51 protein-coding genes (1 of these 51 running past the window's edge) are annotated in these 57,671 nt (G+C 41.4%); 10 read left to right on the top strand and 41 right to left on the bottom strand.

Annotated elements, in window-relative coordinates; translation table 11 throughout:
- The 4 genes from BUQ87_RS11525 to allC all read right to left on the bottom strand — a co-directional run.
- Nucleotides 1-769: pyridoxal-phosphate-dependent aminotransferase family protein (locus BUQ87_RS11525; RefSeq protein WP_074210106.1), on the bottom strand; the 769-nt coding region annotated here is incomplete at its 3' end.
- Between the two features lie 253 nt (nucleotides 770-1,022).
- Complete coding sequence (gene allE / locus BUQ87_RS11530) at nucleotides 1,023-1,787, bottom strand: (S)-ureidoglycine aminohydrolase (RefSeq protein WP_038262083.1); 765 nt, start codon at nucleotides 1,785-1,787, stop codon at nucleotides 1,023-1,025.
- Nucleotides 1,788-1,848: 61 nt separating this feature from the next.
- On the bottom strand, nucleotides 1,849-2,199 hold the full coding sequence (locus BUQ87_RS11535; RefSeq protein WP_038262086.1) for a cupin domain-containing protein: 351 nt from the start codon (nucleotides 2,197-2,199) through the stop codon (nucleotides 1,849-1,851).
- Nucleotides 2,200-2,222: 23 nt separating this feature from the next.
- Entirely contained in the window at nucleotides 2,223-3,479 is a 1,257-nt protein-coding gene (allC, locus tag BUQ87_RS11540) for an allantoate deiminase (protein WP_038262089.1), read from the bottom strand.
- A 508-nt stretch (nucleotides 3,480-3,987) separates the two neighbouring features.
- Between allC and BUQ87_RS11545 the strand changes: the two genes are divergently transcribed.
- Nucleotides 3,988-5,628, top strand: coding sequence for a PucR family transcriptional regulator (locus BUQ87_RS11545; RefSeq protein ID WP_038262091.1), 1,641 nt, complete (start codon nucleotides 3,988-3,990; stop codon nucleotides 5,626-5,628).
- Between the two features lie 116 nt (nucleotides 5,629-5,744).
- Here BUQ87_RS11545 and BUQ87_RS11550 read toward each other — a convergent pair whose 3' ends face one another.
- The 6 genes from BUQ87_RS11550 to BUQ87_RS11575 form a co-directional block, all read right to left on the bottom strand.
- Entirely contained in the window at nucleotides 5,745-7,157 is a 1,413-nt protein-coding gene (locus BUQ87_RS11550) for an NCS1 family transporter (protein WP_052635919.1), read from the bottom strand.
- 33 nt (nucleotides 7,158-7,190) lie between these two features.
- The gene (gene allB / locus BUQ87_RS11555) at nucleotides 7,191-8,549 is read right to left on the bottom strand and encodes an allantoinase AllB (protein ID WP_038262095.1); all 1,359 of its coding nucleotides are present in this window, start codon (nucleotides 8,547-8,549) and stop codon (nucleotides 7,191-7,193) included.
- A 179-nt stretch (nucleotides 8,550-8,728) separates the two neighbouring features.
- Complete coding sequence (locus BUQ87_RS15305) at nucleotides 8,729-8,977, bottom strand: hypothetical protein (protein ID WP_159434328.1); 249 nt, start codon at nucleotides 8,975-8,977, stop codon at nucleotides 8,729-8,731.
- 55 nt (nucleotides 8,978-9,032) lie between these two features.
- Entirely contained in the window at nucleotides 9,033-10,391 is a 1,359-nt protein-coding gene (locus BUQ87_RS11565) for an NCS1 family transporter (RefSeq protein ID WP_038262101.1), read from the bottom strand.
- A gap of 3 nt (nucleotides 10,392-10,394) precedes the next feature.
- Complete coding sequence (allB, locus tag BUQ87_RS11570; protein WP_038262103.1) at nucleotides 10,395-11,768, bottom strand: allantoinase AllB; 1,374 nt, start codon at nucleotides 11,766-11,768, stop codon at nucleotides 10,395-10,397.
- A 406-nt stretch (nucleotides 11,769-12,174) separates the two neighbouring features.
- Nucleotides 12,175-12,612, bottom strand: a complete 438-nt coding sequence (locus BUQ87_RS11575; RefSeq protein WP_038262105.1) for a MarR family winged helix-turn-helix transcriptional regulator — start codon at nucleotides 12,610-12,612, stop codon at nucleotides 12,175-12,177.
- 170 nt (nucleotides 12,613-12,782) lie between these two features.
- Here BUQ87_RS11575 and BUQ87_RS11580 point away from each other — a divergent pair, with 170 nt between their 5' ends.
- On the top strand, nucleotides 12,783-13,781 hold the full coding sequence (locus BUQ87_RS11580; protein ID WP_038262108.1) for a YhdH/YhfP family quinone oxidoreductase: 999 nt from the start codon (nucleotides 12,783-12,785) through the stop codon (nucleotides 13,779-13,781).
- Between the two features lie 13 nt (nucleotides 13,782-13,794).
- Nucleotides 13,795-14,670: a radical SAM protein gene (locus BUQ87_RS11585; RefSeq protein ID WP_038262111.1), complete on the top strand. Its 876-nt coding sequence runs from the start codon at nucleotides 13,795-13,797 to the stop codon at nucleotides 14,668-14,670.
- Nucleotides 14,671-14,728: 58 nt separating this feature from the next.
- Here the strand turns inward: BUQ87_RS11585 and BUQ87_RS11590 are convergent, their stop codons facing one another.
- Together BUQ87_RS11590 and BUQ87_RS11595 are read right to left on the bottom strand one after the other, a co-directional pair.
- Complete coding sequence (locus BUQ87_RS11590) at nucleotides 14,729-15,871, bottom strand: double-cubane-cluster-containing anaerobic reductase (RefSeq protein ID WP_038262113.1); 1,143 nt, start codon at nucleotides 15,869-15,871, stop codon at nucleotides 14,729-14,731.
- Nucleotides 15,872-16,105: 234 nt separating this feature from the next.
- Nucleotides 16,106-17,440, bottom strand: coding sequence for an MATE family efflux transporter (locus tag BUQ87_RS11595; protein ID WP_207647190.1), 1,335 nt, complete (start codon nucleotides 17,438-17,440; stop codon nucleotides 16,106-16,108).
- 160 nt (nucleotides 17,441-17,600) lie between these two features.
- Here BUQ87_RS11595 and BUQ87_RS11600 point away from each other — a divergent pair, with 160 nt between their 5' ends.
- The 3 genes from BUQ87_RS11600 (at nucleotide 17,601) to BUQ87_RS11610 (ending at nucleotide 19,683) form a co-directional block, all read left to right on the top strand.
- The gene (locus BUQ87_RS11600) at nucleotides 17,601-17,975 is read left to right on the top strand and encodes a DUF5684 domain-containing protein (RefSeq protein WP_207647191.1); all 375 of its coding nucleotides are present in this window, start codon (nucleotides 17,601-17,603) and stop codon (nucleotides 17,973-17,975) included.
- Nucleotides 17,976-18,329: 354 nt separating this feature from the next.
- A complete protein-coding gene (locus BUQ87_RS11605; protein WP_038262121.1) occupies nucleotides 18,330-18,809 on the top strand; it encodes a hypothetical protein in 480 nt (159 codons plus the stop codon).
- Nucleotides 18,810-18,822: 13 nt separating this feature from the next.
- Nucleotides 18,823-19,683 carry a sensor histidine kinase gene (locus BUQ87_RS11610; protein WP_159434329.1) on the top strand — a complete coding sequence of 287 codons (861 nt, stop codon included), beginning with the start codon at nucleotides 18,823-18,825 and terminating at the stop codon, nucleotides 19,681-19,683.
- A gap of 66 nt (nucleotides 19,684-19,749) precedes the next feature.
- Here the strand turns inward: BUQ87_RS11610 and BUQ87_RS11615 are convergent, their stop codons facing one another.
- Together BUQ87_RS11615 and BUQ87_RS15440 are read right to left on the bottom strand one after the other, a co-directional pair.
- Nucleotides 19,750-20,517, bottom strand: a complete 768-nt coding sequence (locus BUQ87_RS11615; RefSeq protein ID WP_052635920.1) for a Mut7-C RNAse domain-containing protein — start codon at nucleotides 20,515-20,517, stop codon at nucleotides 19,750-19,752.
- A gap of 13 nt (nucleotides 20,518-20,530) precedes the next feature.
- A complete protein-coding gene (locus BUQ87_RS15440) occupies nucleotides 20,531-20,659 on the bottom strand; it encodes a sensor histidine kinase (RefSeq protein WP_143182469.1) in 129 nt (42 codons plus the stop codon).
- 222 nt (nucleotides 20,660-20,881) lie between these two features.
- On the opposite strand from BUQ87_RS15440, the gene BUQ87_RS11620 reads away from it, so the two are divergent.
- The 3 genes from BUQ87_RS11620 (at nucleotide 20,882) to BUQ87_RS11630 (ending at nucleotide 23,495) form a co-directional block, all read left to right on the top strand.
- The gene (locus BUQ87_RS11620; protein ID WP_200774467.1) at nucleotides 20,882-21,304 is read left to right on the top strand and encodes a DUF4332 domain-containing protein; all 423 of its coding nucleotides are present in this window, start codon (nucleotides 20,882-20,884) and stop codon (nucleotides 21,302-21,304) included.
- A gap of 15 nt (nucleotides 21,305-21,319) precedes the next feature.
- Nucleotides 21,320-21,601: a hypothetical protein gene (locus BUQ87_RS11625; RefSeq protein WP_038262126.1), complete on the top strand. Its 282-nt coding sequence runs from the start codon at nucleotides 21,320-21,322 to the stop codon at nucleotides 21,599-21,601.
- A gap of 289 nt (nucleotides 21,602-21,890) precedes the next feature.
- Complete coding sequence (locus tag BUQ87_RS11630; RefSeq protein ID WP_038262129.1) at nucleotides 21,891-23,495, top strand: peptide chain release factor 3; 1,605 nt, start codon at nucleotides 21,891-21,893, stop codon at nucleotides 23,493-23,495.
- Nucleotides 23,496-23,586: 91 nt separating this feature from the next.
- On the opposite strand, the gene BUQ87_RS11635 is transcribed toward BUQ87_RS11630, so the two are convergent.
- From BUQ87_RS11635 to BUQ87_RS11695, 13 genes are all read right to left on the bottom strand, one after another.
- The gene (locus BUQ87_RS11635) at nucleotides 23,587-24,051 is read right to left on the bottom strand and encodes a hypothetical protein (RefSeq protein ID WP_038262133.1); all 465 of its coding nucleotides are present in this window, start codon (nucleotides 24,049-24,051) and stop codon (nucleotides 23,587-23,589) included.
- Between the two features lie 313 nt (nucleotides 24,052-24,364).
- A complete protein-coding gene (gene xylB, locus BUQ87_RS11640) occupies nucleotides 24,365-25,837 on the bottom strand; it encodes a xylulokinase (RefSeq protein ID WP_038262136.1) in 1,473 nt (490 codons plus the stop codon).
- A 16-nt stretch (nucleotides 25,838-25,853) separates the two neighbouring features.
- A complete protein-coding gene (locus tag BUQ87_RS11645; RefSeq protein WP_038262139.1) occupies nucleotides 25,854-26,894 on the bottom strand; it encodes an NAD(P)-dependent alcohol dehydrogenase in 1,041 nt (346 codons plus the stop codon).
- A gap of 93 nt (nucleotides 26,895-26,987) precedes the next feature.
- Nucleotides 26,988-27,965 (bottom strand): sugar ABC transporter substrate-binding protein, encoded by a 978-nt coding sequence (locus BUQ87_RS11650; RefSeq protein ID WP_038262142.1) that lies wholly within the window; start codon nucleotides 27,963-27,965, stop codon nucleotides 26,988-26,990.
- Between the two features lie 66 nt (nucleotides 27,966-28,031).
- Nucleotides 28,032-29,018: an ABC transporter permease gene (locus tag BUQ87_RS11655; RefSeq protein ID WP_052635921.1), complete on the bottom strand. Its 987-nt coding sequence runs from the start codon at nucleotides 29,016-29,018 to the stop codon at nucleotides 28,032-28,034.
- Complete coding sequence (locus tag BUQ87_RS11660) at nucleotides 29,008-30,531, bottom strand: sugar ABC transporter ATP-binding protein (protein WP_038262146.1); 1,524 nt, start codon at nucleotides 30,529-30,531, stop codon at nucleotides 29,008-29,010. The genes BUQ87_RS11655 and BUQ87_RS11660 overlap by 11 nt, the downstream gene beginning before the upstream one ends.
- Before the next feature lie 489 nt (nucleotides 30,532-31,020).
- Nucleotides 31,021-32,760 carry a methyl-accepting chemotaxis protein gene (locus tag BUQ87_RS11665; protein ID WP_038262150.1) on the bottom strand — a complete coding sequence of 580 codons (1,740 nt, stop codon included), beginning with the start codon at nucleotides 32,758-32,760 and terminating at the stop codon, nucleotides 31,021-31,023.
- Nucleotides 32,761-32,923: 163 nt separating this feature from the next.
- Nucleotides 32,924-33,286 carry a recombinase family protein gene (locus BUQ87_RS11670; RefSeq protein WP_052635922.1) on the bottom strand — a complete coding sequence of 121 codons (363 nt, stop codon included), beginning with the start codon at nucleotides 33,284-33,286 and terminating at the stop codon, nucleotides 32,924-32,926.
- A 122-nt stretch (nucleotides 33,287-33,408) separates the two neighbouring features.
- Nucleotides 33,409-35,016: a response regulator transcription factor gene (locus BUQ87_RS11675; RefSeq protein WP_038262153.1), complete on the bottom strand. Its 1,608-nt coding sequence runs from the start codon at nucleotides 35,014-35,016 to the stop codon at nucleotides 33,409-33,411.
- A gap of 22 nt (nucleotides 35,017-35,038) precedes the next feature.
- Nucleotides 35,039-36,784 carry a sensor histidine kinase gene (locus BUQ87_RS11680; protein ID WP_038262157.1) on the bottom strand — a complete coding sequence of 582 codons (1,746 nt, stop codon included), beginning with the start codon at nucleotides 36,782-36,784 and terminating at the stop codon, nucleotides 35,039-35,041.
- Entirely contained in the window at nucleotides 36,781-38,277 is a 1,497-nt protein-coding gene (locus tag BUQ87_RS11685) for an extracellular solute-binding protein (protein ID WP_159434330.1), read from the bottom strand. The genes BUQ87_RS11680 and BUQ87_RS11685 overlap by 4 nt, the downstream gene beginning before the upstream one ends.
- Before the next feature lie 345 nt (nucleotides 38,278-38,622).
- Nucleotides 38,623-40,206, bottom strand: a complete 1,584-nt coding sequence (locus BUQ87_RS11690) for an HD domain-containing phosphohydrolase (RefSeq protein WP_052635924.1) — start codon at nucleotides 40,204-40,206, stop codon at nucleotides 38,623-38,625.
- 74 nt (nucleotides 40,207-40,280) lie between these two features.
- The gene (locus BUQ87_RS11695; protein WP_038262160.1) at nucleotides 40,281-41,729 is read right to left on the bottom strand and encodes a histidine kinase N-terminal 7TM domain-containing diguanylate cyclase; all 1,449 of its coding nucleotides are present in this window, start codon (nucleotides 41,727-41,729) and stop codon (nucleotides 40,281-40,283) included.
- A gap of 512 nt (nucleotides 41,730-42,241) precedes the next feature.
- Between BUQ87_RS11695 and BUQ87_RS11700 the strand changes: the two genes are divergently transcribed.
- Nucleotides 42,242-43,459, top strand: coding sequence for a GGDEF domain-containing protein (locus BUQ87_RS11700; protein ID WP_052635925.1), 1,218 nt, complete (start codon nucleotides 42,242-42,244; stop codon nucleotides 43,457-43,459).
- A gap of 253 nt (nucleotides 43,460-43,712) precedes the next feature.
- On the opposite strand, the gene BUQ87_RS11705 is transcribed toward BUQ87_RS11700, so the two are convergent.
- From BUQ87_RS11705 to BUQ87_RS11770, 14 genes are all read right to left on the bottom strand, one after another.
- On the bottom strand, nucleotides 43,713-44,057 hold the full coding sequence (locus BUQ87_RS11705) for a zinc ribbon domain-containing protein YjdM (protein WP_038262163.1): 345 nt from the start codon (nucleotides 44,055-44,057) through the stop codon (nucleotides 43,713-43,715).
- Between the two features lie 296 nt (nucleotides 44,058-44,353).
- Complete coding sequence (rluF, locus tag BUQ87_RS11710) at nucleotides 44,354-45,142, bottom strand: 23S rRNA pseudouridine(2604) synthase RluF (RefSeq protein ID WP_143182470.1); 789 nt, start codon at nucleotides 45,140-45,142, stop codon at nucleotides 44,354-44,356.
- Between the two features lie 359 nt (nucleotides 45,143-45,501).
- Entirely contained in the window at nucleotides 45,502-46,248 is a 747-nt protein-coding gene (gene truA, locus BUQ87_RS11715; RefSeq protein WP_038262166.1) for a tRNA pseudouridine(38-40) synthase TruA, read from the bottom strand.
- A 205-nt stretch (nucleotides 46,249-46,453) separates the two neighbouring features.
- Nucleotides 46,454-46,933, bottom strand: a complete 480-nt coding sequence (rlmH, locus tag BUQ87_RS11720; RefSeq protein ID WP_038262169.1) for a 23S rRNA (pseudouridine(1915)-N(3))-methyltransferase RlmH — start codon at nucleotides 46,931-46,933, stop codon at nucleotides 46,454-46,456.
- 389 nt (nucleotides 46,934-47,322) lie between these two features.
- Nucleotides 47,323-47,982 carry a protease complex subunit PrcB family protein gene (locus BUQ87_RS11725; RefSeq protein WP_038262172.1) on the bottom strand — a complete coding sequence of 220 codons (660 nt, stop codon included), beginning with the start codon at nucleotides 47,980-47,982 and terminating at the stop codon, nucleotides 47,323-47,325.
- Between the two features lie 207 nt (nucleotides 47,983-48,189).
- Complete coding sequence (gene htrA / locus BUQ87_RS11730) at nucleotides 48,190-49,263, bottom strand: serine protease HtrA (protein ID WP_038262175.1); 1,074 nt, start codon at nucleotides 49,261-49,263, stop codon at nucleotides 48,190-48,192.
- Between the two features lie 26 nt (nucleotides 49,264-49,289).
- Nucleotides 49,290-50,078, bottom strand: a complete 789-nt coding sequence (locus tag BUQ87_RS11735) for an MBL fold metallo-hydrolase (RefSeq protein WP_038262178.1) — start codon at nucleotides 50,076-50,078, stop codon at nucleotides 49,290-49,292.
- Complete coding sequence (locus tag BUQ87_RS11740; RefSeq protein WP_038262181.1) at nucleotides 50,068-51,339, bottom strand: UDP-N-acetylglucosamine 1-carboxyvinyltransferase; 1,272 nt, start codon at nucleotides 51,337-51,339, stop codon at nucleotides 50,068-50,070. The genes BUQ87_RS11735 and BUQ87_RS11740 overlap by 11 nt, the downstream gene beginning before the upstream one ends.
- Before the next feature lie 88 nt (nucleotides 51,340-51,427).
- Nucleotides 51,428-52,213 carry a two-component system regulatory protein YycI gene (gene yycI, locus BUQ87_RS11745; protein ID WP_038262183.1) on the bottom strand — a complete coding sequence of 262 codons (786 nt, stop codon included), beginning with the start codon at nucleotides 52,211-52,213 and terminating at the stop codon, nucleotides 51,428-51,430.
- Nucleotides 52,194-53,555: a hypothetical protein gene (locus tag BUQ87_RS11750; protein WP_159434331.1), complete on the bottom strand. Its 1,362-nt coding sequence runs from the start codon at nucleotides 53,553-53,555 to the stop codon at nucleotides 52,194-52,196. The genes yycI and BUQ87_RS11750 overlap by 20 nt, the downstream gene beginning before the upstream one ends.
- Before the next feature lie 60 nt (nucleotides 53,556-53,615).
- Nucleotides 53,616-54,272, bottom strand: a complete 657-nt coding sequence (locus BUQ87_RS11755) for a hypothetical protein (protein WP_038262189.1) — start codon at nucleotides 54,270-54,272, stop codon at nucleotides 53,616-53,618.
- Nucleotides 54,273-54,409: 137 nt separating this feature from the next.
- The gene (pnpS, locus tag BUQ87_RS11760; RefSeq protein WP_038262192.1) at nucleotides 54,410-56,203 is read right to left on the bottom strand and encodes a two-component system histidine kinase PnpS; all 1,794 of its coding nucleotides are present in this window, start codon (nucleotides 56,201-56,203) and stop codon (nucleotides 54,410-54,412) included.
- A 3-nt stretch (nucleotides 56,204-56,206) separates the two neighbouring features.
- Complete coding sequence (gene yycF / locus BUQ87_RS11765) at nucleotides 56,207-56,899, bottom strand: response regulator YycF (RefSeq protein ID WP_038262195.1); 693 nt, start codon at nucleotides 56,897-56,899, stop codon at nucleotides 56,207-56,209.
- A 163-nt stretch (nucleotides 56,900-57,062) separates the two neighbouring features.
- On the bottom strand, nucleotides 57,063-57,671 hold the final stretch of the coding sequence (locus BUQ87_RS11770; protein WP_207647192.1) for a M23 family metallopeptidase. It continues 924 nt past the right edge of the window; the window shows 609 of its 1,533 coding nt (coding positions 925-1,533); the start codon falls outside the window, past its right edge; the stop codon is at nucleotides 57,063-57,065.

The following is a 57,671-nucleotide window of genomic DNA, read 5'->3' on the forward strand; positions in this document are numbered from 1 at the left end:
TCATTTCAACCGATTCCTTCATGGCCCAAATAAGGTTTATTGCAGGAGTCGCAAAGTATTTTGCCGGATTTTCCATTACTGGCAGCCATTTTTCATAATCGCAGTAGAACTCTGGTATTCTTCCCAGCGACGCCCTTCTTTCAAGCGACTTCTTGCTTGCCATTACAAGGAACAGTCCTGGAGCCACTCCAAACGCCTTTTGAGAACCCGTAAGCAGCACGTCTATTCCCATGTTTCCCATGTACTCTTCCTCTGCAGCTGTTGCGCATACCCCGTCAACTATGAATATTGTGTTTTCAAACTTTTTGACTACATCCCCTATTTCCTTTATAGGTGCTGCAACTCCCGTAGCGGTATCCACGTGGGTCACTGTTATTGCTGAATACTCTTTTTCACTCAACTTTTTCTCTATTTCCGCCGGTGAAACCACTGTTCCCCATTCGCATCCTATTATGTCTACATGCAGTCCCTTTCTTTCGCAAAGGTCTATGAATCTGTCTCCGAAATATCCATGAGAAACTATCAGAACATTGTCCCCCGACTTAGTGTTGTTTGCAATGGCCATTTCCATAGCCAAAGTTCCAGTGCCCGCCAGCGGGAACGCCTCTCCATCGCAGTCGAATATGGATTTCAAATCCTCTATCAGCTGCTTGTAGTCCCTTACAAAGTCCGGATCTCCAAAGGCAACCGTCTCTCTTGCCATCTGGTCTTGAATGCATCTTGCAACTGGTGTTGGCCCCGGTATGCATACTAGTCTCTTATTCTTCATTTTTATTTCCTCCTCTACAGATAACCTCTGTCTTATTATTTGTCATGCGTTTATCAGTCCGTTTTTATGTTTTTTTATTGAAAATATGATATTTTTTGGAATTTGACGGCTGGTTTTTTCCTGCGAACAGGCATTGACTCTCCCTGTCATCAATTGTTAACTTATAATACTTTTATCCCTCCACGGGTGAGAATGTCAAGGGCTTCGAGTTCCCCATCCACTCCCATCCGCATGGGGAACTCAAATAGTTTAATTACAGTTCTACATCCCTGTTGCAGTCTTTAGAATATATATAAGTAAGGTTTTCTCTTCCCGAGCAGTATACTGCCTGAGGAGTATATGGTCCAAACCATATGAAATCCTCTTTTTGAACAGGTATCCACTCATTGTCAAGATTATACACGCCCTCGCCTGACAGCATGTATGCTCCGTGTTCCTGAACATGCGTCTCCACAAATGGATGGCATCCTCCCGGCTCAAATGAAAGTATGTGCATGTTCATGTCGAAAGCAGTATCTATTGGAAGCAGGTCTTTTAGCTTCACATTTTCCATTCCGTCATATATCTGCTCTTCTATGTCGTTTGTATTTCCAAAAACCACCCACGGCTCTTTTCCTTCTGTCGGCACGAATACCTGCTTGTAAAGAAGCGCTTTTGACTCTCCGATTGCAGCGTTTTTAAACTTCATTCCAAGCTTTGCCGGTGAGTAGACATATCCTCCCGAAGTAAGTTTGTATTCCTCTTCTCCTGCTGTAACAGTTATTTCTCCTTCAAGACAGTAAATGAAGGTTTCGATTCTTCCATCTCCTCCAAATGTCTCTGTACACTCTCCGTCCTTGTTTAGTTTGAGAAGGTACTGGACAAAGCTGGCTCCGTACTTTGGTGATGCGATTATACTAGTGACAATATTTTTAAAGCTTGGTATCACATTGTTTACCAGCCCGTCTGGAGGTATGATTGTGTACCTGCCTGGTTTTATTACCGCCCTTGTTTCTAATAGTCCGTTTGGATATCCCATAATAACATCTCCTTTTATATTATATAAGTCGTAATCTTATTGATATGCTTTCATAAGTTCATCAGTCAGTGTACAGTATCAGAGCTATATATCTCAAATCGTGAAGCCCTATGTTTTTTAAAGAGTGCCTGTCACCGTCCCTGCATATAAGCAAGTCCCCTTGTTCGACGGTGTACACCTCCCCGTTGTCGCTGTATTCTCCTATACCATCCAGAATATAATAGGCTTCCTGGTCACCCTCATGGCAATGTTCTCCTATCGAACCGTTTGGTTCAATAATGCTTATGCCATAAAGCCTTCCTTTACCTGCAAAGTCAGTCTTGTCGAAGAAGTTCACCACTGTTGTGGTCCCCTCTCCATCCTTTAGCCTTTCTGTCTTCTCTATAAAGAAGTCGCCCATTCTCTTTCTCATGATTCACCTCCATGTTTTACGATTTATTTGAATGTCTCTTTATAAGCAAGTTCATACAACGTTTCTATTAGAATTTTTATTCCCCTCTCAAGGTCTGCCTCATAAGTAAATTCATCAGGAGAGTGGCTTATGCCATTCTTGCTTGGCACAAATATCATACCTGTTGGAACAAACTGTGCAACGATTTGAGCATCGTGCCCTGCACCGCTGTGCATCACTTTGTATTCCACGCTGTTATCCTTGCATTTTTCCTCTATTATGTCTACCATCCTGGAATCCATATAGACAGGATCTTCATCCATCCACATATCTATATTCGTGTCCACGCCTGCCCTTATGCCCTCTTCTTCAATCATTTTCTTTATGTCTTGTGTAAACTCTTTTATTACATCTCCCTGCGGATGTCTCACATCCAGCGTGAATTCGACCTCGCCTGGCACTACGTTGACTATATTGGGAGTAAGTTCGACTCTTCCAACCGTCGCTACCAATGGCTCTCCATAATCCCAGGCCATATCGTTTATCCTGTTTATTATTTTGCTCGATACAGACATCGCATCTTTTCTATACTTCAGCGGGGTCGTTCCTGCATGGTTTGCCTGGCCCACAACTTTTATGCTGAATCTTCTCTGCCCTACAACAGCTGTTACAACCCCTATGTTTTTCTCTTCCAGTTCCAACACATTTCCTTGCTCTACATGAAGTTCAACGAATACTTTTATGTCATTCCTTCTTAGGCTGTCATTGCTCTTGAAGTTGAATCCACATTTCTTCATGGCTTCGCTGAAAGGAACCATATTTTCGTCATGTATGCCTATGACGTCATTTCTGTTGGCTATGCCGAATATGTTCTTGCTCCCCCAGAAGGTGTATGGAAACCGGCTTCCCTCCTCCTCTGCAAATGACACCACCTCTAACGTCCTTATAGGGCTTCCATATTTTTCATACAGATAGTTTATTGCTATTATTCCTGCAATTATCCCAAACTGTCCATCCAGTATCCCTCCGTTTTTAACCGAATCTACGTGTGATCCCGTTAAAACCGTTTTGTCCGAACAGTTCGTGCCCTCTATTTTTCCATAAAGGTTGCCTACATTGTCAAAATAGGTAGTGAATCCTTTATTGTCCATATATTCTTTTAAAAAGTTCTGTGCACCCAGCCATTCTGGGGTGTATAGCAGTCTGCTCATTCCACCCTCATCAAGCTCTCCGAATGCACTGACTTCATTTAAAAGCTCAGTAGCTTTTCTTCCCAAGTTGTCCTTCTTGTCAAACTTCATCCAAGTCCCCCCTTGCCTGTTTTGTTTGTTAATTAATTATATAGTTTATCCTTTTCAGAGTCATTGTACCATCCAAACAATTTAAACAATATTTTTGTGCAAAGTGTACATTTAAAAAATGTTTCACAAGAAATATAGTCTTTATAATGTAGTAATTTCAAATATGCTTTTCTAGCCGCACTTGCTCATTTCAGCTGCAATTTCCAATATTATTGTGAATTTTTTAGGAATATGACCGCGTCACAGGTGGGAAGCTTTACTTATTAACAATTTTACAAGTAAATTTTCTCACCTATCCGATGTTAATTGAAGATTTTGCTTTATATTAGTGTTATGTCAGTATAAATTTTCTATATGCAAAATAAATACATATAGAAAAGCTTTATCAAAATGCAAACAATGCTTATACTGGATATACAGGTATACAATGTATTTCAGCCTTTTATAAATGCAGCTTTTTCTCAAAAGTAAATCTTCAATGACAACAGATCTAATAGGGGGGCTTTAAATGAAAATACTTAAGGACTTATTTTCACTCGATATTTTTAAAACCTGTGAAATAGCGGCTGGAAAAAACGGCTTGGACCGTCCGGTGGAATTTGTAAACATATCCGACACCCATGATATTGCCAAATTTTTGAAAAGACATGATTTACTGCTTACAACGGGATATGCTTTTCGCGACGATCCCTCTCAACTGATGGATTTCATACGCAACCTCAATAACATAAATGTTTCTGGCTTGATAATAAAAAAGAATAGATTCATACTAGCGCTTCCTTCTGAGGTAATTGAGCTGGCGGATGAGCTGAATTTTCCCATACTGTTTTTTGGCGGATCCAACAGCCTGGGGGATCTTTCATTCAAGGTGATAAGCTTTTTAAGCGATTACAAGAGCGAAGAGTTGTTTTACGCCATATATTTCCAAAAAAAATTCACAGACATGATGCTTAGAGACTGCAGCATTAACCATTTCATAGAACAGCTGAGTTCAGCTTTAGACTGCCCTGTGTTCCTTTTGGACAATAAGCTCAACATGATCTGTTCTTCTAAAAACATAGGCCTGAAAAATCAGCTGCTTCTCGATTCCATACTGGAATATTTAAGCAAGCCATTCAATCCAGCCGATAACAAGGACATATTTATAGAACCGTCTGACACTTGCAATTCAGCATATTTTTCATTTTTTAAGGTCTCAACCATTTACGACAACGAAAACACCCTGGTAGTTTTGAACAGCGATAAACTAGTTCACCCTTTATCTCATTCTGCCATCGAGCAGGTTATAAACTCACTTTCATTTACACTTATAAAAAAACAGATCTCAAGCGAAAACATTCAAAAGGCTAAATCTGCATTGTTTTTCGACTTGATTTATGGAAACATAACAAACAAAAACTCATTTTTAATAAAGGCTTCTGAATACGGTCTAAAGGAGAATATGAAATATATCTGCATTTCCGGCGCTTTTGACGACGTCATGGAGCAGGTCAAAATGAATTACTTCTACCAAAACCGGGTACATCTGGCCATCTCGGACATTACGGAAATTCTGGAAAACGAGTCTAAGAAGCTGTCACTGGACAGCATTATATTTACTCAAAACAACTACATAATAGTAATAGTCCAAGTCGATACGTACAGCGCGGAAACAGAACTGAAGATAAAGTCTCTATTGAGAAACGCACAATCCACAATGCTCGAATGTATGGCTATTTCGTTTGGAATAAGCACATCGGTTCGTTCCATAGAGCAAATCAAGGAGGCCTACCTGGATTCACTTGAGGCGTTAAACTACGGATATGATTCGGAAAAGAAAAACTTTATACAAAGCTACAAGGCAAAATCCGCAAAAGACATATTCTGCATGCTGCCCGAAAGGACAATACTTGAGTTTTCAGAAAATATATTAAAGGATCTTGCCTCTAGCTCTTCAAAGGAACACCAGGAGCTTTTGACGACTTTAAATTCATTTATCCAAAATCGGTTCGATATTTCAAAAACATCCCGGGAGCTTTTTCTCCATAGAAATACCGTGAAATACAGGATTTCCAAATGCGAGGAGCTTTTAGACATGGATCTTCGCGATTATTCCGATGTCTTCTCCATTCAAATAGCTTTGGAGTTCCAATCTCTATTAAAAAAATAGTCAAATCATTCAAAAGAGGCAGGTGAGAATATCACCTGCCTCTTTTTGCTTCAAATGTATATGGCTTTTTATTTCTCAAGTCAGTTTAACTGTTTTTGCAGTAAGCCATAGCCCTTTTATGCTCCCGTACTGCTTGCCGCACGGCCTGAGACGCCTGAATTGTCATTCCCCTCGAATATTGTTCCCCTTGCATACGGTCTGCTTGACTTCATCCTTCCCATCAATACGTAATATACAAGGCCGCTTGGCACAAGGCTTACATACCATGAAACCTGCACAAACATAAGTGCTACTGCCGCTCCTGTGAATATTGAAATAATGCCCGCCCAGTTCACACCATTGAATGGTCCTTCAATGTCATAATAATGATTAAGGTTCAGCTTTTGTTTTCTAAGTATGAAGTAGTCAACCACTAAAACCGCAAATATAGGACCTAGAAAAGCCGAATAGATTTGAGTGAATAAGGCAAGTCCCCCTGCAGACTCCGGTCTTACAAGTATCCACGGAAATGTCAAAAGTGACAGTATTCCAACCAATATAGTAGCCTTCTTGTATGATATCTTAAAATTATCCATAAGCACGTATACCGGCGGCACTATATTGTTCAGTATGTTAGTAGTCACCTGTGCAAAAGCTATGAACACTAGTGTCATTATAGTCAGGAACTGGTTGTCAACCGCTGAAGAAAAAACTGCAATCGGATCTGCATTCCCAGTCGCTCCTGAAACCATCAGCCCTATCAGCCCCATGAACAGCGTAGCCGGCAGTATTGCAAGCCAGTAGAGACTTCCTGTCATCAGTGACTTTGTTTCTCTCTTTAACTCCCTTGAATAGTCGCTCGAATTGATTATCATGGTAGAGTAAATCCCTAAAAATGCAGTTGTACCACCCCAGAATGGAAGTCCCCATGTTCCCTCTATTCCCATTATGGTCGAGCTTATCTCAGCATTATATTTTGTTAAAACCGAATAGAACATGTATCCAAGGGTCAGCAAAATAAATACGGAGCCTATATTTTCAACCCATTTTATTCCTTTGAAACCCTTTATGGCAAGTGCTACCTGAAGTGCTGTAAACAGTATAAAGCACATCATCATATTGTCGAATCCCCAAATGGTCTTAAAGCAGCTGTTTAACGCGCCTGCTCCAACCCAGCTTTGGAATCCAAACCAGACTATAGCCGGTATGGCTCTTAGCAGGCCTGGCACTGCAACGCCTTTTATTCCGAATACTCCCCTTGCCTGCACAGTAAATGGAATTCCATATTTATGGCCCCCCTTGCCCGCAAATACGAGGGCTATGGCTATCACCGTACATCCTATTGCCATCGCAACAATCGCCTGGGTGAAATTAAGTATTCCGATAAGGCTCGCACCCATCGAAAACGTACCTATCGATACGCATCCTCCAAGGAAGGCGCAAAGATAAGAGATCTTGTCCATTATTCTTTCATTAGTTGGAAGCAGTTCTGATTTTGTGTTTTTCAGCAGCCTGCTGTCAATTTTCATTTCGTCAACTGTATTTATCATAATAATAATCTCCTTTGCCAGTATTTTTCATTATTATTTGATTTTCTTTACTAATTCTCCGAAACCTTTCTCTCCAACCACTTCACCGTCCATGGCGACAACGTCTCCTCGTACTATAGTGCATACAGGCAAACCTTTTCCCCGAAGTCCCACGAAGGCTGAAATTTTATTTAGATACATAAGTGAGTCGGCAGTTATTTCCCATTCCTTTTCTGGATCAAGTATTACAATATCTGCATCAAACCCTACGTCTATGCTGCCTTTTCTTCCATATATCCCGAAAGTCTTAGCAGGACCTTCGCTGAGAACCCTTGCAAGCATTTGAGGCTCGTATCCTCTTTTATTGACCCCTTCACTGTACATAACCTGCATTACATTTTGGATTCCGCTTATTCCTCCCCATGCTCCGAATACCCCATGCTTTTCTTCGCATTTTTCACTCTCCTCACAAGGCGAATGGTCAGAGCCCACACAGCAAAGAGTCCCATCATTCACATAATCCCACAGCTTTTCCCTTGACTCAGAGTCTCTTAATGGTGGTGCACATTTGAATATGCTTCCTTTATTAAGCACATCCTCTTCTGTATATGTCAGATAGTGGCCGCATGTCTCTCCTGTTATATCAACTCCCTGAAGGCGTGCAACCCTTATTTCCTCTGCCACATCCGGGTGGCTTACATGGCATATGTGCACCTTGGCCCCTGTTTCCTTGGCAAGGTCGATTATACCCTTTGTTGCTATAAGTTCTGCCGAAAGCGGCCTAGAATCCAAAAATGCCCTCCAGTCCTTTCTGCCTTCCCTTTTTGCCCTAGCTTCTTCCCATTTTATTATTGAATAGTCCTCACAGTGAAAACCCGCTCTGGCATCAAATGTCTTTAATATTTCAAGCCCCTCTCTCACCTGTCCCATGGATAAGGATACATAATCCGGAGATACGGGACCTATGAAAGACTTATACGCTACCACGCCTTCTTCATCTAATTCTTTCAGATTGTCAAAATTGTAGTCTACAAATCCGCCCCAATAACAGTAGTCAACATAGGCATTCTTTGAAACGGCCTCTTCCTTTTTGAGCAGTGTCTCTCTACTTGTCAAAGCCGGCTCATTCTGCATGGGCATATCTACAATAGTGGTTACTCCTCCCACCGCAGCGGCGGCTGTGCCATGTTCATAATCCTCTCTCCAAGTAAAACCCGGATCATTCAAATGCGCATGGCTGTCAATAGCTCCCGGAAGTACATATCTTCCCTTTGCATCGATCTCATGCTTCCCTATTGCATCGCTTCCACTTTCCATTATTGCTGTAATTTTTCCATCCTTTATGCAAATGTCTCCCTCGTAAACATTATCTGATGTTACGATTATTCCATTATTAACAACTAGGTCAAACATATTATGCACACCCCTTCTGGTATAAAACTTGAATATCACCTTTTTATAATCATGCATTTTGTCTGTCTTTAAAATTCATTTTGCGTTAATTCAGTAACAATCGATTGTTTGTTTTCTTGATTTATTCCATTGTATAATAATTCTCAAAATATTGAATTGGATAGTTTGACTAATTTTTATTAAATTTTTATCCACTTTGTACAGTTTAGACAGCTATTTTGTAATTCGCCACTCCTTTGGCCAATATCAATTGCCCAGTTTTTAACAATTTCAGCATGCGTTTTTCGAACCCTCCTGTATTTCCCACCAAATTCACACATCTGAATCTCATTCACAATTGAAAGCTTTTTAAAGTATTCGTATCTGCTTAGCTCAGCAACGCTCCAATTGCAAATCGCAGTCCCCTGCGTCCATTTCAATTCAGACAAAAGAGGAGCCCTGCGACATGTCGCAGGGCTCCTCTTTTGTTGATGCTGTTTATTTTTAGCTCGCTTGCTCAAATACGGTTCCCTTTGTGAACGGCTTTGAAATCGGAAGCCTTTTCATAAGCACATAGTAAGCCAGTCCAGCTGGAATTGATCCCATGAAAAACGCCAATTTGACTTGAATGAACGCGCAGGCCGCTCCTATAAATACTGCCACAAGAGCTGCATAGTTGGTGCCCTTAAATGCTCCGTCCGCATTATACAGCTCGTTCAGAGAGATCTTTTGCTTTCGAAGCAGGTAGTAATCCACTGTCAAAACCGCGAAAACAGGACCGATAAATGCCGTATATGTCAGCACGAACAGGTCAAGCCCTGAAGCCGACTCAGGCCTTATAAGTTTCCATGGAAAAGTGCAAAATGCCAAGAGCCCTACTGTCACAGCAGATGTCCTATACTTGATTTTGAAAATATCAACCAGCGCATATACAGGCGGAATCACGTTGCTCAAAAGATTAGTTGTGATTTGGGCAAATATTATAAACCCAAGTGTCATAACAACAAGAATCTTATTGTCAACCGCCGTTGAGAATGCGACCACAGGGTTCATAATCCCCGTAGCAACTGAAATCATAAGCCCTATCATGCCCATGAAAAGCGTAGGCGGAAGCATCGAAAGCAGATAGACAACGGCTCTTTTTTTGTTGCTGTATCCTTTTTTGAGCTCTCTAGCGTAGTCTCCGCAGTTTAGCATGACCGCAGTATTAACTCCGAAGAACGAAGTCACAGCACCCCAGAACGGAAGCCCCCACGAGCCTTCAATGTGGATTAGTTTAGTGCTAATCACATCTCCATACTGAGTGAAAACCACATAGAACATGTACGTAAGCGCCAGTATTATGAATACCGCACCGATGTTTTCAAGCCACTTGACACCTTTGAATCCAAGCAGCGACAATAGTATCTGGAATATCTGGAATCCTATGAAAAACAAAATCATGTTGTCATACCCAAACAGAGTTTTTGAAACCTCGTTCAAAGCAGAGCCTCCAAGCCAGCTTTGAAACCCATACCATACCACCGCAGGCACGGCTCTTATGAGCGCCGGAAAAATCGTACCGTTCATTCCAAAAGCACTTCTAAGCTGCACCACATACGGCACCCCTGTTGTATAGCATAGTTTGTCATTTATCACAAGGCAGACTACCAAAAGGAGTGACCCCAGTGCAATTGCAAGAGCCGACTGCATCAGATTAAGCCCGCCAGCCACCAGGCTGGCCCCCAGGCTGAAAGTCCCTATGGACACGCAGCCCCCCAGCCAGGCAAAAAGATATGATGTGCTGCTTAACATCCTTTTGTCGTCTGGAATTGGACATAGTGTATCGTCAACTTGATTGTTTACACCTTTTATATCCTCCATTGACTATTCAACCCCTTCCCTAACCGGATAAATGTATTCTCCATGACCGAACATATCCTTGTACATTCCATTTTCAGCAACCAGTTTTCCTCTTACAAACGTATGGGTTGGACATCCACGCCCCTTCACCCCTTCAAATGCAGAGACTTTATTCTTGGTCATAAGGCTTTCTTTTGTGATTTCCCACTCCCTGTCAGGGTCTACTATAACAACATCAGCATCAAATCCTATTCCAAATGCTCCCTTTCTTCCATATAGTTTGAATAGCTTTGCCGGATTGTAGCACAGGGTCCTATTCAACAGAGTCGGGCTGTAGCCTCTTTTGTGGACAGCCATGTCAAACATCATCGGAAGTAGAAACTGAATGGCATTCAAGCCTCCCCAGGCAGTCCATATTGTGTTTATTTCATTGCTCTTTTCTTTTTCATCTGCAGGCGAATGGTCTGAACCAATGCATGAAAGAGTTCCATCTAGCACATAGTCCCAAAGCTTTTCTGCCGATTCTTTAGTTCTTAATGGAGGGGTGCATTTTGCCGGAGCGCCTTTTTCTATAACCAGGTCTTCTGTAAATCCAAGATAGTGAGGACAGGTTTCAGCTGTAACATTAAGCCCTTCATGAATGGCATCTTTTACGATCTGCGCAACCGAAGGATGGCTTACATGACATATATGCACCCTGCCTCCCGTTTCACGCGATATGTCTATTATATTTTTGGCTGCTATATATTCCGACAGCACTGAATGGGCGTTCAAAAAGTCCCTTACACTATTTTTCCCTTCAGCTTTAGCCCTTGCAACATTCTCCTGTATTATTCCATATTCCTCGCAGTGGAATCCGGATATAACCTGTTGCGGCTTTAGTATTTTCAAAGCCTCCTGCACCTGACCCATATTCACAGATGTGAAAACGCTTTCTCCCATCGGGCAAACAAACGCCTTGAAAGCGGCCACTCCCTTTTGCGCAAGCGGCTCCAAGTCTTTTAGATTGTCATTTACAAGCCCGCCCCAGAAGCTGTAATCCACTACAGCCTTTTTGCTTGCAAGCTCCTGCTTTCTCTCAAATGTGTCTGTGTCTGTCAAAGGTGGTTCGTTATTGAGCGGCATGTCGATAAGTGTTGTAGTCCCCCCGACTGCGGCCGCTCTGGTCCCCGTCTCAAAATCCTCTCTCCATGTAAATCCCGGCTCATTAATGTGAGCGTGGCAATCTATAATTCCCGGAAAAACATAATTCCCCCTGGCATCTACAGTTTCAGCCGCTTCAAGCATTCTCTCCGGATTAGTGATGACTTCGAATTTTCCATCCTTTATTCCTATATTGGCTTCATATATCCTGTCTTTTTCTACAAGTCTTCCATTTTTTATCAGCAAGTCCAGCATTCTCATACCTCCTTAGTTTCAATGGGTTTCTCAGCGATTTAATATGTTTCACTACCCCACAGCCATAATACCTGTTTTAGATCATTTTTATTTCATTGACCATTTCCTCCTTCCTGTCTCTATAAGATTATAATTTTAACGTTAATTTGATAACAATCGTTGGTTTGATTGATTCTATTCTACAGTTATTCTCAAAATGTTTAATTAGACACTTTGACTAATTTTTATTAAATTTTTATTCATATTGAACAGTTTACGCAATATACGATATGCATTTTTTGATATTTTATGCATTATGTCAGTCTACTTCATTGCCTTGAATTTAACATCTTTCTTCAGAATCCCTGTGTATTTTACATTCAAAAATACAATAAAAATACGGGCCTTAAATCGGGCCCGTATTTGCTTATTCTGTTTCTGTGAAATTGTCATTGAGGCGCTTTAATAGCCCGAGAAATATCTCCTTCTCATCATCTGAAAAACCCCTGTATGCCACATCATAGACATCACCTGAAATCTGGTCATATTTTGATTCTATCTGCCTTCCCTTAGCAGTGAGCTTAATATATGTCACTCTCTTGTCATTTTGGGACTTTTCCTTTTCTACATAGCCCAGCTTCAATAGCTTTTCTACAAGAGGAGTTACGGTTGACTTGTCCTTTCCTATCCTCTTTGCTATTTCCTTCATTGTAAGCCTTCCGCCATTTTCATAGAGAGCCGTAAGCACATTGCCGTGCGACGGTATCAGATCGTCAAGCCCTTTCTCTTTGAGTTTTTTTTCTATGAATTTCAACATTTTTTTTTTGGTTTTGCTTATAAAATAAACTATATATTTATCATTCACGACATATGCCTCGTTTCTGTTTTTATAATATATTAGACAGTTTCAAATAATCTGCTTAAATTATAACCTTCATGTGGTTTGAATGTCAATTCAGCCCAAAACAGTTTGACATAAAATCATTTTAAAGTTAGAATAGTTTTGTATCAAACTATTTCAAGGGAGGAATTTAAATGCAACAAAAATTCAAATCAGTGGTTGTAAGTGAATTGGACAAAAATAAATTTACAATAGATATAGTCAAAAGGGACATGGGCTCGCTCCCTGAGGGCGACGTGCTTATAAAAGTCAAATATTCTTCGCTAAACTACAAGGACGCACTTTCTGCATCCGGAAACAGGGGAGTCACTAAAAGCTATCCCCACACGCCGGGAATAGATGCCGCTGGTGTCGTTGCAAAGAGCGGCTGCAGCAGGTTCACTCCGGGGGACAATGTCATAGTTACTGGATTCGATCTTGGAATGAACACTTCTGGAGGATTTTCAGAGTATATAAGAGTCCCTTCCGGATGGGTGCTTCCCCTTCCCCAAAACATGTCACTAAAGGATAGCATGATGTTTGGAACCGCGGGGCTTACTGCCGCGCTTTCCGTCTATAAGATCGTGAGTGCGGGAGTGACTCCAAAGTCCGGTGACATACTCGTTACCGGGGCTACAGGCGGAGTTGGAAGCTGCGCTGTGGCCATCCTTTCAAAACTCGGCTACCAAGTGACTGCCGCAACTGGTAAAATGGAAGAAAGTGATATGCTCATGGATTTGGGGGCTTCAAATGTCGTGGACAGGCGCAGCCTTGCAGACGATTCCGGAAGGCTTCTTCTTAAGGAAGCCTGGGCAGGTGTTGTTGACACCGTCGGCGGAGAGATGCTTTCAACAGCGCTCAAGTCGTCCAAATACGGCGCCGCTGTAACATGCTGCGGCAATGTAACCGGCCATGACTTCAACTCTTCGATATACCCTTTTATATTAAGGGGCGTGAACCTGTTTGGAATAGATTCAGTCCAGTGCCCTATGTATTTGAGAACGCATATATGGGACATGCTTTCAAGCGAGTGGAGCTGCGGCATTTTAGAAAAATATACTCATGAGATATCTCTTGAAGAGCTAGAGTCCAAAATAGACATGATTCTAAATGGAAGGCTCAGCAAAAAGACAATAGTAAATCTTGAACTTTAAGGATGTGGATCATATGAAATATGAAGGCGTAGTGTACAGGCCTCCAAGCGAGTTCGACAGCCTGATAGTGCAGGCCACGATAGGCTGCCCCCACAACAGGTGCATATTCTGCAACATGTACAGCGACAGAAACTTCAGGATAAGGCCCGTTTCAGAGATAAAAGAGGACCTCGAAGAGGCCATGTCAGAATTCGGCGACTGCGTAAAAAAGATATTCTTTGCAGACGGAAACACAATACTCATGAAGACAGATGAGCTTTTGGACATACTCCGCTTTTGTAGGGATTCGTTCCCGAACCTAAAAAGCGTCACAATGTACGGCTCCGCCCAGTATATACTGCTCAAATCCCAGGACGAACTTAATGCCCTGAAATCAGCCGGACTGTCAAGGATACACTCCGGAATGGAGTCTGGTGACGACGAAGTGCTAAGGCTAATAGACAAGGGCTATACTGCCGAGCAGATGGCAAGGGCCGGCCGCATGGTAAAGTCGGCGGGAATTGAGCTGAGCGTGTATTTTCTGTGCGGGGTGGGCGGCAAAAAGCTCTCAAGGCAGCACGCTCTAAACAGCGCAAAAATAATAAACCTAATAAACCCGGATTTCATAAGGCTAAGGACCCTTATGCCTTTTGAGGGCACTCGCATATACGATATGTACAAGTCAGGTGAATTCGAGCTTTTAAGTCCACATGAGGCCCTTTTTGAAACAAGGCTTCTCGTGGAACATTTAAATGTTCAGGGCTCACAGTTTTTGAGCGACCACGTTTCAAACTACGAAAACATAAAGGGCGTACTGCCTGGCGACAGGGAGAAAATGCTCGATGATATAGACGAGGCGCTTGAGCTTGACCCGTCTGAGTTCAGAAGCCCCGAAAAGGGAGTCCTTTAACACAGGCATAATTATCGAAAAAGCCCGCAGACAAAATAAATGTCTGCGGGCTTTTGTGTTACAGCATCTCTATGAACGCGCCTATCCTCGTGGAAAGCTGTCCTAAATCCGAATGGGAATAGTCCGTCTCTATGGACATGTAGGGAGTCCCTTTTCCTTTTGCAACGTTTTTTATCACTGCCGTTTCAACGTTGTACGTGTGGCACGACTGGAGTATAACGTCAATCACTCCATCTACTTTGTATTCGTCTATGTAGCTTTGTATCATCTCTTTCCTGTGTCTGTTAGGGCTCATGCATGCGCATCCCGAATTTATGTACCTTCTTGTAAGAGCATCTATTGGATCGCCCGACTCGTCCACAAGGTCGTCTACATCCTTTGCTGACGAGCAGTTTTCAAAGCACACCACAACTCCGCCGTTTTCCTCTATTGTCTTTATCACCTTTTCTGTCGAGTCCCCAAGAGGAGAGCCTGTGACAAGTATCCGCTTTGCATCCTTTGGTATCCTGCTGCCGTTTTTTTCATAGTCTTCCCTTACCCTTGCCGCAAGCTCCCTTATTTTTTGGATTTCAACCTCCTTGTCGGCTATGTAAAGTGTTCCCTGAAGAACCCTTCTCATGTCAAACCCCGAAATTGGCGGCGGACAGAGCTTTCCAAGCTCGTAAAACTCCCTTTTCGCCTTTCTCTCCTCGTTTTTTATACTTATGGTCTTCCTTATGTTTTCTTCAGTTATCTCTACTCCCAGCCCTTCCTCTATTGCTTCCTTGAGCTTTACCATCTCACTTCTATAAAGCCTGTAAGCCTGCTCGCCTTCAGGCGTTTGAGGTATGTATACCACATGCATTGGCTTTACTTTTCCGAGTATTTCGTACATCTTCTTTTTGCCGTCACATGTAGTCTCGCCTATAAGCATGTCCGAAAAATAAAAATACGGGCACTTTTCGGTTATCCCAAACCCGTAGCTAGACTTTATAAGGGGGCATATGTTCCTTGGAAGATGCCTTTCAGCATCCGGTATTGTCTCCTCGTGCATGCCGCAAAGCCATGTCGAAACCGCCCCTGACGCGGCAATTATCTCCCAAGGCGCGAATCCGCAGTATACGCCTATGACCTTTTTGCCTTGGTCTTTTAGCTCCTTTATCTTTAAAAACCCGTCCCTTCTCGCATCGCTGAATTCCTGTATCCTCTCCATTATGCCCATCGGCTCATCTCCCTTTTTGCATACTCTGAATGCTGATTGGTGCGGTTAATGCATTACACTAAAATTTTAGATGCATACGTCTCAATAGTCTAATCGAAAAAGGTGATTAATAAATGAGCCTTAATAGTATTATTCAATATCTGCAAATCAAATGGTTTTTGGATGCTGTGAAATTTAGCCAAAAGGCATTTGCATGTACTCTTGGGATCCAAGCCAATCCCTCCGCACCTGTATTTATGCGGTCTTTGTACTTTTGGCATCTCTTTGCACACTATCCGCAGGCATCATGGACCTTGAAAGCATCCAAGCTGATATACCAAGCGCAACTATCTCGCTTACGAAAAGGCTTATCCATATCCCAAATTCCCCAAATGCCATTGGAAGCAGCGTTACAAAAATGGCCACAAGCGCAATCCCCCTCACACTGGATATTAAAAGAGCTCTTTTCACCTGCCTTGTAGCCGTGAAATATCCCGATATTATTATGTTGAATCCGCATATCAAAAATGAAGCGCTGAATATCCTGAAAGCCCCTTTTGAAAGTTCGTATATATGGCTGTCTGACCTGCTTATGAAAAGCTCCACGATCTCCCCCGCAAACACTTGGGATATCAGCGCAAAAAGTATCGACGCCGCCGCAACCGATTTGAAGCTTAGTCGGAGTATTCCCTTTACGCTCTCGCTGTCGCGCCTTCCGCAAAAAAAACTGACAAGGGGCTGCATGGCCTGGTTTATGCCTATCATGCTCATTACCACAAGTGAGTTTGCATACATCATGACTCCAAATGCGGCAACTCCGTCCTCCCCGATATGCCTTAGTATTGAAAAGTTGAAAAAATATACCATTATTCCCGTTGAAAATTCCGTCACGGCCTCCGGGAATCCAGTCGAGACCATGGCCAATATGTCACCCATGTCAAATACAGGCCTTGTCAGTTTCATATTTGAACGCCCCATAACAAAATGCGCCATAAAGCCAATGCACGATATGAGCTGTGAAATCCCGGTGGCCCACGCGGCTCCCCGTACGCCCCATCCGAATTTCATTATGAAAACATAATCCAGCGCCAGATTCGTAATGGCCGCGACGCTTACAAACAGTATCGCATACCTCGGGAACCCGTCCGCCTTTACAAGAACCTCTAGATAGTAGGCCACCATGAAAAACGAGCAAAACGGAATTATTATTCCAAGGTAGTCTTTCACGTAGTCCATTGTCACACTGTCGGCTCCCAAAAATGTGGCTATGCCTTCAAGCCTTCCGACTGAAATCGCTGTTATCAAAAGTCCTGTCCCACAAAGAATCATGCTGCTCATGGTGAAAAGCCTGCTCGCCCTTTTAAAATCCCCCTTGCCCATGGACATAGACACCATTGTGGACGCCCCTATCGACATCAGCAGCGATATCCCAAACACTATATTTATAAATGGCATTGAAATGTTTACAGCGGCAAGCGCCGTAGGTCCCACGCCTTTTCCCACAAACATCCCATCCACCATTGTATATATCGAAAACACCCACATGGCGCTCACCGAAGGCAGCAAGAATTTAAAAAACTTCCTTTTCATCCCTGTTTTTCCCATAATATCATCTCCATAACTACATTATACCGTTCTTATCAAGAATTTTTCCATTTTTAATACCTTTTTAATGTTAAGGTGGTAATATATTCTCATACAAATATAAATTTTGAAGGGAAGAGTATATTAAATGCATGATTTTAGTCTTTTGGAAGGATTTTTAAGTTTCATAACAGCCGGAGTGGGTCTTACATTCATGGTGATGATGTATCTTGTGCAGGCGTTTGCATGGTACAAGCTTTCAGAAAAGGCCGGACTGTCATACAGGTGGATTGCATTCGTACCCGTGCTGCAGTTCATACTGTTTTTCGGAATAATAAAGAAAAATCCGCTTTGGATATTGATCGCTATAGTTCCATTTGTCAATGTGGTCGCATACATCTATTTCTATTACCTTTTCTACAGGGCCTTCGACACACCGGATCTGCTAATAGTGCTGTGCCTTGTATTTCCTCCCCTGGGAGGGCTTTACATGCTGTACATGGCTTATTTCGACGATGTGAGATATGTCGGAAACAGATAGATACAAACTGAATATAGCTTAATCCTAATATGAAAAATCCTGCGCTGCGGATTCAATAAGCAGTGCAGGATTTTTTTACGTTAAAAATTGTTTTACTGACATATCATATGTGTTATAGTTTATAGCAGCCGTACTTTTTTCTGCGCCTTTTTTAGGCTGCGCTTTACAAATACTGACTTCCATGTGTTTTTATTTTCAAATAAAACACTCTTTAGGTCGTTTATTGGCAGATAAATACGGGCAGTATATAATGCGAATTATAATATTCATTGAATACCTTGCATATTCATAGTAAAATTATAGTACAATCATGAGAGTTGCATATTTTACGCTCTCTACGAAAGGGGTGTCGCTTTGTTTCTTTTGGAAAAATCACTCGCATACTGTCTTGAAGGCTTTCTTATGGCAGGCGCGGGACTTGGCATGATAGGCACAAGGCTCAAGCTGAGTAAAATGCTGATTATAGCATCCATATACGCTCTTGCCATACATGCAGTAAGGACATTTTATATTTCAAACGGGATACCATTTGGAACTCATCTTTTCATTCTATATGCCGTCTATGTAATTTTACTCAAATTTATCGGCAAGCAGCATATTCTTAAAAGCTTGGTGGCTACTTCCATTTCACTTTTACTGATACTCTGGGGAGAAGGCACTTTTTTAATCCCGTTGATCCAGATAATCAAATTTGACCCTGCAAGCATAGGGGTCAAACTAGGAGCTACTCTGACCGCAGTAGCACTTACCGATATACCGCTGATAATTGCATTTTTTGTAGGCTATGTGTTCAAATTCGCCCCCATAGACCTTGAATATTTCAGAATGAAGTAAAATGGTGCTCGACATGGATAAACAACTTTACAGGAGGACATATATTCTTGTGATTATAGTCCTCATTCAATTTACAGCTTCAATGATGTCAGTAAATGAGACTCTCCTGTATAAAATGGATTATGTACTTCCCGTATACAAATATCCCTATCTCATAGAACTGCTTATCCACATCCTCGGCATAAGCTCAATAGTATGGATAATATATATACTGAATTCGTTCAAGCAGGAATTAAAGTTCAGCAAGCAGCTCAACAGCTCTGATGAGATCATTGAAGCCCTGAAGGGGCAAAAGCATGACTTCAACAACCATATGAACATGGTGTCAGTATATATACAGATGAACCAGACCGACAGGGCAGCCGATTATATCAATGAGGTCTGCGGCAAGTCAAATGAGGTTTTTTCAATATCAAAAATAGAAAACGCTGAAATCGCGGCAATAATATATAAAAAATACGCCATAGCAGAAAGCAAGGGCATAACTGTGGATCTGGACATAACCTCAACATTGGACGGACTGTCAATAAGTCCCGTGGATCTTTCAAAAATACTTTTCAATCTGATTGATAATGCAATATACGAGCTTGAACACTCCTGCTCGTGCGAAAAAATTCTATCTATAGAAATATATGAATTTGAAGGCCAGCATATAATATCAGTCGGGAATTCATCCCCTGTGCTAAGCCCTGAGCTTTGCGAGAAAATATGGGTGAAGGGATTTTCAACCAAGCGCAATTCCAGGGGCGACCACGGCTACGGCCTTAGCATAGTTAAGCATGCCGTTGAAAAAAACGGCGGAAAAATAGAAGTGGAAAGCTATGACAGCATAGGCACCATATTCACTGTATTTCTTCCTAAAAACGGCAGATAAAGCATGGCTTCCACTATTCAAAAATGAGGGGATGCTCCAATATTGGAGCATCCCCTCATTTTTCATTTATATGCCACCGCTTTTCCCCAGCATTTTCAATATCGTTGCAACCATGTCATAGTAGTGGGTCCCCCTCCAATACACCTTGCCGCAGCCTCTGCAGATGTAGTACTCGTCGCACCAGTCCCTCACCTTTGGAGGCACCTGCTTCTTTGCCTTGTCAAACTCAGGCGAGCCTTCTGTGAGCCTTTCTATTTTTCCATTGCACTCAAGGCATATCGCAAGCGGCCTTATGCTGTCTTCCAGATTGAAATACTCAATCACCTCAGCCGCCTGCAGCACGGGGTTTGAATTCCTTATTATGAGTCCTCTTTTGACTATTGACCTCATAAGAAGCCCCCTGTCCCTTGTAAGGAGTATCCGGTCTTCATCCGCAGATATCCTGGCTATTTCAGGATCGTCAATTCCAGTATCGTAAAAAACGTCAAACCCAAGCATCCTAAGATACATCGCAAGCTTTCCAAGATGAACATCCAGAATGAACTTCGACTCATCTCCACACGTATTTTCACCACTTTCTTTCATAAGACTGAGTTTTGGATACACGCTAATCCTCTCATGCCCTTCCAGTATGTGGTCAAACCCCGCTTCATCTCCGTCTACAAGTATCCTGTGGACTTCCACATGAGGCACACCCATGCTTTCTATAAGGTCTTTCACAGACCTCTTTCCGTAAAAGCATACTTCTATGTCACTTTGCCTTTCATTTTTATCCAAGAAATAGTTGAGGTCCGCATAAATCCTTATTATCACGCAGTTTTTAAAGCCGCCCACCCAAACTCACCCCCTAAAATATTATCTGAGTATCAGTGCCTCTGTAGTACCTTTCAAATATATGCTCCATATCCCCAGGATTTATGCACCTGCCGTTGTCCCTTATGAATATTCTTATCCTGTCATCCCTTTCATAAAACATTTCAAAGTCAGTTTCTGCAAGACCGCTATTCCTGCGACCATTTTGAATCTCAATGCGACCAATGCTTCTTGTACATTCTCATTCCCCCTCTTAATTTCACCCGCTGGAGAAATATGTCCAGAAGTGACCAAATTATGCCCGAAAACCGATTCAGGCGCATTCCACGGGGTAATAAGCTAATAAATAGACTTTTAAACTGATATTTAAAGGGAGGTTTGATTTATGACTAAACTAAGCGTGATGTCCAGGCTCAGCACAATCGAGAGCATGAATTCTGATGACGAGAGAAAACTGAATGAGGCCGGAATACATTCAACATCCGAACTGTTCGAAAGATGCACCTCAAAAGCTTCAAGAAAATCGCTTGCCAAAGAAACCGGAATACCCGAGCATTTCATGCTCAGATGGGCTACGGTACTTGACCTCGAGAGGATAAAGGGAGTCGGAATGGAATACGCGGAGCTTCTCGAGGCCTGCGGCGTGGACACCGTTCCTGCGCTTGCAAGGCGAAATCCGGAACACCTTTTTGAAAAAATAGTCGAAGTCAATGCCAAAATATCTCTCGTAAAGAAACTCCCTACCCAAAAGCAGGTTGCAGACTGGGTTGAACAGGCCAAAGAACTTCCAAGGATGATATCATACTAGACAGGAGATGAGTTTATGGACTTTAAAAAGATGGCGCAGGGCCTTATGGGTCATAAAAAAGATTTGGACACCAGCGGCATAGACCTTTCAAGCCTTATAACAGACAGCTTCATATCGGAGCACTCCAGTTTTTCAACCGTGCTTGAATTTTTGAAAGCCAGCGGCTTTGGAGTAGACAGCATGGAAGGGTTAAGCGGCATACCGGTTGAAAAGCTGAATGAATATATTTCAAAAGTCACCGATTTTAACGACTGGCCTCAAATGCTTAAAACGGCCATGTCAATGCTGCAAAAATAATGTATAGTCTGCAAAAGCTCCTGTGTTTTAAACTTGCAGGAGCTTTTGTGCGCTTTCACACATGCACTTTTTGCAAGAGCTTGAAACTCCTGGCATTCTTCCGCAACCCCTCTGATTCCAGATACTACACATCAGTCAACATAGCCTTTCAAAAATAAATCTTTCTTTAATATGTCCAATCTCCCCAATAGGAATTGACATCTTCTCAATAAAAGGATATCCTCAATAAGAATGCACTTTTATTGCCTATTGACTGTAAATATAAATTTTAAAATAAAGGAAGATTATAATGTCAGAAAAAAACTTTAACTTTGTTGACGAGGTCAGAAGAAGAAGAACCTTCGCCATCATATCCCACCCGGATGCCGGAAAGACAACTCTAACCGAAAAATTCCTTCTTTACGGTGGAGCTATTCGTTCAGCAGGCTCCGTAAAATCGAGAAGGTCCCAAAAGCATGCCGTTTCAGACTGGATGGAGATTGAAAAGCAAAGGGGAATATCCGTAACATCGAGTGTTCTCCAGTTCGAGTACAACAATTTTTGCATCAACATACTAGACACTCCGGGACACCAGGACTTCAGTGAGGACACATACAGGACACTAGTGGCGGCGGACAGCGCCGTTATGGTTATCGACTGCTCAAAGGGTGTCGAAGACCAGACCAAAAAGCTTTTCCAGGTCTGCAAGATGAGGGGAATCCCAATATTCACATTCATAAACAAGATGGACCGCGAGGGAAGGGACCCTTTCGAGCTTCTTGAGGACATAGAAAACGTGCTTGGGATCCGTTCATGCCCTGTCAACTGGCCTATAGGCTCTGGAAAGGAATTTGTGGGGGTTTTCAACCGCCACAAAAACCAGGTTGAGCTTTTCAACGACGGAAACCACGGTCAGGCGATAGCGCAGTCTACAACAGGCGACATATCGGACGAAAAATTCACAGAGCTTCTTGGCCAGTCGCTTCACGAGCAGCTTCTAAGCGACATAGAGCTTCTTGACATAGCGGGCGACAATTTCGATATCGACGAGATACTCGCAGGAAACCTCACGCCTGTATTCTTTGGAAGCGCCCTTACAAACTTCGGCGTCGAGCCGTTTTTGGAGTCGTTCCTGGACATAACCACTCCTCCCAAGGCGAGAATGAGCGACCTGGGAGAAGTCAATCCGGAGTCTGACAACTTCTCAGGATTCATATTCAAAATACAGGCAAACATGAACCCTGCCCACAGGGACAGAATTGCATTCCTTAGAATATGCTCGGGCAAATTCGAAAAGGGAATGGCTGTAAACCACGTCCAGCAGGGCAAGAAGATAAAGCTTTCACAGCCTCAGCAGTTCATGGCCCAGGACCGTGTGATAGTGGACTCCGCGTATCCTGGAGACATAATAGGAATACACGACCCTGGAATATTCAACATAGGGGACACCCTGTGCCAGGACCAGTCAAGGCTCAAGTACAAGGGGATTCCACAGTTTGCGCCTGAGCACTTCGCCACGATATCTGCAAAGAACTCTATGAAGAGAAAGCAGTTCCTGAAGGGGATAAGCCAGCTTTCGGAAGAAGGGGCTATACAGGTCTACAAGCGTCCCAACACCGGAGTAGAGGAGCTTATAGTAGGGGTTGTCGGCGTGCTTCAGTTCGAAGTCCTTGAATACAGGCTTAAAAACGAGTACGGCGTGGACATACTGATGCACAAGCTTCCATACGGCCATATCCGTTGGATTGAAATGGAGAACTTCAACTACACAAGATTCTCGCTTGCAATGGACACGGTAGTTCTTGAGGACAAGGACCAAAACCCGGTTATACTTCTTCAAAACGAATGGTCTGTAAGAAATGTCCTTGAGAGAAACGAAGGCCTTGTGCTTAGAGAGACTTCGAGGGTTGACTAACGGCACTTTAAATCAAATGTATAGACAAGCAATTAAAAGCCCATGGAATTTTTCCATGGGCTTTACTTATCTCTTATGGCTTGCTAATCTTTTACGCTGCAACAGCCTCCTCCTTCTTCTGCTCCAGATGTGTACACATTGCATGGAAGTCTCGAAGCCATTTTATTCTTGCAAGATCCCTAAGGTCTATAACTATTCCCGTCGCCTTCTGCCTTATGGCTTCCATATCGTAGAGCTCGCAATTAACAAAACCGCCTTGGTCCCATATGTACTTGCACGGCTCATAGTCATCCCAATTGTTTTCAAAATACTTCACCTTCGCAAAGCAGAGCCTGTGTATGTGAAATATCATCCCTATAACAGTGGATTTTCTCGCAAGCTTGTGAGAAAAATATTCTTGAGTAGGGTATTTTTCCTGAATTTTTTCCCAGTAAAGCCTTGAATTCGAAGTAAGACCGTACTTGTCGAGCACTTTGCACTTTTCCCCAGTCAAATCTCCCCTGAGGAGAGTTTCCCTTGTTTTGTAATCGCAGCTTCTTAAAAAGTCCCAATCCAAAGCAAGCACCTCCATATGCTGATTTTTTCACACTATTTATACTATTATTATATAATTAGTTTTGGCATTTACTCAAATTGTAAAATATCATTAAACGGATATATTCTATAAGAAAGCCTAATAGCAATAGAATTCAAAACAAAAGGGGAGGCCCTGCACGCTCAGTGCAGGGCTTCCCCTTTTTAGTCTGTTCTTTTTCAATCTTTTGATATTGCTCTTATACTGTTTTTCTTTTATCTTTATTCACTTGCTAGTACTCTTTTATGCTGTTACTTCCACGTTTCACTCTCATAAGGCCAAAAACTACACCCCTTTACACCAGCTCTTTGAAAAGCTCCTTAGTAGCAGGATATATCCTCTTGAACTTGCCGTACTTGTCGTTGTAAAGCTGGACATTCTCTTTCACAGGCTCTATGCTCTCTTTGACCTTTATAAGCTCCCTGCACGCGTCCTCTACGGAATCAAACAGCCCGAATCCAACGGCTGCAAGTATCGCCGCGCCGTATGCAGGCCCGTCGTTCGCCTGAAGCTTGTTCACTTTAACGTCGAGCACGTCGGCCATTATCTGGCACCAAAGCGGGCTGCTCGATCCCCCGCCGCTTATGCTTATCTCGCTTATGTCGATTCCCATGTCCCTCATTATCTCGAAAGTGTCCCTCAGCGAAAATGCAACGCCTTCAAGGACTGCGCGGGTCATGTTGCCCCTGCTGTGGGTCATGTCCATTCCTATGAACGTTCCCCTGCAGCTTGGATCGTTGTGAGGAGTCCTCTCGCCCATAAGATACGGAAGATAGAATATCGTGTCGTCTATTTTAGTTCCGCTGGCCTCTTGTAGAAGTCCGTCGTAGTCAGAAGACTTGTTTATCTCCTCCACCCACCACTTAAGCGACGCAGCCGCCGCAAGAGTAACGCCCATGAGGTGGTATTTTCCGTTTGCATGGCAGAACGAGTGCAGGCTGTTGCTTCCGTCCACGAAGAACTTGTCAGTCGAGCTGAAAACTACTCCCGAAGTTCCAAGCGAAACCGAGCAGGCTCCGTCTCCAACTACTCCGCCGCCGACAGCTGCAACCGCCTGGTCTCCGCCGCCTATTACAACCTTCACGTCATTTGAAAGTCCAAGCTCACTTGCAAGCTCCGCCCTTATGGTTCCGACAGGCTCGTAAGATTCGTAAAGCTTCGGCAGCTGCTCCTGTGTAACTCCAAGCACTTCCATCATGCCCTTGGACCACTTTCTGCTCTTTACATCAAGGTAAAGCGTTCCCGACGCGTCGGACATGTCCGATGCGAAAACTCCTGACATCTTGTACGCCAGGTAGTCCTTGGGGAGCATGAACTTTTTGGCCTTTTCGAAGTTTTCAGGCTCATTCTCTTTAAGCCAAAGGACCTTTGGAGCCGTGAATCCCGTAAGCGCCATGTTCCCAGTCCACTTTGAAACCTTGCTTTGTCCTATCTGGCCGTTTAGGTATTCGCATTCCTTTGCAGTCCTCTGGTCGTTCCAAAGTATTGCAGGCCTTACCACTTCGTCGTTTTCATCAAGAGTGACCATTCCATGCATCTGTCCGCTGAAGCTTACAGCCTTCACCATGCTCTTGTCCATTCCGCCCAAAAGCTCCTTTAGGCCTGAAATGGTCTGATCCCACCAGTCATTTGGACTCTGCTGAGACCAAAGAGGCTTCGGAAGGTCAAGAGGGTACTCCTTGCTCACCGACTTTGCCACGGCTCCATTTTCGTCCACTGCGATTATTTTTACAGATGTAGTCCCAAGATCTATGCCTATAAAATACATATGCTTCTCTCCCAGCCTATTTGATATTGATTACAGCTTTTACAACGTCGCTTGCATTGTTTGAAACAAAGTCAAATGCCTTTTTAGTGTCTTCAAAGTCAAACTCGTGGCTCACTATGTCCCTTACGTTTATCGCTCCGCTTGCGATTGCGTTTATTGCAACAGGGTAAAGGTTTCTGTAACGGAATATTGTCTTAAGCTCGCCTTCCTTGCCCATGAGCTTCATGAAGTTGAACTCCACCTCGTCCTTAGGAGTCATTCCCACAAGCACTATGCATCCTCCAGGCATTATAACGTCCACAGTCTGCTTCACTGTTATGTCTGCTCCCGCAGTGTCTATTGAAACATGGGCCATCTTCCCGCCTGTAAGCCTTTCTATCTCCTCTATTACATTTGCCTCTTTCGCGTTTATAACGCTTGTAGCCCCAAGTTTCTTCGCAGTTTTGAGCCTGTTTTCCAAAACGTCTACAAGTATTATGTTTGAAGCACCTCTTGCCTTGCAAGCCAGGAGAGTCACAAGCCCTATGCAGCCAGAGCCGAATATCACAACAGTATCCCCAAGCTTTACGCCTCCCTGGTCAGCCGCGTGAAGTCCAACCGCAAGAGGTTCGACAAGCGCGCCTTCCGCATTTGAAACCCCTTCTGGAAGCTTGAAGCACATGTCCTCCGGGTGAATCACATAGTTTTGAAGTACTCCGTGATACGGCGGAGTCGCGAAAAACTCCACATCAGGGCACAGGTTGTACTTTCCAGTCTTGCAGAATTCGCACTTTCCACATGTCTTTCCAGGCTCAAGGGCAACCCTGTCTCCGACTGCAATATTGTTCACTCCGCTTCCGATTCGGACAACTTCTCCTGCGCATTCATGGCCCAATATGAAGTCTCCCTCCACAACGAAATCGCCTATTTTGCCGTGCTGATAGTAGTGAACGTCAGAACCGCACACTCCTACCACGTCAACCTTTATAAGAACGTCCTTTTCTCCCACCTGCGGAACCGGAACATCTTTAACCACCATGTTGTTTGTACCCTGCATGAAAAAAGCCTTGTTTTCCATTATATAGCCTCCCTGTTTTCATTATTTATTCTGCACTACCAAAATTGGTACATGACCTCTGCGGGTTCATGTACCAATGGATGTTTTACACTATTATTTTATAGCTCCTGCCTTTTTGTGCATTTCTATATACTCTGCAACATTGTCTGTTGTTATTAGAGGGCAGTCTATGTCTATGTCTATTTGCTCCTTTTCTCCAGTAAGAAGCTTGTTAGATGTGTCCAGTAGAGCTTCTGCAAGAGCGTAAGCACTCTGAAGGCTTGTAGAAGTCATTTTTCCATCTTGTATCAGAAGACACGCTTCTGCAGTTCCATCAACACCGTAGGCAAGTATTCCGTCGTACTGTGAGTTGTCTTTTACAACTTCAAGGGCTCCTGCTGCCATGTTGTCGTTCATTGCTATTACAGCGTCTATCTTATCGTTAGCCTGTACCCATGTCTCCATGTAGTTCATAGCCTCGTCCTTGTTCCAGTTGGCTATTTCTTGTCCAACTATCTCTACGTCAGGACGCTTTGCAAAGAATTCCGCTTTCCAGCTTTTAAGTCTTTCATCAGCGTGGAAGTTCCCTGGAGGCCCCTCAAGCACTACAACTTTTGCACCTTGAGGTATTTGCTCAACTGCAAGGTCTGCGTTCACCTTGGCCTGAGTGTATGGGTCTGCGTCTACTGAAGATGCTCCTTCTATTCCCGATATACGAGCGTTTGTTGTTATTGTTATTATTCCTGCAGCCACAGCTTTTTCAGCGTATGGCCTTTGAGCTTCGCCGTTGTTAGGCTGTATTATTATAGCGTCGTAATTGTTTGTTATAGCGCTTTCGATTAGAGCGTTTTCTGTATCGTCTGAAGCCTGTCCGTCAAATACGTCAACGCTTATGTTTTCATACTTGTCTGCTTCCTCTACAACTGCATTTGCAAGCCATGCTGCAAACGAGTCAGCCTGAGCTCTTGCTATGTACGCAACTCTGTATCCGTCCTTTTGCTCACTGCTTGCCTCTTCTTTTGCTCCACAGCCTGACAGCATTGAAACTACCATCATCATGGCCATAAGAACTGCTAACCACTTCTTTTTCACTTAAATTCCCCCTTGAATTTTAATGTTTTATTAAAATAGATTTCTCTATGTTAATACTGCTTCTTTTTAGCTTGCCTTTTCTATGTTTCCGAGCTTTCCTTTCGTCCTTCTGCTCTTGGCCCATATGTCGTATATTACGGCAAGCGCTATTATCGCACCTCTTACTATCTGCTGAAGGTATGAGTTTACGCCTGTAAGAACCATTATGTTGTCAAGAAAGCCCACTATGAAAGCGCCCGCAAGCGTTCCAGACGCCGTTCCGATTCCTCCTGTAAAGCTTGTTCCACCTATTACCGCAGCTGTAAGGGCCTTGAACTCGTATCCCACTGCTCCGTTTGGCATTCCGCCGTTTACACGCGACATGAATATCACGCCTGCTATTCCGACGAATATACCGTTTATTATGTACGCCTTCATTTTGACCCTGTCAACGTTTATGCCAGAGGCGTTTGCAGCCTCCTCGTTTCCACCTATGGCGTATATCGACCTTCCGAATATGGTGTGCTTTAGTATGTATCCAGTGATAAGCAGAATCACTACAAGAAATATTATAGGGGTAGGTATTCCGGCTATGGATCCCTGTCCAAATTTCACGTAGTCCCCTATCTGGTATATGTTTTGTCCGTTGGTGTAAAGAAGGGCCGCTCCACGCGCCATTGCCATCATGGCAAGAGTTGCTATGAACGGAGGAGCCTTGAACTTTGTGACCATAAGGCCATTAAGCATGTTGCATATCACCCCTACAGCTATAGCCACTGCAAATGCAATCATTAGCGAGCCAGTGCCTGCATACGTCGAAACAGAAAAGACTCCTGCAAGCGCAAGCACCGATGCCGATGAAAGATCAAGCATTCCGCATATTATAAGTATTGTCTGCCCGAATGCAAGTATAGTTCCTACTGCAATCTGCCTTGATATGTTCGAAAGGTTGTTTGGCGTTGCAAAGTTTTCATTTGCTATGCAGCATACTGCAAAAAGCGCCACTAGAACCATGAAAATGCTGTATTTGCTTTTTATGTCAGCCCATTTTTTCGATTTATTCTTACTTAGCATTTGTATTTACCTCCTCAATGCCTGTTGCCTCTGTGGCAAGTCTCATTATGTTCTCCTGAGTGAACTTGTCCTTTGTCAGCTCTCCCATGATCCTTCCCTTTGCCATTACGTATATCCTGTCGCACATACCTATCAGCTCCGGAAGCTCGGACGATACTACTATTATCCCTTTTTTCTGCTTTGCAAACTCGCTCATGAGCTTGTATATCTCGTATTTGGCGCCTACGTCTATTCCCCTTGTAGGCTCGTCGAGTATTAGGACATCGGGATCTGTGAGCATCCATTTGGCCAGTATCACCTTCTGCTGGTTTCCTCCGCTCAGGGCCTCTATTGACGTCTCAAAATCAGGGGTCTTGACGTTCATCTTCCTGCAGTAGTGCGAAACCTTCTCGTTTTCGTCTTCAGCGTGAAGCCTTCCCCCGTGTATGAATTTTTCAAGGTTCGAAAGCGAGACGTTTTCTCGAACGCTCCTGACAGGAATTATTCCAAACCTTCTCCTGTCCTCGGAAAGCATTACCATTTTCTGTTCTATGCTGTCCTTAACGCTTTTTATGTCGGCCTTTTGTCCTCTTATGAAAACTTCTCCGCCGTGGTATTCGTCAAGCCCGAAAAGCGCCCTCATTACCTCGCTTCTTCCTGCCCCCATGAGTCCTGCGAATCCAACTATCTCGCCCTCGCCCACGTTGAAGCTCACATCGCTGAATTTGCCCGGACTTGTAAGACCATTTACTTCAATTACGTTTTCCCCTATCTCGATTTCCTCTTTTGGGAAATTGCCCTCAATCTTTCTTCCTACCATCTGGGCTATTACAGTGTCCATGTCGTACCCAGAAACCGGCCTTGAATCCACAACGCATCCGTCCCTGAACACCGTTATCTCATCGGCAATTGTGAATATCTCATCCATCTTGTGAGATATGTATATTATGCTTGTGCCTCTTAATCTGAGCTCGTTTATCTTTTCAAAAAGCACGCCCACTTCCTTTTGCGTGATTGCTGAAGTCGGCTCGTCCATTATTATTATCTGTGAATTGTAAGATATGGCCTTTAATATCTCTAGCATCTGTATGTCCGATACGGTAAGGTCCTTTAGCTTTGTATCAGGAGAATATTTGAGGTTTTCCCTCTCCAAAAGCTCCAGAGTCCTTCTTCTTATCTCACTCCAGTCCACCCTGCCGTACTTGTCCTTAGGCCAGTTTCCGACAAAAAGGCTCTCTTCTATTGTCATCTCCGGAATGTAGTTGAGCTCCTGGAATATCATCGATATGCCAAGGCTTCTCGCCTGTATCGGATTCTTTACCTCCACGGGCTTTTCGTCGATGAGTATCTGGCCGCAGTCAGGCTTGTATATCCCGTTTATGATCTTCATAAGCGTGGATTTTCCCGCGCCGTTCTCGCCGCATATCACATGAACAGTTCCCTTTTTTATGGCAAAACTGATTTTATCTAATGCCTTGACTCCAGGAAAGGATTTTTCAATATTTGAAATTCTAAGCTTCACTTCTTGACCCATAGTTCTTGTCTTCTCCTTTCAACTGTCGTTTCTTGTAAACACCTATTTCATGATATCCCTAAAATTTTATTCGATAAATGCATTATATTAATTTGAACACATTTAATATTACTCAAAAAAGCATAAAAAAAAATTAAGCCCTGTTTTCTTATACTTTTTTAATATTTCGAGGAACTATTTTAACAAAAAATAGTCCCATTTGTTCTGACAGCCCTATATGACATTGCATTTCAATCCAATGTGACATCTTATATAACCAAAGCTGACATACTTATTCACAAAAAAGACCTCCACATTGCATGTGCAATTGTGAAAGTCTTCATTCAAGCCAGACAAATTATATCCAATAACTGATTACATGCGCCCATGATTCTAAATGAGCTCTATTTTCTTCAAGAACAGGTTTTAGAAACTTTAAATGCACATGCAGTCATTCTTTTTTGTGCTGAAACCAATTTAATTTTTGTAAAAATTTTTACTCTCTCCTAATCATTCTATTTTAAATTTAGATAGCCCAACCTGAAGATTTTGAGCCATATTCCTGGTATTGACGGCACTTTCAGATACTAGCTCCATAGCAGCCAACAGCTGTTCTGTCGATGCAGAAACTTCTTCAGTGCTTGCAGATGATTCTTCCTCGCCGGCCGCTATAGTTTCAATCATGCCCACTATTTCATTCTTGCTTTTTCCCATTTCCTCAGTGTTCTTATCCATATGCAATACCTTTTTTCTGATTAATTCTATAGATTTTGAAATTTCAAAGAATATGTTTTCATTTTCTATAACAGCTCTATCTTGCTCCTGCAACACACTGCTGGTTTCATTGACAGCGATAACAGCCTCCTTTACCTGCTTTTGAACATCATCTATAAGGCTTTTTATGTTTTCTGATTCTTTTGACGATTGTTCCGCTAAATTTCTTATCTCATCAGCAACTACAGAAAAACCCCTGCCATGTTCTCCTGCCCTAGCCGCCTCAATGGCCGCGTTTAAAGCAAGTAAATTGGTTTGTCTGGATATATATGTTATTGCATCTATTATTGTTCCTATTCTTTCCGATGCATCGTTTATTCCGATAATTATGCCCTCGATTTGCATTACCGACTGCCTTGTAGCATTCGCTTTTCCATCCAGAATTTTCACCTTTTCCAGCCCGCTACTGTTCAACTCGCTAATGCCAACTGACATTTGGTCCATTTGAAGCACTGATTTTGAAACCTCTTCTATCCTGTCTGCCAGATTATTTACGGAGTTCACACTTTTTTCAAGACTTTCCGCTTGCATTGCCGCACCTTCGGCCACCTGATTAATAGCTTTTGTTATCTCAGAAGTTGTTTCTGCTGACTGTTTTGACATTTGAGAAAGAGCATCAGATGAAGTAAGCAGTTCTTTTGAAGAATTCCTTACCGTGAGCATCAATAGCTTTACCTCTTTTTGCATTTTTTCTATTGCTCCTGCAAAATCACCCAACTCGTCTTTCTTTTTAATGAATTTTTCTGGTATATTCCTTGTATAGTCTCCATCAGCAATAATGCCGGCCAAATCTACTATAGGCCTCGAAAGTGAATTCCCAATATAAAAAGCAACTATGGTCCCAATTATTAAAACAATCAGTGCCACGCTCATAATCTGATTTCTAAGCTCTGCAGAAAATCTGTTTGCAAGCTCAATGGCTTCTGATTTTGGAACCCCTATAAACAAAACACCTACAATTTGCCCCGATTCATCTAGAATAGGGTCATAGGCAGTTATGTAGTTTTTCCCCAATATGTCGGCAGTTCCAACATAGCGCTTTCCATTAACCATATCACTGTATGCATCGCTATCCTTTCCCAACAGCGTACCGATTGCCCTTGTACCTTCGCTATTTACAATATTTGTGCTAATCCTTTCAAAGTCATCACCTTTTTTTACAAATATGGTTGCAGCGTCTCCCAAATATTTTTGAATTTCATCGACCATTTCATTTCTTCCTTCTATTTCCTTTCCGTTTGAATCGAATAAAACTCCTTCCCTATAACTGATTTCATTAAAATGCTTTTCTAAATACAGATGTGCTGAATTTATGTCCGATTCAATTTTTGATGTCATTGTAAAGTCTATTATGTTGTTAATACTCTTTGATGATTTCACTACCGAAAGAATTCCTAAGCATAATGACGAAAACATCAACAATGCCAGAATAGATGCTGTTAAATTGATCTTGATACTTGCTTTAATCTTTAACATTTTATAATACTCCTTCCTGATATGTATTTTGGTTACACAGTCCATACGGGGTAGTTAGCCTTTATATTAACAATAATATAAAGTCTACTATATTCCAATATGTTTTTGAAATTTTGTATTTAAAATCATTAAAAATTTCGATGACTTATGTATTATGGCTTGCCTACACCCAATTAGACAGAAAAATAATTTTATGTCTAGTTGGGTTTTCGATATATTCAAGACTTCCAGTATATAGAAAGATTGAAGATATACGAGCATGGAATTGTTGTAAGTTTAACAAATCGCGCTGTAACTTATGTACGATAACATTAAAAACAGCTATATCCACAAACGTATATGTATCCAAGTTTTCTTTCAAACTTACAAGCTCCACGCCCTTTCTCTCCAAATCTTCCACAATATCCAGTGAGTCTTTTGTTGACCTTGCGAGCCTGCTGAAATCATGGACATATATTGCGTCGTCCTTTCTTGCGAACTCCAGAAGCTCTTGAATCTGAGGCTTGTTGATCTCTCTTGCAGACATCCTGAGGGTTCATACCTCACATGTCCATAATATGAATTTTATTTAATGTCCTGCATTCCACATGGTTTCATATAATGCAAAAGACCTCCGCACTTGGAGGTCTTTTGCATGTCACTTGCCCACTATTCCGATTTCATCCTTGCCTTTTCCCTGTACTGGGAAATGGTCATTCCCGTTATTTTTTTGAACACCTTGCTGAAATACTGCTGGTTTGTGAATCCAACGTCCTCGAATATCTCCTTTATCTTGAAGTCCGTCTTTAAAAGCAGCTGCTTTGCTTTTTCTATCCTGAGCTTGTTTATATAAAGGGACATGTTCTCGCCTATCTCCCTTTTAAACACATTGCAAAGGTAGTGCTTTGAAAGACTCAGCTCGCACGCCACGTCTTCAAGCGATATCTTCTGCTCGTAGTTGTTTTCTATGAAATACAGAGCCTTGCTTATTATCCACTTCGAATTCTTGTATCTAGATATTTTGATCTCCCCAAGAACGTCCTCCATGAATTTAAGCGCCAGCTCGGCTATCGATTCAAGCTTTTTGGAGTTTATTATCTCGTAGTGGTAGTGCTCGTAGTGCATTATCTTTTCGCTCTGTGAAAAAAGCTGCCCGTAGTTTTTGAATATGTCACCTACAAGTCCCGAGTACCATATCTTGACCACTGCGGGCTTTATCATTTTGCTGTTGAACTGCCCGTTCATGTGCAATATAAGTTCTCCCAGCTTTTTAAGCTTCTCCTGGCCCATGTACTCTATGAAAACATTGTTATATTCCTTTTTAAGGTGGAACACGTCCGCTTCGCAAAAGCTTATGTTGCTTGTGTTGACTATAAAAAATGACTTCTCACTCTCGTAAAAAAGTATCTGCTCTTTTTGTATGAAATTTTCATACGCCTCCCCCGCCTCTTCCAGGCTGTCAAACGGGTCTGTATACACTACGCTGAGTGATATGTCGAAATACTGGTTCGAGGCGTTTCGAATCGACGCTATTATTCTGTTTATTTCAACCATGCTGATTTTTGGAGAAGACACTAAAAGCGTGTACTTGTTTATTTCGTTGCTGTATATGTACTCAATTCCCGAGTCAGACAGCTTCTCGAATATTATGCCTGCCATTGCATCGTTTATCTTTCTTTGCCCAGGCCTTTCCCCGTTTCCCTGAAGCCCGTCATCTTGAATTGATATGCTTGCAAACACGAATCTGGTGTCATGTATTCCAAAACCGGCTTCGCTGCAGCGGCCTATCGTCTTGTCGTCCAGCTTGAAACCATTTCCAATCATATCTCCAAGCAGTACCTTCTTCATGTCATTAATGTTCATTTTGACTATCTCCTGCTGTATCGCCGCAGAGCTTTGCTCCTCAATCCTTGATTTCATGGACTTCATGACGGATATGAGCTCTTCGTCCTCAACCTCGAACTTGAGTATATAGTCGTCAGCCCCAATCCTGAGGGCCTCCCTTGCAGAATCAAAGTCGTCGTAGCATGTGAGCACTAGTATCTTTACATTCTTGTTTTTCTTCCGTACCTGCTCTATAAGCCAGAATCCGTCTTTTTTAGGCATTTTGATGTCAGTTATTATCACATCCGGGTAGTGTTTTTTATACTGCTCAAATCCCTGCTCCCCGTTTGACGCCTCCGCCACAACGGTAAATCCTATAGCTTGCCAATCAATTGTAGTTTTAAGCCCCACCCTCACCAGAACTTCGTCGTCTACGATCAAGACCTTATACATAAGCACCATCCTCTTATAACACTCAACTCTTTTGCCCTTTCACCGCAAGGGCTGCAGTCACATTTGTTCCCTTGCCCTTTTCACTTTCAATATTAAGTCCGTATTCATCTCCGCAGTAAAGCTTTATCCTCTGGTTTACATTGTTGAGCCCTACCGCACTGAAACTGCTCTTTGCAGAACGCCTCTTGAATATGTTATCAAGAGTATCACTGTCCATGCCGGGCCCGTCATCAGTTATTTGGACAATAAGGCTTCCGTTTTGCCTTGCAGCCCTTATGTTGATGTTTATGCCCTCCTCTTCGCCTTCCATTCCATGTATTATGGAATTTTCAACAATCGGCTGAAGTATGAGCTTTGGAACATTAAGCTCAATACAGCCCGGTTCTATGTCAAATTCCACTGTTATCGACTCGTTGAACCTTAACTTTTGAATAACCACATAATTTTTCACATGCTCTATCTCCTCTTCAAGGCTTATCATTTCTCTTCCGAGGTTTATGCTTATCCTAAGCAGCTTTATGAGCGCGGTTATTGCGCTGCTTATTCTCTTGTTGCCCTGTATCTTGGCCATCCATTTTATGGTGTTGAGAGTATTGTACAGGAAATGGGGGTTTATCTGAGCATGAAGCGCCTCCAGCTCCACTTCCTTTTTCTCCTTTTCCTCCCTTACAAGCCTGTCTATGAGCTCTTGCATCTTCTCTATCATATTGTTGAGGCTATGGGCAAGCTCTCCTATCTCGTCATTTGACCTTATGTCCGTCCTTACGCTTAAATCGCCCTGCTCCACCCTTTTCATGACTCCCATCATGCTTATCATAGGGTCCGTATATTTGACTGAAAATATTATCATGAATATTAGCATTATAATCACATATATGAGTTCCCCAAACACCAGATATCTTTGTATCCTGTCAAGCTCCCCGTAAAGATATCTCGTGGACACCGTTTTTACAACTTTCCAGCCATGCCCCTCTATTGTCGAGTATATTGCCACTTTGTCTATTCCGTCATTATAATGTATGTATTTATAGCCGGTCTTGTCTGAAAGCATTTCATTGGCATAGGGCTCGAATATTATGGACTCTCCTATTTTATTCTTGTCTGAATGGCTTATTATCCGTCCTACCTCGTTTACTATGAATATGTCCGCCCCGTCATCCTCGAGAAGGTTAGTATACGCCTGCTGCAAAATGACCTCGTCAAAATCCATCATCAAATAGCCGTACTCGTCAAGCGTGTTGAAGTCCACAATCTTTCTCCCGAGAGTGAAATATCTCTTTTCAAACTCGCCCGAGAGTATTTCAACCATGACCTTTCTTGTGTGTATCCATATTGGCTGGCCTGAAGACCGCCTCACCTTGTCGTATATGAATTCTTGAGGTGGAGTCTCTTTTGCCCCTATCCGGTAAAACGTTCCGTCCAGACACAGGTGTATTGCCTCTATGTCGTCCCTCAGCGTTATAAAATCCCTAAGCTCGTCCCTGTATTTGTCCCTGCTGAGTTTCGAATGGCTTCTAAGCATATTTAAAAAGTCTTCATTCGATATTATCACTGTGGAAAATTCCTGGACATCATCGAGAATGAATTCTATTTTTTCTCCCGTCTCGTATACGGATTCAAGCGCCGTCCGTGAGTATTTGTCTTTTATTATTTCCTTGACCGTCTTGGAATAGGTTATGCTTATTACTGCAATTGGTATCATAATTAATATTACTGCCATTACGCCGAGTTTGAATCTTAGCGTATTGAAGGCTCCTGTCTTCCTCAATTGTCTTCCTCCACTAATTCCGCTTCTTTTCGTCTTATCTCCTCCAGCTGCTTATAAATGTCCCTGCTCACAACTGAACTATCACGGTCATATTCCACCATTTCATGCAAATTCTTGACCAGAACCCTCTCAACTTCATAAAAGCTTGATATCTTGGGCCTCAGGTATATGTTTTGACTCTCCCACGCATTCATTACGGCCTTCACATGCTTCAGGTACGTATCCTCAATCGAAAGGAGCTCATTGTCATCCATTTTGTACTTCTGAGCAACTTCACTGTATGCAGACTTTCTCGTGGGCAGGCTTCCTCCTTCAGGATGCATTAGAACTTTCAGCTGCATGTCCTTTGAAGTGGCCCAGACTATGTAAAGCCATGCGGCCTTTTTCTCCCTTTCGCTGGCATATCTGTTTATCCCTATTCCAGATCCTCCGTATATGTTGGCGCTTCTCTCGTCTCCATATGGCAGTATGCTGTACCCCACTTTACCCCGAACGCTCGACTGCAAATCGTGGTCAATATATGAGTAGTTTTCGTCCCAGTTCGTCATCATTGCAATTTCACCGTTTCTAAACGCATTCGCAGTGTCAGTCCAATTCCAGTTAACGCTCTCCGGAGCTGAAGTCTTCACTATATCCTTGTACATGTCGAGAGCCCGTGTGAATTTTCCATCCAAAACGTCTACATGCTCGAAGCTTTCAAGACCCAGAGTGCTTATGTCTTCATCTGAAAAATAGTCCCCGCCATATGACGCAAGTACATTTGAAAAGTCGCAGAATATGGAATTGTGCTCCTGTGCCATATGACCACTGCCGTATTTAACCTCATTGTCGGGCACATTCTCGTCAATCCATTTCGCCACTTCGCAGTACCTCTTCCACGTAAAATCAGGTGTTCCCGGCGTCCAGTCATAGCCCATCTCTTTAAAGAAACTGTCCCTGTATTTTTCGAATATGTCCTTTCTGTAATACATTATCATGGTTGTGCTATCGAAAGGGATACTGTATATACTGTCTTTTTTGCCGAAATACGAGCACACGTATTTTTGATTTTCGAAAAAGTCGTCACCAAGTCCCATTACATGCGGGTAGTCAGGATTCTCATTGTATTGATTCAAAACTTCCAGATAGCTATGGAACCTGTTTAAAGTCTGGTATGGATCAACGTATATTATCTGATATTTTCCCGACTGGGATATAAAATCAAGGTTCATCTTTTTTACCATTGTCTCGTAGTCCATTGCCCTGGTCTTTACATTTATGCCCGTAACCTTTGAAAATTCTTCACTTTCGTGCGAAAATATATTCGCTGATATGTTGTTTTCAACTATGAAGCTCAGTGTCATTCCCTCAAACTGCCTTATGTCATAGCCCTCTGGAATATCGAGTTCCTTGAAACTTGCCGAAATTCCACCGTACTCTTTTCCCAATGCATCCCCATTATTTATGGTGCTTGTATTTTCAAGTTTAAAGCTTACTAGCAATATAGTAATCATAATGGCTGACATGCCGATTTTCCATTTACTGTGCAATATGTATTCACCTGCCCGCTCCATATAAATCCGTGTCTCAATAATGTTAACACTCATTTTATTATAACCCGGCGAGCCTTAAAAATACACACTTCAGTGCAATTGTCACCATTATACCTGCCAATTGCCAACATAATAAAAGGAACGGCATCTCAAGATGCCGTTCCTTTTATTATGTTGTAAAAATATCTAAAATGCCTATTATCCTCATGCCCTGTCTCTATAACACCTATATTCAGTCAAATTATAGGTTCTATTCATACACCGAATATCCAACGTTCAATATCCGTATACATAATAGCATTCTATTCACGCAAGATCTTTTAACTCCTGGCAGTGAGGTTTTTTCACTTCCTCACAAAAGACATCTACCAGCTCGGGATTGAGCCCTTTGCCAGCTTCTTCCTTTAGTATTTTCATGGCATCACTGGATGACATGGCCTTTCTGTAGGACCTGTCCGATGTCAGCGCTTCATACACGTCCGCAACGGATATGATCTGGGCAATAATCGGTATCTGGTCTCCTTTAAGCCCCTCGGGGTATCCTCCTCCGTCATATCTTTCATGGTGGTAGAGTATGCCCTGGCTTGCCGTTTCAAATATGTCTATCTGATTTACCAATCTATACCCTTCTGCAGGGTGACCCTTTATTATTTCGTATTCCTCTTTTGTAAGCTTTCCTGGCTTGTTCAGTATGTCCGTGGGTATTGCGATTTTTCCGACATCGTGAAGCTTTGCAGCCAGCTCTAGATTCTCAAGATCCTCATATCCAATGGCCTTTCCGATCATAAGGGCATATTTTGAAACCGACACGCTGTGCCTGTAGGTATATGCATCGTTCATCTCCACCGCATTTACCACTAGGCCTATCATTTCGACATACTTCTTATCCATGGCATTTGCGTGTTCCTCTATGATCTCAATGTGAAGCTCAACGTCATATGACATCTTGTTTACAGCTTGTATCAAGTTATCAACCTCAGGCATGAGCTTTAAGCCCGGGGAGCTTATCCTACTGTGATAATTCCCGTCCGATATTTCTTCCACCGTTTTAATTACAAGACCCAGCTTGTTTGCGAGCTTCTTCAGATTCAAAACCGCAAAGCCTAGCAGTGCCAAAGTAGTTATTATAAGTATGCCCAAAATAAAATTTCTTTGGGTGTTGAATATGTAGTCCAAATATTCAATATGTAAAATTACATTCACATAGTTTTCATTTTGACCCGATAACATTGGTATACTCATTTTAATGCCGCTGTGTTTTGCCAGCAACATAGTTTTGTATTCAGGCGCCCTTGTAAGCGTAACTCTTCCCTCTTCATTCTCAGTCAAAACCTTTACAAGCTCGGACAGTTCTTTCTCACCAAGTATTCGTCCTATGAAATAGCATCCACTTGGGTTTTTCTTGTCGTTGTCAAAGAACGGACTTGCAATCACTAGTGCCGGACTCTTTCCTATCCAAATCACTTCTGAAACCCGTTCGTCCTCATGGAGGGCTCTGCCAAAGCTCTTTGAGGCTTTGATTTGCGGTTCCATATCGTATTTGCCGTAAAATCTTTTAAAATCAGCGTCTTCTGTTGTAACATATATAAAGTCAACATTGTACTGTTCTTCATCCACAATATATCCAGTCGCATTTTCATATAGCCACTGTGAATCGTGTGCTTTAAGCCTCAAAACAGAATCCGTCCACACTGCATGAGGATTCAATATGTCTTCCAAATTATCGAAGTGCTGCTCTATGAAAAATTCGATCTGCTGCTTTTTAGCCTCTGAATAGCTTCCTTTAAACATATTCCATGCATTATGATTTATCTTCACGATGCTGAAACTGACCGTCAATATCAAAACCAGTGCAGACATTATCAATATATTCCTTATATTTCTATACATAGACTGCCTCCCTCTGATGGATGCTTGTTCATTGATTTCCAAATTCATTATACATACTTTAAGCAGGTTATTAGTTAATAGACAACTCTGTTTCGACCATTCCCCTTGGCTTCGTAAAGTCTCCTGTCCGCTTCTACTATGCACTCCGACAGATTTTTCCGTCTGTATTTTGCCACACCTGCTGAAAACGTAAAGTTTATTCCACTTTTGTCCTCTGCTATATTCTTCCTGAACTCTTCAATTCTTTTAAAAGCCATTTCCAAATCATATATGTCCATAAACAATGCGAATTCCTCTCCGCCATATCTGCATACCAAGTCGTTTGAAAATGAGTTTTTAAGCTTGTTTGCAAACCCCACCAAAACCTTGTCACCCTCAACATGTCCGAATGTATCGTTTATGTTCTTGAAGTGGTCTATGTCAATTATTGCAAATGCCCCTTCAGTTTTTTCATTTTCGAGCTTTTCCATGAAATGCCGTCTGTTGTATATTCCAGTAAGAGCGTCTGTTATCGCCATTTTTTTCAGCTGCTTTTTAGCCATTTCTGACTCCGTTATATCGTTTGCAACATAAATTCTCCCCCTGCCGCCTTTCATTTCTATTACCTTTAGACTATATATTTTCCCCTCTATCTCATACCCATCCAAATCAGACTCAAAATCATATTCACAAAGCTCTTCAATTAAATAAAGCGACTCCCCTATGCCAATTCTCTTCATGGACGGAAAAATACTCTTTGCAGAATCGTTACAGCTTATCAATCTCCCGTTTTTGTCGGCAACGATTACAGCCTCATCTATGGAATTGAAAACCATCTCGTGGGTCACAGGCGTTAAAAAAAGAATTTCGTATCTAAACATACCCACCCCTATCAGCAAACTCATTGGCATGTATGCAAATGTCATAATATCTATGTATGCAGGTCCCATGCCCAAAATGTATATTACAAAAACCACAACAGGTATACTACATCCCGTGAGCATGAAAAGCGCCCTTTTTCTATAGTCTCCCCTTGATTTTTTAGACTTTGCCGCAAAAGCCGCTACTCCATAAATATTTGAAAAAATCAGTGCAGCCGACTGGACATAATACCAGATTCCCTTTTCAAGCTTTAAAACATTAAATCCAAATGTAGAGTCTATCCCAAGAGACTTGTAATACAGTAAATGATATGTGTTTGTGTTTACAAATATCAGTGTCGCTATACTGATAGTAATCAGCAAACTTGTAATGCTTTTGGTTAAAATCCGTCTTTCATCTGCGTACTGCCTTGCAAACACCGCTATTATAACAGGATAAAAAGATATTCCAATATATTCAAACCTTACCCCAAAATACATCTTATCCACAGTATCGCTCAGAAGCTCAAATGCATATCCCAGCGAATGAAATGAAATTGCAAATAACAAAAGTGAAAATGCAAATGCTCCCGGTACTTTTCTTCTTCTCATTGCGTATATGGCCATGTTTGCAATCAGTATTGACGATATGGTTAATATGCAGCTCAGTAAGGCATTTTTCATAGGCCCTGCTCCTTTTGAATCATTTTTTTAATATTTAAATCTATTATACCAGAATATACTTTTTGATTTTTTTCGAATGCAAAAATAAAAATAGCATTTTAATATGAATTTCAGATTTTCATGCACCATTGCGAGAACCGCTGAGAACAGGAAGCAGGTAAGAAATATATAAAGCGTAACAGACGAATGGCTTGAGTTTGTTGAAGAAGTGGACCAAGGAATCATTTCAGAAATAAAACCGATAACATTGGTTTGATGAAAATTCATATCCCCAAATCATTTTCGATATTTTCCGATACTTTCCGCAACTTAAATATATTATACCGAATAAGCTTTTTATTTTTTATTGAATACAGAAATACAGCCTTTCAAAATATTACTTTAATCGACTAAAATTGCTAATCTGTAGTTTAATATCAGCTAAAATAGTGTAAAATCATGATAAGCCAAAAAACATTTTCAGCAATGGAATACTCAAAATTAGAATAGCCATTCATAGGGAGATGAATGCCATGATTTCATTTGATACGAGGACGACCGTACTAATATACACCCTCACCAATATATTGCTTTCATTTGTAGTCTATAAGACATGGGTCCAAAATAGAAAGGATTTTGAAGGTATAACCTACTGGTTTTCTGACTATATTCTTCAGGCTATAGGCATAACTTTGTCCTTAATGAGGGGGGTCATTCCCGACTTTGCATCCATAGTAATCGCAAACTTCTTTATGATTACCGGTGCCATGCTGTTTTTATTTGGTTTGGGACGCTTTGTAGAAATCCCTATAAGAAAACTCTCGAATTATATATTCCTTCTCATATTTTTTATGGCTTATTATTATTTTGGAATCATAAGGCCCTTGGTAGCTTTAAGGATTATTATATTTTCTTGTTCATTCATATACATTTCAATACAAATAATATGGTTGGTGTTTTGGAAAACCAGTGAAAATTTTAAAAACATAACAAAAAGCACAGGCATCATATTTATTATGTTTACAGCTGTTGATGTATTCAGGATAATTTTGGCATTTACGGTTCCATCTGATAGAGACTATTTTTTAGGCCCTTTAAATGATACTATTTTTGTAATTCTAAGCCAGATGCTCACCATTTCACTTACTTTTTCCATAATACTCATGATAAACAGAAGGCTCTTTTTAGAAATCAACAGGCATTCAAAAGAAAAGGAAAGTCTTCTGCTTAAAATGCGCCATCTTGCAACAATAGACGGCCTCACTGGAATATTCAACCGTATGAAGATAGAAGAAACCCTGAATAATGAGATACTGGAATTCCAAGAGGACTCCAACCCCCTCTCTGTTATACTTATAGATATCGACTGCTTCAAATCCGTAAACGATACATATGGCCACAGCGAAGGCGACAATGTCTTAAAGGCTATATCTTCCATTCTTAAGGACAATATCCGCAGCACTGATTCTTTAGGTCGCTGGGGCGGCGAGGAATTTCTAATAGTAATGCCAAAAACAAATCTTCAAACTTCTTACAATATAGCCAAAAGACTTACATCTATAATATCCAATCATAAGTTTGTGAATGTAGGCCGTGTTACCGTAAGCATGGGAATTTCCTCTCTCTGTGAAGGGGATTCTTTTGGCGAACTGCTTATAAATGCCGATAAGGCTCTATATTGCGCAAAAGAAAATGGAAGAAACCGTGTCGAAGTCTTTTCTGATTACAGCGTTTCCAATACACTAGCATAGGCGGCCTCATCCCAGGAACTTGTGACGGCCTCTTGAGAAGTGGCTACACAAGAAACCATAGAAAGTTGAAAATCCTAAGGCTTGGCCAAGATGGCCCAGGATTTTCAACATGCCCTTTCAAGGTTTAAAATATAATAACAGTGGTCCCATTGATTTGATGTTTTTTGAATCATGTGGTTTACGCCATGTAATACAAAAATCCCGCAAACACTGTAAAGTGCTTGCGGGATTTTTGCATTTCCGACTTAATATACTATGCCTTTTTCACAAATTGAGATTTTAGCTTCATAGCTCCAAATCCGTCGATTTTACAGTCGATGTCATGGTCATCATCCATAATAAGACGTATGTTCTTTACCTTAGTTCCTATTTTTATAACCGATGAGCTTCCCTTAACTTTAAGGTCTTTTATTACAGTTACAGTATCTCCATCAGTCAGTACATTTCCATTTGAATCCTTTATCACCTTTTCGTCTTCGCCACTTTCAGCTCCCGACTCAACGCTCCACTCGTAAGCGCATTCCGGACAAACTAAAAGGCTTCCATCTTCATATGTGTATTCCGAATTACATTTTGGGCAATTTGGCAGTTTCATCATAAACTATTTTCCTCCATTCGATATCGTTAAATCTGATATATGCACATAGATTTCAATTTCTTCTACACAGCTTCTTTTCAATGGCAGTAGCTGTAAAATTGAAATTCACAATAAACATGCGGCAACTTCCCTACCGGCTTATATGATATCATAGTCTTAACATATTGACAAACCATGTGCAAGTTTGGCATTTATCGGTGCAAAAAACCGCAGTTATTTGTTGTACGGTTCACCATTTCGATTCAACTACGGTTTTTATATAATTAAAATATACATATAGTTGCTTTCTTTTGCCGTTATAAGTGAGAGCCTTCTTCAGTTTTAGTTGAATTTGAAACCAAATTATTTATGATTTTTATTTCTTCTTTTGTTAAATGACGCCATTTCCCAACTGGTAAATTGCCTACAGTTATGTTCATAATTCGTATTCGTTTTAATTTTATAACATTGTATCCTAAAAATTCACACATTCTCCTTATTTGTCTATTTAATCCCTGAGTTAAAATTATACTAAATACAAATTTACTTTCTTTTTTTACAAAACATTTCTGTGTTATCGTATCCAAAATAGGGATTCCATTTCCCATTTTTCGGATAAATTCAGATGTTATAGGTTTATCTACAGTAACAACATATTCTTTTTCATGATAATTGCCTGCACGGAGAATTTTATTGACAATATCTCCATCATTGGTTAAAAATATAAGTCCTTCTGAAGGTTTATCCAGCCGACCAATTGGGAAGATTCTCTTCGGATAATTTATAAAGTCTACTATATTATCTTTAACTTTATATTCAGTAGTACAGGTAATACCCACAGGTTTGTTAAACGCTATATAGACAGGTCTTTCTTTAGATTTCAAAGGCTTTCCATCGACTTTGACATGATCTTTGGAAGTAACTTTAGTTCCCATTTCTGATTTTACACCATTTACTGTAACTCTCCCCTGCTGGATGAGTGTATCTGCTTCTCTTCTAGAGCAAATTCCGGTTCCACTTATGAATTTATTTAACCTTATTTGTTCAGTATTATTTTTAGAATGTTCAACATTCATCTTTTTATTAACATCCTTCCTCTTTTTCATTTTACACCTTCCTTAGTTCTCTAATGAAAATTTTTCATCACTTATCAATATTTCTTATTTTTCAAAACCTCAGTTACTTATGGTATGCTTCACCATTTTACTTCACCCGCGGTTTTCATAAACATTCCTAGAGCGCTCCCAACAGCCGTAGCCTTTATATCAATCCTCAACTTGCAATCTGACTCCGACCAGTTATGGTTATTTGAAATAAAATCTACTTATTATAATGCTATTATATCAGCATCAGCTATTGGGCGCTAATATATCTCCCTCGCTTCTAAATCACACTCTTAAAAATAAAAAAAGAACCTGATTATATCAAGTTCTAATTGTTATATTTCATATGATTTTTATACGAACTAGTATTCAACACTTAATAAACAAAGTGCTCCTGCACTAGCTTTATGACCTACATCATTCATATCCTTAGATTTAAAAGCTTTCTCAATTGTATTCATAGGCAATTGACCAAGCCCCACTTGAATTAGTGTACCTACTATTAATCTTTCCATGTTTAATAAGAATCCATTTGCTGTCATAGTAATGATAATTTCATTTCTAGTTTCTCTTACATCAATAGAATCTATTTTTTTAATTGATTTTTTTGTTTTCTTATTAGTAGTAAATGCTAAGAAATCATGTTCACCTACAAGCTGCTCTGCAGCTTTTTTCATTTTATCTACATCTACTGTTTGATTCATTAAGTTAACATATTGTCTCTCAAACAAAGGACGATTAGGAGCATTTTTTTTCCATAAACGATACTCATAAGTTGCACTTCTCATTAAATATCTGCTATGAAATCTTTCATCAACCATTTCTACTGATAGTATAATAATATCATCAGTTAAATATTTTTCGAAATAATCAAATATGTCTTCTTCATCTAAACGACTATGTGGTGCCGTAAAATTAACAATTTGTCCTTTAGCATGTACCCCCGCATCAGTACTGACTGCACTAATAACCTCTACTTCTTCTTCATAAAGCTTTGATAATATTAATTCTAACTTACCTTGAATACTCTTTTCTAATTTACCTTTTGATTTATTATACCCTGTATATTTTCTACCATCATAAGCTATAATCATCTTATAGTTTTGCATTTGAGTCCTCCTTTTTCTAAATACTAATCAATACATTTTATCATAGAATGAAATAGGTTTATATATGCAACCTTTATTTCTGAAGATGCTTTATCCTGTTCTCTCCCTTTAGTAAAAAATCACTCATTTCAATTAATTACACTCCTAGTTATACAATTTTCCTGGCAAAACCCTTGATTTAGCTTGTTTTTAAAGAAGACCTCAGTTACTTGTGATACGGCTCACCCTTGTTTATCCTAAAGCTTCTGTAAACCTGCTCAAGCAGTATTACCCTCATTAACTGGTGGGGGAATGTCATCTTCGAAAACGAAAGTGCATAATTTGACCTTTCCAGCACGTCTTTTGATAGCCCTATCGAGCCTCCTATTATGAATGTTATGTCGCTCTTTCCCGTAACCGCCAGATTTTCAAGCTTGTCTGCAAGCTCTTCCGACGAGAGCATATTGCCGCCTATCTCAAGCGTTATGACATATGAACTGTCCTTGACCGCCGAGAGTATCTTTTCGCCCTCCTTGTCTCTCACCATCTGGGCCTGCTTTTCGCTCATGTTCTCAGGGGCCTTTTCATCAGGTATTTCGTTTACCGAAAGCTTGCAGTACTTCGAAAGCCTCTTTGAAAACTCCTCTATTCCAAGCTTCAGATATTTTTCCTTTATCTTCCCAACCGCCACTACGTTTATGTTCAAATCCTTTCCGCCTTTCCATGTTTATAGTGTCTCTTATGCTTATATTTTCATGCTTCGCATATGCCCAAATTATTTGCCCTCGCAGTTATATTCCCGCTAATTCATCGCATGCAAAAGGACTCCGCGTTGGATAACTCGGACCGTTTTTATGGAGTTTTGAAGTATTTCTAATCGAAATGAGGCTGCCAAGCCGATGGAAACTTTGACTGTCTGAGCATAGCGAGTTTCAAACGTTTCCCGGCGAGCCGCATTCATAAGATTTTAGAAATACCAAAACGTAAGATTAACGGCCGTTTATCCAACCAGAGTCCTCGTAAATATTTGTCCTATGTTATAATTCAAACTCAATGACATTAAATATCTGTAAATTTTAGTCCTTTTGCAAAAGTCTATTCAGCCTTTTCAAGCTCCATAAGCATGAGCTGCCCATACTCGTTCTCATAATACACTATGCTTACATTCGACCCGTCCTCAATACTGTCCAGTCTCTCTCTGGTCTTCTCGTCAAGCCTGAATGCATTGAATTCACCATCGACCTTTATCTCTATCGAATTGTTGTCTATCTGGCCCGTGAGCACTCCTGCGGCCTCTTTTATAAGGTCTATCTGCTCATATGCATCTCCATCTGTTTTTTCAACTCTGAAGCTTTGAATGTCCGAATTGACCTTGATCAAAGCAAACGGATAGCTTATAACCTGAGCTGCGGCCTCGCCCGGGGATTTTTCTGCAACCTCTATAATTATTGAACCGTCAGTCCCTTTGACCGATTCGATGTCCACTGAATAGCCCGCAGTGCTTTTTTCTCCCATCAAAACGGCAACATATGAATGGCCTTCCTCTGGATAAACTATGTATCCCCTGTTTTTCTTTGCCGCCTCTACCATCTGGCTCAAATGATCAGGCAGGCTATCCATATCGCTTATTACTTCAAATTCAACCTTTGTATCCACAGTTTCATCAGGAGTGCCGTTTCCGTTTGTATCGTCGCATCCCGTGAACACGACCAGCATGAGCAATATTGCCATGAATAGTCCCAATATTTTTTTCATAGTATCCCCCCTTAAATTTTAACCGAAGCTTTATTTCACAGCTTATAAGATTTTGCTCTAGTAGTACAATTGTCTTTGTATCACTAATTTATAACTAATTTAAAATTGCCAATCCCTTTCCTTTATCTTCTCATTTTTTCACCCCAAATTCAACGTATTAATTGAAAAGGCAGATGGATATTATCCATCTGCCTTTTTGTATTTTATTTAAAAGGTGACTTCTATCTCCTTTTCCTGGCCGTCTCTTATCACTTTGACTTTCACGCTATCTCCAGACGAGTATTTGTAGAGCTCCCTTATGAGGTCTCCCATTATCTTTATGTCCTTGTTTCCTATTTTAACTATTATATCTCCATTTTGCATCCCTGCACTTGCCGCAGCGCTTCCCGCAGAAACCTCAACTACATAAAGCCCATCATCCACTGAAAGATCTGTTCCCGTAGCCCTTTCGAACCTTGAGACCTCGACTCCCCTTATTCCAAGCAGCACTCTTTCAAATTCGCCTTTTTCTATGAACTGGTTGACTATGGGCGTAGCCATGTTTATAGGTATTGCAAATCCAAGACCTTCCGCAGTCTGTATCTTTGCAGTGTTTATTCCTATCACCTGTCCCTTTGAGTTCAAAAGCGGCCCGCCGCTGTTTCCAGGGTTTATTGTGGCATCAGTCTGTATAAGATTTTCTATAGTCTGGTACTGGTCTATCTGTATGCTCCTGTTGAGTCCGCTTATTATCCCCTGAGTGAGCGATCTTTCAAACTCAAGCCCAAGCGGGTTTCCTATGGCCATAGCTATGTCCCCGACTTCAACATTGTCGCTGTCCCCAAGTTCAGCAGGAATAAGTCCCTGCTTTTCAACCTTTATGACAGCCAGATCAAGCACTGTGTCGTACCAAAGCACTGATGCCTTTTCATTCGAACCGTCATCAAACAGAACGTTCACATCCTCGGCCTTTCCATCTCCTATGACATGTGCATTCGTAAGTATGTATCCCCTTGAATCGACTATGACCCCGGTTCCAACGCCGCTTGTCTTTCTGGCTCCATAAAAGAAATCCTCCTGAACGGTTACTGTGGTTATACCTACAACTGAAGGCATGGCCTTTTTGGCTACTGCCTTGTATATTGTTGAATCCTTCGGCATTTCCGTTACTACTATCTCTCCGGACTCCGCCTGGCCTTTGATATCACCCAGGAAATAATCCGGCATAGCATAAAATACTGTATAAAGGGTCAAAAGGCAGCCCACAACGGCTCCTATAAGGCCCGTAAAAAATCTGCTCATGAAAAAATCAACTCCTCTAATTGTGATTAAATACTATGGACAGGAGAAGCTTCCTGCCTTTTCAAAACTCTTATGTTCACGCTTTCATCAAGCCCGTTCATTTTAAGCGTTCCTATGGCTGTTTGATATGCAAGCTCCGGAAAATTATTTTCCCTGCTGAGGTGGGCAAGGAGAATGTTTTCCACGCCTTCCTTTGCAAGTTCCACGCAAAACATGGCTGCATCGTCATTTGAAAGGTGGCCGCTTTGCGACAGTATCCTTCTTTTCAGGTGGTATGGATACGATCCCATTTTAAGCATTTCAACGTCGTGATTTGATTCAAGCACCACAAGCGAAGAACCATGAAGCTCTTTTTTCATGTCCTGGCATATGTGCCCCGTGTCGGTGGCTATCGAAATCTTTTTATCCCCGCTGCATATGCTATACCCCACGGGATCGGCCGCATCATGGTGTATCTTGAAAGGCTTCACCCTGAAATCCCCAATGCCCACGCCTTTTTCATTTTCAAACAGCCTTACATTATTTTCAGACATTTTACCCATCTTGTCCTTCATGCTTATCCATGTTTTTTCATTTGCATATATGGGTATGTCATATCTTCTCGAGAGTATGCCCGCGCCCTTTATATGGTCTACATGTTCATGGGTTATGAATATGGCCATTACGTCTTTGATGTCTTTTCCTATGCTCTGCAGGTTGTTTTCTATCCTCTTGCCTGAAAGCCCTGCATCTATGAGTATACTGCCCCCATCACTCCCTACATAGTGGCAGTTGCCGCAGCTTCCGCTAGCCACAGATGCATAGTTAAAAGTCATCTTTGCTTTCCTCGCCTATTCTCTCTATTTTGCCCCCAAGACCTCTTATCTTTTCAAGTATGTTCTCATACCCTCTGTCTATGTGCTGGATGTTTTCTATTTCAGTCTTTCCTTCAGACATTAGCCCAGCTATTATAAGCGCTGCACCGGCTCTAAGATCTGAAGCCTTTACGCTCGCTGCCGAAAGCTCTTTGGGTCCCTCTATTATGACAGTCCCGTTTTCAAGCTTTATTCCCGCACCCATTCTGTTTAGTTCGTCAACATGGCCGAACCTGCTTTCAAATATGGTTTCAGTGACTATAGATGTTCCCGCGCATTTTAAAAGAAGCGGGGTCATAGGCTGCTGCATGTCAGTCGGAAATCCCGGATATACAAGGGTTTTTATGTTGACGCTGCAAAGGTTTTCATTTCCTATTATCCTTATCGAATCGTCATACTCCTCAACCGTCACTCCCATCTCCCTGAGCTTAGCGCTCACTGGCTCCAGGTGAAGCGGTATTACGTCCTTCACAAGCACGTCTCCGCCTGTAGCCGCAGCCATTGCCATGTATGTTCCTGCCTCTATCTGGTCTGGGATCACAGTATATTCGCATCCCGCGAGCTTTTGAACACCTTTTATCCTTATTATGTCCGTACCCGCACCTATGACCTTGGCTCCCATTGCATTCAAGAAGTTTGCAAGGTCGACCACATGGGGCTCCTTTGCGGCATTTTCTATAACTGTTGTTCCATTTGCCAAAACGCTTGCAAGCATTACGTTCATTGTCGCGCCAACGCTGACAACATCCATGTATATGTCGCATCCGTCAAGGCTATTCGCACTTACATCTATAACGCCGTGTTCAAGGTTCATATGGCCTCCAAGGGCCTCAAATCCCTTTTTATGCTGGTCTATTGGCCTTGTGCCTATTTCACACCCTCCCGGATATGCCACCCTGGCTTTTTTGAATCTGGCAAGGCCCGCTCCGAGCAGATAGTATGAAGCTCTAAGCTTTTTTGCCATTTCAAACGTGGCGTCACATTCTTTTATGCCCCTGGTGTCTATGTAAGCACTGCCCTCTTCAAATTTAACCTGTGCACCCATCTGCTGCAGCATTTTGCAAAGCAGCCGAATATCGCTTATATTCGGAAGGTTGTTTATCCTGAATTCCCCGCTTGCAAGTATGCACGCCGGCAGTATTGCCACTGCGGCGTTCTTGAATCCGCCTATCTTTACCTGTCCTGTAAGCCTTGCTTTTCCATCTACTATAAATTTTCCCATTATATCACCTTTTTAATTTTTTTGACTACTTTAAATTATATCAAATTTTAAAGGTTTTGCAAATTTTAAAACAAAAAAGCCCCTGAATCTATAAATCAAGGGCGGAAACATATTTTTCTGTTCCGTCAGATAGTGTTATCCTCCAGGCTGGAAATGCCTTTGCAGTTTTAGTATTCCTTATTTTCATGTCCTCGCCGAGATTGAAATAATATCCCAGCCTTACATCCTCTATTATACTCCCCTCGTCAAGCTGTGCATAAAGCTTTACAACCGCCTCAAGCGGAGTTATGACTTCTTTTCTTTGAAAATTTCCATCTACGGCATCCATCCAAAGTCTTTCTATTCTCACGTCTCCATTTGGATAAAAATAAAACTTCATATAGCTTTTTTCAAGGAAGTACTCACCGTATCGCGATGAATACGTCACCTCAATCGCATTTCCATCTTTTTTGACATGCTTGAGCATCATATTGCCTTTGTCCAGACTATATTTTTTTATGAACTCTTCTGAATAATCCTTCGCCGCCTGGTCATCATATCCTATGTGCTCGTCTTTTACCACTATGAGGAGCTTCTTGCCGTTTACAACGTCCAAATCCGCATTTTTCCCGGTCAAGAGCTCCTTGAAAATTTCCGAGTCGACAAATTCATATTTTATCGTCACCGGTCCAAGCCTTGGAAGCTTTTCAGGCAGCTTTGCATCTAAAACGACATCTTTTTTTTGAAGTAGGCTGTCCACATACTCCCTGTAGTCACTGCCTTCAAATGATTTCGGGATGTCTCTTGAACTGTTGGCATACAAATTGTAGCCCAAAAACACATTCGTCACTAAAAATGCAATTATAAGAACTACTTTAGATTTTGCCCAATCCATAGTTTAATATCTCTCCCGTATATGCATCAAATATATAATTTTGGCCTTCCATGTAAAAGCACCATGCAGGTGTGAACACATTCGTATCCGCCAAAAAATATACAAGTTCAACCGACTTTATTCTTCCCAATATGTTCGTTGAAACCTCGTCATTTTTGCCTTTTTCCATATTGATTTCGAATTCTCTTTTTAGGAAGTCGAAATTGTCATTTAGTATCGTCTGAGGGCTTAGTATATCGTTTTTAGAAAACAGATTCACAGTCATATTGTCCTCTATGCTTTTTATGTTGCTTTGATATGAATACACGCTGTCTCCTGCAACAGTTATGGCTATGTCTTCTATGCTGCTGTCATATGACTTAAGCTTTAACCCTTCAATGTTATACGAAAACACAAATTCATATGCGTCTTTCCCGTATATTTGAGACTTCTCAACCTTGTTTAAATTCATTTCCGACGGCTTGACTCCCAATTTACTTGCAAAGTCTACAGCCTTTGCAATTGCATCATTCTGATTTATTCCTGAACCTTTTATCGTTTCGTCCAGATACTCAATCGCCCCATCCGGCTGCATTCTGAGAACCCGCTCTCCAAATCCATATATGAACGTATTGGCACCGCCTGTTTCAACAATACGGTTTACAAAGTCATATTTTTCGCCGAATATGTTCTTTGCCATTTGAACCACTCTGCCCTCGTTTTCAATCTGGACAGAATTTCTACCCCTGAAATACAGGTACTTATAGCCGGACGCATCTACCGGCATGAGCACATCACTATCCACTGGAAAAAGTGTGCTCATCATATAGTATCTCACTAAATTTCCCTGCTCAAGCTCGCTTTCAAGCTGCTGAACTATTTGTGATTTTTCTATTTTTGTCCTTTCCATTCTGACAGCATTTCCGTCTGACAGTAAAAAATATATGCCGCTGTCGTCAACCAGTGGTATTATTATGGATTCTATTCCGTCATATTTGTCCAGTTTACTTTTTTCAAGTCCCAGCGCACTGGTAAAAAAGCTCCCGCTTATATCAAACGGAAGCTTGATTTCAACTGACTTTAGCTGCTTTAGCTCCTGACTTTCATTAAAATCCTTTTCACTTACCTGCATAGTATTGGCAATTCCATTTTTTAGCATCTGCCTGAGCTCTTTCCAGTATTCAATCCGGCCTTCTATAACCTCTATATTGTTACCGCCTCCGCCTCCAAAATGGACAAATATGCGTTCCGGCTGGAGCACCATGTCTAAAGCCTTGTTGGCATCTATCCTTCCAAAGGTGTTTTCGCTGCTTTTATAGTCTATTATATTAAGGTTGAGCCCTGTCAGCACTATACTTGTCATAAAAAGAAACGTCAACAAAATTGTCTTCAGTTTTTCCCTGGACATATAAAGCAACTCCTGTTATTTTTGAGAGCATATATCATTGATCAGCTCTGTCATTCCCTTTCCTTGAATCTTATCCATGGATTTTTTCATATCTCCTTCTTCAATCTTCTTGTACTTTACTATTCTTTCTATCCTTGTTCCATCTGTCTTTGATTTTAATATGATCTTGTTTTCACCTACGTTAAGCTTAACTTCTTTTGCAAACAGTCCCATGGAACCTATTTCAAATGTCTCTTTTTTCAAACGCTTAGTGAATTTTTTAGTTTTAGGCTTTTTGTCTCCATTGCTCTCAGACTTACTTGAAGACACTTTATCCTGGCCTTCAGATTTTTCGCCTCCATCTTTGCCTGATTCCAGAGGCTTTGAATCCACACCATCTTTATCCTTTATCTCAATAATAACCTTTTCTTCCTGTCCATATACTTCCAGTAATACAGATGTTCCCGATATTCCCTTGCCCGATATTACAACTGTTGAATTTGTAGTAACCATATAATCAGGCTCTGGCTTTATAAGTTCTATACTCGCCTGCTGATTAGCACTCTCAATATTGTCTTCAATTTTCACAGGCTCTGCATCTTTTAAATCCACATTTGTAGAATCGGCATGTGCTACCATTCCGCTTCCTGCGAGCATCAGGCACAATATAAATCCTGAAGCCAGTTTTTTCATGACATACTCCTCCCCGCTTTACTAAATCATAACTCTACTTAACATAAATTATACACAATTTTTATTACAAAATGATTACAAACTGATTAAAATGTTTTTACATTTATCCACATTCCCACAGATTTATCAACAACCTTTTACACAGTGTGCGATGTGGGGATAGATATTATAAATGTAGAGCCTTTTTCTAATTCACTTTCCACATGTATCATTCCGCCATGCTCTTCAATTATGTGCTTTGTTATGGAAAGTCCAAGCCCCGTACCTCCCATGTCCCGCGACCTCGCCTTGTCCACCCTGTAAAATCTCTCAAATATCCTCGGAAGGGATTCTTTTGGTATTCCCATCCCATTGTCCCTTATGCTTATGTGGGCCCACGCCTCGTCCCTTGAAAGGGAAAGGCTTATTTCCCCTCCATCGGGAGTGTATTTTATACAGTTTGTAAGTATGTTTTGTATGGCCTGCTCCATTTTATGAGAGTCCATGTTTACAATTATTGATTCCTCCGTGAATATATACCTGAACGTGTGGTTTTTCTCATTGAAGGCCACGCTCAGCTTTTTGGCTATGGATGAGATGAAGCCCACCGCGTCAATGGGCTCGAAATTCCAGTCCATATTTTTATTGTCCAGCTTCGAAAGCTTGAGCAGGTCTTTTACTATCATGGCCATTCTGTCAGATTCCTTTTCTATGACCTTTAGAAACTGGTTTTGAAGCTCTATGTCATCCACCGCACCGCTCAAAATGGTCTCCGCATAGCTTTTTATTGTGGTTATAGGAGTTTTAAGCTCATGCGATACATTTGCAACAAATTCCTTTCTCATATTTTCGAGCTTTTGGTGCTCTGTTATGTCCTGAAGCACCAGTATTATGCCGGCCACTTCCTTCTGGCTGTCCCTTAGCGATACAAAACTAACCTTTATCACAGTCCCGTTTGAAATCTCTATTATGTCGCTGCCGGATTCAAGCCCGTTTTTTATTATATTTGAAAGCTTTATTTTCTCGCTGTACCTGCCCATTATGTCGTCGTATTTCTTGCCTTCTATTTCGCTTTTTTCAAGACACATCATCTGCATGAACCTGGGGTTTAGATGCATTATCTGGCCGCTAAAATCGACCGCCAGCAGTCCGTCCGCCATGTGGTTTATTATTGCATCAAGCTTTCCCTTTTCGCTCGATATCTCAGAAAGAGTCTGTTTGAGCTTTGCCGTAAGGTAGTTGAACATTCTCCCAAGCTGTCCTATTTCATCATCAGACCTTACCTCTACGACCTGGTCAAAGTCTCCCTTTGCCATCTTAAGAGCTTTTTTTGTAACGTCATTTATTGGATTTGTTATGGATGTGGACACCAAAAATCCAAGGACTACTGTCACCAAAAGTCCAACTATCATGGCCTTTATAAATATTATCTTTGAATTGTCGAGTATGTTGTATATCTCATCAAGGTTTGCCTTGCAGTATATTATTCCTATTACTTCGCCCTTTTCGTCCTCGTACGGAAACACCATATGCTTTACCCTGTATTTTTTCATGTCGTCTTCATTTATGTCTTTTTCATATATCTTTCCTGTAGACGCCGAGAGCATCGCGTATTCATCAAAAAAATCCATTGCATATAGGTTTTCAATCTCACGGTTTGTGGATGCGATTATCTTAAAGTCATTTTCCGCATCTATTATGCTTATCTGATACCCTATTGAAAGCGGCGTTCTATACAGGTCCTTTTGTATGTTTTTGTAGTTCTCACTCAAATCCTCTTCTGGAAGAAATTTCTTGACTGTGTTGTTGGATATATACCGAAGGTCGTCCCTGACCTTGTTCAGGTAGTACGTTTCAAACTGGTTAGTTATGAAAACGCCCACTATCACCATCGCTATGAATACAAGCAAGAAATATATCGTTATAAGCCTCCACCTTATGCTGCTGAACAAATTCTAGTCCCCCTTGAAATAGTATCCAACCCCACGCTTTGTAATTATATATGCAGGGCTTGATGAGTCGGTTTCTATTTTTTCCCTGAGTCTTCTCACAGTTACATCCACAGTCCTTATATCCCCGTAGTATTCATATCCCCAGACTTGTTCAAGCAGCTGCTCTCTTGAAAAAACCTGCTCCTTTTGGGTAGACAAAAATTTCAAAAGTTCAAACTCCCTTACGGTAAGGTCTATTATCCTGCCTTCTTTTTTGACCTCGTATTTCATAAGATCAACAGTCAGGTCTTCAAATCTGAGCAGGTCATCATTGCCTGCAGAAATTCCGCTCATATCCACGCGTCTTAGATTCGCCTTGACCCTGGCCACGAGCTCCCTTACGCTGAAAGGCTTTGTTATATAGTCATCCGCCCCCAGTTCCAGCCCGAGTATCTTGTCCACTTCCTCTTCTTTTGCAGTGACCATTATTATGGGAATCATATATTTTTCCCTTATCTTTTTACAAACCTCAAATCCATCATATTTAGGCAGCATTATATCCAAAAGCACTATGTCCGGCTCGAATTGCCAAGTCTTTTTTATCGCATCTTCGCCGTCATATGCGATTTCCACAGTATAGCCTTCCTTTTCAAGGTTGAATTTAAGTATATCTGCAATAGGTTTTTCGTCGTCCACCACAAGTATTTTTTTACTCATATTTTCCCCTCCCAGGACACACCTTCAATTAGAATCATTATACATCAAAAACATGTGAAATTTAGTCTATATCGACAACAAATTTATGCAAACACTCATACTTTTTTTGCTCTAACTACAAAAAGCTGTTGAAATTCAACAGCTTTTGAGTGTCCTCTATATTTTAATAGCTTACATATTTTTTTGGATTTTGAGGCGTACCGTTTTTTCTAACTTCAAAGTGGAGATGAGGACCCGTTGACCTTCCCGTATTTCCCACAGCAGCAATCTTTTGTCCCCTGTATACTCTGCTTCCATTTGAAACATCCAGCTGGCTGCAGTGCGCATAGTAAGTCTGGTACCCATTTTCGTGATTTATTATTATAACTTTTCCATATCCATTTTTCCAACCTGAATATGTTACCTTTCCTCCATCAGCCGCATATATTGGAGTCCCTATTGAATTTGCTACATCTATCCCCTCGTGCATCTTTCCCCATCTTCTGCCGAACGGAGATGAAAGCCTTCCCCTCGTCGGATTGATGAAGCTTCCGAATGCAAGAGTCTTAGGTCTTTCCTTTATTCCATTAAGTACTATTTTGCTCTTTGGATCCTGCACTATATTCTCTTGCATTATCTCTGTCGATGCAAGAACCCCGTCTATTTTTACCTGTTTTGCCTTTATTTTTTTTACACCTTCATATCCCTCTTCTTTGACCTTCTTGTCGCCCTTGTACATGGCCTTTGTATCCTCATATACGACTTCATACGGTATTTTTTCCTCGTATGTAAT

Origin of the sequence: Peptoclostridium litorale DSM 5388 (assembly GCF_900141635.1) — a bacterium.
Taxonomy (GTDB): domain Bacteria; phylum Bacillota; class Clostridia; order Peptostreptococcales; family Peptostreptococcaceae; genus Peptoclostridium; species Peptoclostridium litorale.

Excerpts from the sequence above, each read along its gene's own strand:
- allE (WP_038262083.1), bottom strand. The coding sequence starts at position 1,787 with ATGGGATATCCAAACGGACTATTAGAAACAAGGGCGGTAATAAAACCA.
- BUQ87_RS11535 (WP_038262086.1), bottom strand. The coding sequence starts at position 2,199 with ATGAGAAAGAGAATGGGCGACTTCTTTATAGAGAAGACAGAAAGGCTA.
- allC (WP_038262089.1), bottom strand. The coding sequence starts at position 3,479 with ATGAAGTTTGACAAGAAGGACAACTTGGGAAGAAAAGCTACTGAGCTT.
- BUQ87_RS11545 (WP_038262091.1), top strand. The coding sequence starts at position 3,988 with ATGAAAATACTTAAGGACTTATTTTCACTCGATATTTTTAAAACCTGT.
- BUQ87_RS11550 (WP_052635919.1), bottom strand. The coding sequence starts at position 7,157 with ATGATAAATACAGTTGACGAAATGAAAATTGACAGCAGGCTGCTGAAA.
- allB (WP_038262095.1), bottom strand. The coding sequence starts at position 8,549 with ATGTTTGACCTAGTTGTTAATAATGGAATAATCGTAACATCAGATAAT.
- BUQ87_RS11565 (WP_038262101.1), bottom strand. The coding sequence starts at position 10,391 with ATGGAGGATATAAAAGGTGTAAACAATCAAGTTGACGATACACTATGT.
- allB (WP_038262103.1), bottom strand. The coding sequence starts at position 11,768 with ATGCTGGACTTGCTGATAAAAAATGGAAGACTTGTAGAAAAAGACAGG.
- BUQ87_RS11580 (WP_038262108.1), top strand. The coding sequence starts at position 12,783 with ATGCAACAAAAATTCAAATCAGTGGTTGTAAGTGAATTGGACAAAAAT.
- BUQ87_RS11585 (WP_038262111.1), top strand. The coding sequence starts at position 13,795 with ATGAAATATGAAGGCGTAGTGTACAGGCCTCCAAGCGAGTTCGACAGC.
- BUQ87_RS11590 (WP_038262113.1), bottom strand. The coding sequence starts at position 15,871 with ATGGGCATAATGGAGAGGATACAGGAATTCAGCGATGCGAGAAGGGAC.
- BUQ87_RS11595 (WP_207647190.1), bottom strand. The coding sequence starts at position 17,440 with ATGAAAAGGAAGTTTTTTAAATTCTTGCTGCCTTCGGTGAGCGCCATG.
- BUQ87_RS11610 (WP_159434329.1), top strand. The coding sequence starts at position 18,823 with ATGGATAAACAACTTTACAGGAGGACATATATTCTTGTGATTATAGTC.
- BUQ87_RS15440 (WP_143182469.1), bottom strand. The coding sequence starts at position 20,659 with ATGTTTTATGAAAGGGATGACAGGATAAGAATATTCATAAGGGACAAC.
- BUQ87_RS11620 (WP_200774467.1), top strand. The coding sequence starts at position 20,882 with ATGACTAAACTAAGCGTGATGTCCAGGCTCAGCACAATCGAGAGCATG.
- BUQ87_RS11625 (WP_038262126.1), top strand. The coding sequence starts at position 21,320 with ATGGACTTTAAAAAGATGGCGCAGGGCCTTATGGGTCATAAAAAAGAT.
- BUQ87_RS11630 (WP_038262129.1), top strand. The coding sequence starts at position 21,891 with ATGTCAGAAAAAAACTTTAACTTTGTTGACGAGGTCAGAAGAAGAAGA.
- xylB (WP_038262136.1), bottom strand. The coding sequence starts at position 25,837 with ATGTATTTTATAGGCATAGATCTTGGGACTACATCTGTAAAAATAATC.
- BUQ87_RS11645 (WP_038262139.1), bottom strand. The coding sequence starts at position 26,894 with ATGGAAAACAAGGCTTTTTTCATGCAGGGTACAAACAACATGGTGGTT.
- BUQ87_RS11655 (WP_052635921.1), bottom strand. The coding sequence starts at position 29,018 with ATGCTAAGTAAGAATAAATCGAAAAAATGGGCTGACATAAAAAGCAAA.
- BUQ87_RS11660 (WP_038262146.1), bottom strand. The coding sequence starts at position 30,531 with ATGGGTCAAGAAGTGAAGCTTAGAATTTCAAATATTGAAAAATCCTTT.
- BUQ87_RS11665 (WP_038262150.1), bottom strand. The coding sequence starts at position 32,760 with ATGTTAAAGATTAAAGCAAGTATCAAGATCAATTTAACAGCATCTATT.
- BUQ87_RS11670 (WP_052635922.1), bottom strand. The coding sequence starts at position 33,286 with ATGTCTGCAAGAGAGATCAACAAGCCTCAGATTCAAGAGCTTCTGGAG.
- BUQ87_RS11675 (WP_038262153.1), bottom strand. The coding sequence starts at position 35,016 with ATGTATAAGGTCTTGATCGTAGACGACGAAGTTCTGGTGAGGGTGGGG.
- BUQ87_RS11685 (WP_159434330.1), bottom strand. The coding sequence starts at position 38,277 with ATGATTACTATATTGCTAGTAAGCTTTAAACTTGAAAATACAAGCACC.
- BUQ87_RS11690 (WP_052635924.1), bottom strand. The coding sequence starts at position 40,206 with ATGTATAGAAATATAAGGAATATATTGATAATGTCTGCACTGGTTTTG.
- BUQ87_RS11695 (WP_038262160.1), bottom strand. The coding sequence starts at position 41,729 with ATGAAAAATGCCTTACTGAGCTGCATATTAACCATATCGTCAATACTG.
- BUQ87_RS11700 (WP_052635925.1), top strand. The coding sequence starts at position 42,242 with ATGATTTCATTTGATACGAGGACGACCGTACTAATATACACCCTCACC.
- BUQ87_RS11705 (WP_038262163.1), bottom strand. The coding sequence starts at position 44,057 with ATGATGAAACTGCCAAATTGCCCAAAATGTAATTCGGAATACACATAT.
- rluF (WP_143182470.1), bottom strand. The coding sequence starts at position 45,142 with ATGAAAAAGAGGAAGGATGTTAATAAAAAGATGAATGTTGAACATTCT.
- truA (WP_038262166.1), bottom strand. The coding sequence starts at position 46,248 with ATGCAAAACTATAAGATGATTATAGCTTATGATGGTAGAAAATATACA.
- BUQ87_RS11725 (WP_038262172.1), bottom strand. The coding sequence starts at position 47,982 with ATGAAAAAAATATTGGGACTATTCATGGCAATATTGCTCATGCTGGTC.
- htrA (WP_038262175.1), bottom strand. The coding sequence starts at position 49,263 with ATGAGCAGATTTTTTACGGGCCTTATAGGAGCCGTTGTGGGCTGCCTT.
- BUQ87_RS11735 (WP_038262178.1), bottom strand. The coding sequence starts at position 50,078 with ATGACTTTTAACTATGCATCTGTGGCTAGCGGAAGCTGCGGCAACTGC.
- BUQ87_RS11740 (WP_038262181.1), bottom strand. The coding sequence starts at position 51,339 with ATGGGAAAATTTATAGTAGATGGAAAAGCAAGGCTTACAGGACAGGTA.
- yycI (WP_038262183.1), bottom strand. The coding sequence starts at position 52,213 with ATGGATTGGGCAAAATCTAAAGTAGTTCTTATAATTGCATTTTTAGTG.
- BUQ87_RS11750 (WP_159434331.1), bottom strand. The coding sequence starts at position 53,555 with ATGACAAGTATAGTGCTGACAGGGCTCAACCTTAATATAATAGACTAT.
- BUQ87_RS11755 (WP_038262189.1), bottom strand. The coding sequence starts at position 54,272 with ATGAAAAAACTGGCTTCAGGATTTATATTGTGCCTGATGCTCGCAGGA.
- yycF (WP_038262195.1), bottom strand. The coding sequence starts at position 56,899 with ATGAGTAAAAAAATACTTGTGGTGGACGACGAAAAACCTATTGCAGAT.